Consider the following 53602-nt stretch of genomic DNA (forward strand, 5'->3'; position numbering starts at 1 on the left):
CGAGGCCGCGGTCGGGGCCGGCGCCGAGCAGGATCGCGAGCGCGATGCGCGCACTGTCGATCGCCTGGGCCGTACGCGCCTGCTCGCGCGTCGCGGCCGCGACTTCGCTTTCCGCCTGGCGCTGTTGCGCGACGTTGTCGATGCCTTTCGTGACGCGCTGGCGCGTGAGCGTGAGCGCTTCGTCGGCGCGCGCGTATTCGGCCCGCGCGACGTCCTGCTGATCGAACGCATATGCGAGATTCACGTAGGCGCGCGCAACGTTGACCGACAGCAGCACGCGTGCGGCCTGCGCATCGATTTGCGCGGCGCGCGCTTCGCCGAGCGCGGCTTCCCACGCGGCTCGGCGCCCGCCCCACAGATCGAGATCCCAGCTCAGGCCGAGATTGACCTCGCGCGTGTGGCTGAAGAAGCCGCCGCCCTCGCCCGACGAAAACTGGGTACCGGACAGCCGCTCGGCCTTTGCGCTCGCGCGGCCGTCGAGATGCGGCAGCCGCGCGGCCCGCGCTTCGATCACCAGCGCCTGCGCTTCGCGTGCGCGCGCATCGGCGGTCGCGAGATCGGGGTTGCCGGCGAGCGCCTCGTCGATCAGCGCGCTCAGTTGCGCATCGTTCAGCGCGCGCCACCAGTCGGCGGCCGGCCAGTCGGCGGCGGGCACATGCGCGAGGCTGCGCGATGCGGCGAGCGTATCGGCGCCGCGCAGCGTGCCTGCGGGTGCGAGCCCGTCGCGGCTCGCGCACGCGCCGAGCACGACGAGCGCGGCGGCGGCGGCGATTCGCGACATGACGCGCAGTGCGCCGGCATCGCGTGTCCAGGGAGCAAGTGCTGCATGCATCGCATTCCTCTGCTTCGTATCGGTTTGAACACGACACGCATTGTTGGACGCCCCCGGGCAAAGCTGATAATGTCGTTTAGACAAAAAATAATGAATTCCAGCCATGCCCATCCGAGACACTTCTCCACCGCGCACCGTGCAGCGCGCCGATTCCGATCCGAGCGAACGCGAGGACGGCCCGTCACTGATCGCCGTCTGGGGGGAGGACGACGGCAGCAACACGTACCGGCTCGGCACCCGCGAGGTCGACTGGCACAGCCATCTGCGCGGGCAGGTGTTCTGCGTGGAAAGCGGTTTCGCGCACGTGCGCACGCCGCACGGTTCATGGCTGTTGCCGCCGCATCGCGCGGGCTGGATTCCGCCCGGCGAGCAGCACAAGGTCAGCATCAGCGGCGCGTTGAGCGGCTGGAGCGTCGTGATCGCACCGGCCGCAAGCCGGCGGATGCCGGGGCAGCCATGCGTGATCGCGATCACCGAGCTGATGCGCGCGCTCGTGCGGCGCGCGGTGTCGTGGGCGGACCAGGACAGGCTCGATGTCGAGCAGGCTCGTATCAGCGTCGTGCTGCTCGACGAGATGCGCCGCGCGCCGCACGAGCCGCTGCACCTGCCGATGCCGCGCGACCGGCGGCTGCTGCGCATCGCCAACGCGATCCTCGGGCAGCCGCACGACAGCCGCACGCTCGAAGCGTGGGCCGAATGGGCCGGGCTGTCCGCCCGCACGCTGAGCCGGCTGTTCGTCGCCGAAACCGGCACGAGCTTCGCGCAATGGCGCCAGCAGGCGCGCCTCACGCATGCGCTCGAACGTCTCGCGAGCGGCGACAGCGTCGCCAACATCGCCGACGCGCTGGGCTATGCGACGCCGAGCAACTTCATCGCGATGTTCCGCCGCGCGTTCGGCGATTCGCCCGCGCATTACTTCGCGAAGCGCAGGCAGCCGTAGCGCGATACGGCCCTGCCCCTATCACCCCTGCCAGTACAGCACCCGCATCGACGTCGCTATAGTCGCCGTGCGACCGGCCGGTCGGTCGCTCAATGTGACTTGTGGAGGGTGTCGATGTCGAATGCCGTTGGGTCGGACCACACGCCGATCGTCTCCGAGCAGCAGCTCGCCGATCATCTGGCCGCCGGCTGCAAGCCGGCCGTGCAGTTCCGGATCGGGACCGAGCACGAGAAGTTCGTCGTCGCGCGTGCGACGCACGCAGCCGCGCCTTACGACGGGCCGTCGGGCATCGCCGCGGTGCTCGCGGGGCTGCAAGGCGATGGCGCGCCGATCGTCGATGCCGGGCGGATCGTCGGCGTGATCCAGCGCGACGGCGCCGCGATCTCGCTCGAGCCGGCCGGCCAGCTCGAACTGTCGGGGGCGCCGCTCGAAACGCTGCACGATACGCATGCCGAGCTGCATGCGCATCTCGCCGCGGTGCGCGGCGCGTGCGAACCGCTCGGCCTGCGCTGCGCGCCGCTGGGGTTTCACCCTCACCTTGCGCGCGCGGCACTGCCGTGGATGCCGAAGCAGCGTTACGGGATCATGCAGCGCTACATGCCGCGCGTCGGGACGCGCGGGCTCGACATGATGCAGCGCACCTGCACCGTGCAGGTCAACCTCGATTTCGCATCGGAAAGCGACATGGCGCGCAAGATGCGCGTGTCGCTGGCGTTGCAGCCCGTTGCGACCGCGCTGTTCGCGAACTCGCCGTTCGCCGAAGGCCGGCCGACCGGCCTGCTGTCGACGCGCGCGCACACGTGGCTCGACACCGACGAGGATCGCTGCGGGGCACCTGCGCTGTTCCTGTCGCGCAGCTTCGGTTTCGAGCGCTACGTGAGCTGGCTGCTCGACAACGTGCCGATGTATTTCGTGCGGCGCGGCGACCGCTACGCGGACGCGACCGGATGGACGTTCCGCGATTTCATGCGACGCCGCATTCCGCATCTCGAGGGCGAGACGCCGACCCTCGGCGACTTCGCCGACCACCTGACGACGGTCTTCACCGAAGTGCGGCTCAAGCGCTATCTCGAGATGCGCGGCGCCGATGCGGGTTCGCCCGCCATGATGGTCGCGCTGTCGGCATTCTGGACCGGCCTGCTGTACGATCCGACCGCGCTGTCGGAGGCCGAGACGCTGGCCGCCGCGATCGACCGCGGCGCGCTGCTGACCCTGCGGCGCGACGTACCGCGTTTCGGGCTCGGCGCGTCGGTCGACGGCCGCCTGTTGCGCGCGTTCGCCGCCGATGCACTCGCGATCGCGCATCGCGGCCTGCGCGCACGGGCGCGCAGGGATGCGGCCGGCCGCGACGAATCCGTGTATCTCGCGCCGCTCGACGAGATCGTCGCGGGTGCGCCGACCCAGGCCGAGCACTGGCTTGCCCGCTATCGCGACGCGTGGGCCGGCGACGCGACGCGGATCTACGACGAAGCCGAAATCTGACCGCGTCGCGCGGGGCCGCTCATGCGCAGCACGCGAGGAGCGGCTCGTGCGCGAACTCGACGTCCGGCGCCGGCGCATGGCCGCGCCGGCGCGCACGAACCGCGTGCGCGAGCGTCTCGAGGAGCTGCGTGGTATCGGCGAACGAGAGGCACGCGTCGGTGATGCTCTGCCCGTAGCGCAGCGGCACGCCGGGCACGAGATCCTGGCGCCCTTCGATCAGGTTCGATTCGACCAGCACGCCGACGATGCGCGTATCGCCGGCCGCGACCTGCGCGGCGACGGCCGTGCCGACACCCAGCTGATTGCGGAACTGGCGGCGGCTGTTGCCGTGGCTGACGTCGATCATCACGCGCGGCGCGCAGCGCGCGGCCGCCATGCGTTCGCATGCGGCATTCACCGCGGCTGCATCGAAATTCGGCTCGCGCCCGCCGCGCAGCACGACGTGCGTATGCGGATTGCCGGGCGAGGCCGCCGCGCATAGCCGGCCGCCCGTGTCGACCGACAGGAAGCGATGCGCGCGCGCGGCTGCGCACATCGCATCGACGGCCACCTGGACATTGCCGTCGGTGCCGTTCTTGAAACCGATCGGGATCGGCAGCGACGACGCCAGCTCGCGATGCACCTGCGATTCCACGGTGCGGGCGCCGATCGCCCCCCATGCGACCAGGTCGGCCAGGTAGCGCGGCGACAGCGGATCGAGAAACTCGGTCGCCGCCGGCATCTCCATGCCGTTGATGTCGCACAGCAGCGCGCGGGCCGTATGCAGCCCCGTGTCGATCCGTTCGCTGCCGTCCAGCAGCGGGTCGTTGATGAGCCCCTTCCAGCCGACCGTCGTGCGCGGCTTCTCGAAGTACACGCGCATCACGATTTCCAGCTCGTCCGCGAAGCGCGCGCGTTGCAGCGCGAGCCGTGCGGCATAGTCGCGCGCCGCGGCCGGGTCGTGTACCGAGCACGGGCCGGCGATGACCACGAGACGGTCGTCCGTGCCGTTCAACACGTCGACGATCGCGTGGCGAGCCAGATGAACCGTGCGCGACGCGCGCAACGCAGGCTGCAGCGCGCCGGCCAGATCCGCGGGGGACGGCAGGTGCAGCTCGGCGTCACGGTTCGTCGTCCAGGTATTCGCATGCATGGGGACTGCCCTCCTGTCGATAATTCGGGGGATTTTTTACTACAGCGCGACTGTATTGAATGGCGCTTTTGGTGCGCAACTAACATAGTTGCCAGTTTCTAATTCATAACCTTATGAATTACAGAAATAAGCAAGGCGACCGGAAATTTAGGTATTGGGTTTGCCTGATTTCGAGACGCGCTCCGGGCCGGGAATGCGATTTTTTATTCTGGATTCTGGAGCATTTTATGACGCGCGGCTGCCGATTGTTCAGCCTTTCGAAGCGGGTTGCTATTCGTTCTGATAGTGGCGCCGCGATAGGCGTTCAATTAATTTTCAGATTCCTGACAGGCCAATCAGGTTCATATATATAAATCAACCCAGTTATTGCGGAGAATCACCATGTCGAAACGTCATTACGAAACGCCGATTCACGTCAAGTATCGCGATACCGATTCGATGGGGCATGTGAGCAGTCCCGTCTATTACGACTATCTGCAGCATTCCTACCTCTGCTACATGTTCGATCTCCTCGGCCTGCCGCGGAGCGAGAAGCTGCCGCACATCATGGTGAAGACGCAGTGCGAGTACCTCGCACCGGCACAATTCGGCGACAACCTGACGATCCGGTCGAGCATCGTGCGTTTCGGCAGCAAGAGCTTCGATCTCGAACACCTGATGGAACGCGACGACCAGACCATCGTCGCGCGCGGCATGTCGACGCATGTGATGTTCGATTACGCGAACAACACGACGCAGGCCGTGCCCGACGAGTTCAAGGCGCGCGTGCTCGAATTCCAGGGTTCGCTGTGATGCGCGCGCGCCATTTCGGGAGCGACACGTGAGCGCCGCGGTGGCGCGCGCCCGGCGCCGGATCGGTGCGATCGTCGAGCGCCGCGACGACCGTGCGATCGTCATCGTCCGGCATGCGGCGCAGGCGTTGCTCGAGCCGGCCGCGCTCGAGCGGCATCGTTCGCTCGTCAGCCGTCACGAGGACGAACTCGAGGTGCTGCTGCAGCCGTGCGGTGGCGCGCACGACGGCGTGCGCCCGCTGCTCGGGCGGCTGCGGGATGCCGGCGTGATCGTCGCGCTCGACGCGGCGACGCTCGCTCACGACGCGTCGCTGCTCGAGTTCGCGAGCTGGGTCACGCAGTGCGCGACGCCCGGCGACACGGCGCAGCCGCGCGACGATGCAGCCGTGCCGGGCGGCGGGCTGTTCTGCGGCCTGGTCGTGCGATGGCGCGACTTGCGCAACGGGTGGCGGCGGCCGGAACGCGACGACGCGCCCGAACGCACGCCGCAAACGATCGCGGCGGATGCGGCCGAGCACATCGCGGCCGGCGATCCGGACGGGCAGGTGCTCGGCGCGCTGCTCGACGCCGACGACGCAGCCACCGACGCGGCGCTCGACACGTTGTCGGACGCGGTACGCGCGCGGCGGATCTGCGCGGCGACGCGGGCCGGCTGGCCGCTTGCGCGGCGGTTATGAGCGCCGTCGCCACGGCGGTCGACGTGCGTGCCCTGCCCGACCGCGCGTTCCTGGTCGGCATGATGGGTGCGGGCAAATCGACGCTCGGCCGCGCGCTCGCGGCATCGCTCGGCTGGACGTTCGCCGACAGCGATGACGAGATCGCGCGGCGCACCGGCCGCTCGGTCGCCGAGCTGTTCGACAGGGTCGGCGAAGGCGGCTTTCGTCTGCTAGAAACGCAAATCGTCGACGAACTGACGCAGCGCCCGAACGTCGTCGTGGCGACCGGCGGGGGCGCGGTGCTGAATCCGCGCAGCCGCGCGCGCCTGAGCGAGCGCGGCTGCGTGATCTACCTGCATGCGGACCCTGATGCGCTGTGGCGCCGCACGCGCGATGACACGCGGCGGCCGCTGCTGCAGGTGGCCGACCCGCGGCAAACCCTCGCCGCGCTGTACCGGATGCGCGACCCGCTGTATCGCGAATGCGCACATGCGCTCGTCGATACGACGGCGCAGGACGTCGCGCGCGCGACGGCCGACGTGTTGACGGTGCTGCTGGCGCGGATCGATGCGCCGGATTGACGGCGCGTGCGGCGGACGTTCGCTTCCCTGCCCCCGAAGCGATGGCGGGACGCATGGGCGTGGCGCGAACTTTGAGTATCCGACGCGTTTTCGAAACGACGAGTTTGGATTTTCAATCGTGTTGTTGTGATAAGAAAAGTTATCTCGATGATGCGAAAGGGAACGGAAAAGCGCTGGGCAGGCGGCGCTAGAACGTGGGCCGTTTCATGCCGGATTTCCTGGCCGGCGCTTCGATCGGAGCGCAATTTCCGCGGCACGGCCGGATGTGCGTCGGCATGCCGCCGATACGCGTCGTTTCGTCCGCTTTCCGGAGTACCTCGGGAATGAACGGCGGCCGCCTGCCTTCACGAATTGGCGCATCGTCTCCGGTGAGGTTCGCGGGTCCTGCTGCGCGTGCGGAGTTCATCGACGACTGCGCTTCGCGCCAACGGGCGACAACTGCCCTCCGCCGCATTTGTTCCCGAGACGCAAGACTGTTGCGCCATGGTGGGTGTTCGAGATCGTGACCGGCGTGTCTACAGTGAGCCCATCGGATTCATCGATCCGTTCGGCACTGAAGCCGGGAACCCATCACCTATCGAGGCAAATCATGAGCGCATCCAAGGTCATCATCGTCACCGGCGCATCGCAAGGCATCGGCGCGGAAACGGTCAACGCATTCCGGGCTCGCGGCCATCGCGTCGTCGCGACGTCACGTTCGATCGGCCAGTCAAACGATCCGGATCTCGTCACCGTCGCGGGTGACATCGGCGATCCGGCCGTCGCGCGGCGCGTGGTCGACGCGGCCATCGAGCACTTCGGCCGCGTCGACACGCTCGTCAACAACGCCGGCGTGTTCATCGCGAAGCCGTTCACGCAGTACACCGCGGACGACTATGCGCAGATCACGAGCGTCAACCTGAGCGGTTTCTTCCACGTCACGCAGCATGCGATCGCCGCGATGCAGAAACATGGCAGCGGCCACGTGGTCAGCATCACGACGAGCCTGGTCGATCATGCGAACAGCAACGTGCCGTCGGTGCTCGCATCGCTGACGAAGGGCGGATTGAATGCGGCGACGAAGTCGCTCGCGATCGAGTATGCGAAGGCCGGCATTCGCGTGAATGCGGTGTCGCCCGGCGTCATCAAGTCGCCGATGCATGCGCCCGACACGCATGCGACGCTTGCGTCGCTGCATCCGGTCGGCCGCATGGGCGAGATGAGCGACATCGTCGACGCGATCCTGTACCTGGACTCGGCACCGTTCGTCACGGGCGAGATCCTGCACGTCGACGGCGGCCAGAGCGCCGGGCATTGAGTCGCGGCGTCGAAACCGCGAGCCGGCGCGCCTATCGCGATGCGCCGGCCCGCCTGGCGCGTGTCCCGGCCGGCCGCCTGGCCGGCTCGCGCGCCAGCTGCTCGACGAGAAAATCGACGAACACGCGCACGCGCGACGACAGGAAGCGCGCATGCGGATACAGCAGCATGAAGGGCCGCGACCGGCCGCCGAGGCCGGGCAGCACTTCCACGAGCGTGCCGGCGCACAGGTCCTGCTCGACGATGAAGCGGTAGGTCTGGAACAGGCCCGCACCGCCGCGCGCGAGCGTCACACCGGCGAGGACGTCGCCCGACGTACCGTAGCTGCCGGTCGTCGCGACGTCGACTTCCTCCGATCCATCGTTGAACAGCCAGGGAATCGGCCGCCCGCTGCTCGGCAGCTCGAACTGGATGCATTCGTGCGCATGCAGATCGTCGATGGCGGCCGGCATGCCCGCGCGCTTCAGGTAGCCGGGCGTCGCGACGACCACGAGTTCGGCGTCCTCCAGCTTGCGCGCGACCAGGTTCGAATCGGCCGGCGCGCGCCCGCGAATCGCGAGATCGTAGCCTTCCTCCGCGAAATCGATGTTGCGGTTGCTCAGGTGGGTTTCGACGCGCACATCCGGATACCGCTCGCGAAATGCCGGCAGCAGCGGCAGCACGCGATAGTGCCCGTACGGCGTCGGCATGCTGATCCGCAGCAGGCCGGCGGGCGTGGCCTGCTGGCCGGTTGCCTCGCGCTCCGCGTCGACGAGTTGCGCCAGCGCGTCGCGGCATTGCTCGAAGTAGCGGCGGCCGGGATCGGTCAGGCGGATCTGGCGTGTCGTGCGCACGAACAGCCGCACGCCGAGACGCTCCTCGAGCCGCGCCACCGACCGGCTGACCGCGGCCGGCGTGACGCTCGCCGCGTTTGCCGCGAGCGTGAAGCTGCCGAGTTCGGCGGCAAGACAGAACAGCTCGATGCTGCCCAGCAGCAGATCGTCGAATTGTCGTTGCATGGTTCCTGCGGTCTCCGGCGGATGGCGCGCGTTGGAGCGACGAGTGTGCATGAATCTCGTGCGGGAAACCAGCGGGCGCGCATGGCGCGATTCGTTACACCGCGTCGTGAATCAATTGCGCGACCGACATTTACCGGCTTCGGCCGCGTGACTACAGTGCAGTGACTCGCAGGCAGTACCGATCGCCTGACCCTTTTCCCGCAAGGAGCATGACATGACCGTCGAACAGAAGCTGGCCGATCTCGGCCTCGCGTTACCCGAACCGCCGAACCCGCTCGGCAGCTATACGGCCGTCAGCGAAGCGGGCAACCTGCTGTTCGTGTCAGGACAACTGCCGCACGTCGACGGCAAGGTCGCGTATACCGGCCGCGTAGGCGAACAGTTGAGCGTCGACGACGGCAAGCATGCCGCCCGGCTCGCGGCGCTGAACGTGCTCGCACAGATCCGCCGGCACCTGGGCGGCTTCGAGCGCCTGAGCAAGATCGTGCGCGTCGAGGGGCACGTCAGTTCGGCCGACGGCTTTTTCGGGCAGCCGGCCGTGATCGACGGCGCGTCGGACCTGTTCGCCGCCGTGCTCGGCGACAAGGCGGGACACGCGCGCTCGGCGTTCTCCCAGCGCCAGTTGCCGGCGAACGCGGCCGTGATCCTCGTCGTGATCGCCGCGATCGATCCGGCGTGACGGTTCGGCCGCCCCGCAAGGCCGCAAACGGCCTCCCCCGCGTTATACGGCCGTCAGCGACGCCGGCACGCCGCCTTTCCGAATCAGCACGTCGGGCGTCAGGCCGCTGCACCGTTCGACGCCCAGCATGGCCATGTTCCGGTCCACTTCGTCGCGCAGCAGCCCGATCGCGTGCATGACGCCGGCTTCACCGGCCACGGCCGCCGCGTAATTGAACGGCCGTCCGACGAACACCATGCGCGCGCCCATCGCGACCGCCTTCAGCACGTCCGACCCGCGCCGAAAGCCGCTGTCGATCATCACCGGATAGTCCGCGCCCAGCGCCCGAACCACGTCGGGCAGGATCCGCATCGGCGAGACCGCGCCGTCAAGCTGGCGGCCGCCGTGGTTCGACAGGATGATGCCGTCGGCGCCGGCGTCGCGGGCGATGACGGCATCGTCCACGCTGAGGATGCCCTTGATCACCAGTTCGCCCTTCCATTCCTGCCGGATTCGTTCCAGGTGGCCCCAGTCGAGATGGTCGCGGGCCGAGAAATCCCGCTGCACCGTGGACGACAGGATCGGCGCGCCGCGGGTGGCAAAGGAGTTCTCGAAATGCGGCATGCCGTGCGCGAGCAACGTCCGGGCGAAGGTGCCGGCGAGCCAGCGCGGGCGCACGATGCCGTCCCAGAACAGGCGCGGCCCGGGGCGCAGCGGCGTGGTGAAACCGGTACGCACGTTGTTTTCGCGATTGGCGGACACGGGGATGTCGACCGTGATCACGAGCGTTCGGTAGCCGGCACGCGCCACGCGTTCGAGCAGCGGGCCGATGCGGCCTGCGTCGCCGGGCAGGTATGCCTGGAACCAGGTTTCCGGCGCGGCGGCGGCGACCTCCTCCAGTGGAATGAGCGACGAGCCGCTCATGATCGACGCGATGCCCGCGCGCTGTGCGGCACGCGCCAGCACGATATCGCCGCGATAGGCCGACAGCGCGTGGATCCCCATCGGCGCGATGCCGAAGGGCGACGCGTAGCGTCGTCCGAACAACTCGACGCCCTGCTCCCGCTGCGAAACGTTGCGCAGCACGCGCGTCGCAAACCCGTACTCGTCGAACACGGCACGATTGTCGTCGCGCGTGCGGTTGTCTTCCGCGGCGCCGCTGACGTAGCCGAAGATCGGGCGCGGCAGCGCGCGGCGTGCCGCGGCTTCGAAATCGTGGAGACACAGCATCTTTCGCAGCACGCGCGGCATGTGCGGCGTGCGCGTATCGGCCAGGGGGCGGCTTGTTCCGGAAACGGATGAGGCGGAAGGAGTCATGTCTGAAGCCTGTTTTCGAATCGATGGCGGAATTTTAGGTACGCGCGGCATGCTTAAAAAGCGATAATCTTCCAATGAATTTGTTCGATAAAAGCGAAAGACAATGGCGACCCCGACTCTCAAGCAGCTCGACGCGTTCTACTGGGCGGCGACCTGCGCAAACTTCTCGACCGCTGCGCAACGGCTGCACCTGTCGGTGTCGTCGCTGTCCAAGCGCATCAACGAACTGGAACAGGTCGTCGAACGCACGCTGTTCGACCGGAGCGGCCATCGGGCCGTGCTGACCGACGACGGCGAGGCGCTGCTGCCGGCCGTGGTGCGGGTGCTCGAGTCCGTCGCCGCGCTGCAGGAATCGGTTGCCAGGGACGAAGGGTTGAGCGGCCGGCTGCGCTTCGGCGTCGGTGAACTGTCGGCGCTGACGTGGCTGCCCCGCTTCGTGGCGGCGGTCCAGAAGCAGCACCCGAAGCTGGCGCTGGAGCCGCATGTCGACGTGGGCGCGGCACTGGAGGAGAAAGTCGATGCCGGTGAACTGGATTTCGCGGTGATCGCCGGCCGGTCGTCGCGCAGCAGCGTGCTGTCGCAGCCGGTGGCGGAAGCGCGGTTCGCGTGGATGGCGGCCGAGGCGCTGGTCGGCCGCGAGCGCGTCCTGACGCCGGCGCTGCTCGCCAGCCACGCGCTGGTGCTGCTGCCGTCCGGTTCGGGCGTGACACGTATTCTCGACGACTGGCTGCTCGCGTGCGGCGTCAATCACGCGCGCAGGATCGAGTGCAACAACTGGAGTGCGGTGGCCGGCATGCTGGGCGAAGGCGTCGGCATCGGCTTCCTGCCGGTCGACTGGGCACGCGCGCGGCCGGGCGGCCATCTCGTGCAGCTGACGAGCGAGCCGCCGCTGGCGCCGCTTCAATATGCGTTCCAGTGGCGCCGCGGCGACGTGCGCGGGCTGATTCCGTCGATGCTGTCGCTGGTGCGGCATTACGCGGACTTCCGCTGAACCCGTGCTTGCCGCCCGGCGTCAGGCCCGGGCGATCGCGAAGAAGCGTGCCGTCGTCACGCTTCGTCGATGCGCGAGACCTGCCTGGGATCGGGCATCCACAGGTAGCACAGCAGCGACACGAGCACGCACGCCGACACGTAGTAGAAGAACCACGCTTCGTGTCCGATGCTCTTCATCCACAGCGCGACGTATTCGGCCGTTCCGCCGAACAGCGACACCGTGATCGCGTACGGCAACCCGACGCCCAGTGCGCGCACGCCGACCGGAAACAGTTCGGCTTTGGCCACGGCGCTGACCGACGAATACAGGCTGACGATCAGCAGCGCGGCGACGATCAGCGCCAGCGCGGCGCCGGTTGTCTGAACGCCGCGGAGCGCCTGGAAGATCGGTACGGTGCAGAGCGTGCCGAGTACGCCGAACGCGATCAGCAGCGGGCGACGCCCGAGGCGATCGGACAGGCTGCCGAAGATCGGCTGCATCGCGACGAATGCCAGCAGGCTGATCACGGAGACCATCGATGCGTCGGCCTTGCTCATCCCCGCGCTGTTGACGAGGAATTTCTGCATGTACGTCGTATAGGCATAAAACGCGACCGTGCCGCCGAGCGTCAGGCCGGCCACGATGAGGCACTCGCGTTTGTGGTGAAACAGGTCGGCGATCGACGCGTGGCGGCGCTTGCTGCGGCGGTGCTGCTCGAACGATGCCGTTTCCTGCATGTTGCTGCGCAGGAAGATCGCGCTGCAGGCCAGCAGCGATCCGAGCAGGAACGGGATGCGCCATCCCCAGCTTTCGAGTTGCGCGGTGGTCAGGAAAAACTGCTGCAGCACGACCAGCACGCCCATCGCGAGCAACTGGCCGAGCGACAGGGTCGCGAACAGGAAGCTCGAATAGAAGCCGCGCCGGGACTTGTCGGCCATCTCGCTCAGGTAGGTTGCCGAACTCGCGTATTCGCCGCCGAGGCTCAGCCCTTGCAGCAGTCGCGCGAAGACCAGGAGCACCGGCGCGGCAAGGCCGATCGTGTCATAACCGGGGGTCAGGCCGATGATCAGCGAGCCGACGCACATCGCCAGCACCGAGACGAGCAGCGCGGCCTTGCGTCCGTTGCGATCCGCGTACAGGCCGACGAGCCAGCCGCCGATCGGCCGCATGACGAAACCGACGGCGAAGATGGCCGCCGTGTTCAGCAACTGCACGGTCAGGTTGCCGTTGGGAAAGAACGCCTTCGCGAAATACAGCGAAAACGCGGAATACACGTACCAGTCGTAATACTCGATGAGGTTGCCTACCGATCCGCTGAAGATGGATCGGAGGTTCGCGAGGGTTCCGGTCGGCCGGGAATCCGTGGCCGTTGCAAGAGGGCTGACGCGCGACACGTAATGTCTCCGTTTCGATTGTGCTCGTGATCCGTGCAAGTGCCGGCCGTGGGCGGGCCGCTTGCGATCGGGTGTGGCAAGGTTAGAAGAGACAATGCATTGTAGAAAGCGAAATAATGACAAGGAGCCTGTTCGCTTTCTGGAAAGTCAGGCCGGCAACTCCCCGCTTCCGTGTCTGTTTCGGCGTCGTTCCGTGTTCCCCGGTTATCAGGGATCGATCGCCGGAAAGGCTTGTCCTGAAAGACGCTACGCGTTCCGGATACATTGAAATACAAAATATCGCATGCGATTTAATCGAATGCGCTTGACGTGGACGGGCGACAAGATCAAACTGCGTCGCATGCGATCGAATCGCATCTGAGACAAACCTCAACTGACGGAGCAAATGATGAGCAAGATCGAACAAGTGCTGTACACGGGCAAGACGCATACGACTTCCGGCGGCCGCGACGGTGCGGCACGCAGTTCCGACGGCCGCCTCGACATCCAGTTGTCGTCGCCGGGCAGCGCCGGCACCGGCACCAATCCCGAGCAACTGTTCGCGGCGGGCTGGTCGGCCTGCTTCATCGGCGCGATGCAGCTCGCGGCGCGTGCCGCGAAGGTGACGTTGCCGGCCGATCTCGCCGTCGACGCCGAAGTGGATCTCGGCACCGCCGGCAACGCGTACTTCCTGCAGGCCCGGCTGAACGTGAGCGTGCCGGGGCTCGATCGCGACGTCGCGCAGCGCATCGTCGATGCCGCGCACCAGACCTGCCCGTATTCGAAGGCGACGCGCGGCAACATCGACGTCGACATCCGTATCGCTTGAACGTGCGTCGGGCGGCCCGGCGCCGCCTGACCGAATGCCCGGTTCTTATTCTTTTTTCGAGGTGAATGATGAATACCCGACTGATCGCCGCCCTTCTCGTCGCTGTTTCGGCCTCTGCTGCCGCACCGGCGTTCTCCAGCGAAACCACCGTGACGCGTGCGCAGGTGCGCGCCGAACTCGCCCAGCTGCAACACGCCGGCTACCCGCTGAATCGCGCGACCGACGCAACCTATCCGGACGATCTCCAGGCCGCACTCACGCGGATCCAGGCGGCCGATGCGGTCGCCGGCAACGACCAGGCGTCCGGCTATGGCGGCAACGGCGATGCGGCCACGCAATCGGGCCGCCGGCATGCAGTCAGCGTGGCCGACCGCTCGGTGTATTTCGGACATTGAGCGTGCTTGCGCCGTTCGTCGAAACGCGAACCCTGAATTCCTTCCATCCCTGTTCTGTCGAGGTAAATGATGAAAACCCAATTGATCGCCGCCCTTCTCGTCGCTGTGTCCGCCTCCGCCGCCGCACCGGCGTTCGCCGATGAAGCCGTCGTGTCCCGCGCGCAGGTGCGTGCCGAGCTCGTCCAGCTGGAACAGGCCGGTTATCAGCCGGGCCGCGCGAACGATCCGCACTATCCGGTCGACCTGCAGGCCGCGCTGACGCGCATTCACGCGAACGACGCCGTGGTGGCCGATGCGACGACATCCGGCTACGGCAGCGAAACCGTCGCCGCGACGCAGTCGGGCCGCCGGCCCGCGACACGCGTCGCCGAACGCTCGATCTACTTCGGTCATTGAACGAAACCGCGAACGGCGCCGGCTGCCGGCGCACGATGCGCAACCACTGAATCCATTTTTTTGTCGAGGTGAATGATGAAGACCCCACTGATCGCCGCCCTTCTTGTTGCCGTGTCGGCCGCCGTTGCCGCGCCGACGTACGCTGGCGAAAGCACCGTGTCGCGTGCGCAGGTGCGTGCGGAACTGGCCGCACTGCAAAAGGCTGGCTACCTGCCGAACCGCCCCAACGACCCGAACTATCCGGACAATCTGCAGGCCGCGCTGCGCCGGGTTCACGACAGCGATGCGGTCGCGGTCGGGTCGCAAGCGTCCGGTTACGGCGACGATGCCGTCGGGGCGACGCAGTCGGGAAACCGCAGCGTGATTCGCATGGCGGAGCGCTCGATCTACTTCGGCCATTGAGCATGCGTCGCCGGAATCGTCACGCCCGTCCGGGCGGCGCGGTACGACGTGCGGGGAACGGGGGCGCGCGAGCACGACGCGCTCCTCGTCGCCTTTCGGCGGCAAGCAGCGATGCAGGTTGATGTACATCCGCTACTTGCGTCGGCCCGGGATTCGATCGCGCGCGGCACCGATGCGGCCGCCGGTTCTCGCGAACAGCGCGCATGCAAGAAGAGACAGCATTCGTGGCAGGCCGAACAACACCCCATTCCCGAGCGCGTTCACGATGATGAACGCACGTCTGCCGATGGCCCGGCGCCGCTCGAATCGAGTGACGGCGTATGGCGCAACCGGGTGATATCGACGCCGTGCAGGATCGTTGCTTCCGCAACCGCATCCCGCTGCGGCGGTGCATCGGGCCATTGACGGCCGATTGCATCGACCCGGCGTTCGAAGCGGTACACGACGGCGGGCGGAAAGTTCATCCACGCGATGCCGATCCGGATGGCGCGAATGTGCATCGCCTCCAGGTAGCGCGGCACGTAGGTGAACGGGTAGAACACGCCATCCGCGGCCAGGTGGCGCACGAACGCGCAGTGAACGATCGCGACGGCCTGTTCGACCGGCATCGCGACAAGCGGCATCTCGTCGAGGTGACTGCCGGTACCGGAGGGCACGGGCTGGCGGTGATCCTGTCGTTTCCGGTCATGGCGGAGCCGGCACGCGCCGGTAACGCTAGCCCGGGCTTCGGCAACACGTGCCGCGCACCCCGCACCGTACCGGTGACGCGATCGATGTTGCGCCGCGCCCTGCCCGTCCGGTCCCGGTCTATGCTGTGCAACCGAAACCTTCAATCGAGGAGCAGCCGATGTCCGATGCAACGACCGGAAACGCAACAGGCGCAACAGGCAGTACACACCCGCTCGACCATGTGGTGTGGAACGCGCTGACCGGCAGGCAGCGCCGCTTTGCGCTCGGCGATGGCCGTGCATGGCGGTTTCCGGCCGCCATCGCGCCGTTTGCCGCGATCGAGGATACCGGCGCGGCATCGTTCGACGCGTTGCGCGCACTGGTCGCCGCACACGGGCCGGCGGCACTCGTCATGCCCGACGAGATCGAATTGCCGGCGGGCTTGTCGGCGATCCGGCGCGCGACCCTGTTGCAAATGGTCTGGCAAGGGACGCCCGCCGCGGCACCTGAAGCGGGCCACGTCACGCTCGCCGAAGCCGACGTGCCGGACATGCTCGCGCTGACCACGGCCGCGCAGCCCGGCCCGTTCGGCCCGCGCACGTTCGAGCTCGGCCGCTACATCGGCATCCGCAGCGAAGGCAGGCTGGCCGCGATGGCCGGCGAACGGATGCAGGTCGACGGGTATACCGAGATCAGCGCCGTGTGCGTGGATGCCGCGTTCCGGCGGCAAGGGCTGGCGGCACGTCTGATCCGGTCGTTGATCGCGGCCATCGATGCGCGCGCGGAAACGCCTTTCCTGCACGTCCTCACGTCCAATCGGGTCGCGATCGAGCGTTATCTCGCACTGGGTTTTGTCGTGCGCCGCGAGATGCACCTGCTGGTGCTGGGCGACGGGCACGCATGACGACACGGCCGGCACGATGCACGTGCCGGCCGCTGGTAGCCCGTGGGCTTATTCGTCGGTCGAGCGGATCAGGTTGCCGCGCAGCGTGACGATCGCCTTCTGCATCTTCGCGAATTCGTCCGGCTTCAGCCCGGTGGCCTCGACCAGGTTCATGTCGAGCCCCTTCTCGCGCACGCGGCGCCCGCTCTTCGTCAGGCTGACGAGCACCTGGCGCTCGTCCGACGGATCGCGATGCCGCTCCAGGTAGCCCATTGCCTCGAGCTTCTTCAGGATCGGCGTCAGCGTATTGGATTCGAGGAACAGCTTCTCGCCGAGCTGGCCGACCGTCTGGTTGTCCTGCTCCCACAGCGCAATGATCGTGATGTATTGCGTGTACGTGAGGCCCAGCTCTTCGAGGATCGGCTTGTAGGCCTTGCCGAACGCGAGGTTCGTCGAGTAGATCGCGAAGCACAGGAACTCGGACAGTTTCGGCGCGGCGGTGGATGGTGCTTCGGTCGGTTTCATGAACGTCCTCCAGCGACGCGAACGGCCGCAGATGGACGGATTATATATCGCGTGCGATCTTATCGGAAGCATGATAAATCGGTCTCGATGAACCAACGGGCGCCGCGCGCCGTCAATGCGGCGTGCGGCGCTTGCCGGTCTGCACACGGCTGGCCGACAGCAGCGTGCATTGCACCGGATGCGCGATTTCGGTCGCGACTCCGCCTGCCGCAAACAGCAGGATCATCAGCCAGCGTTTCATGCGTCCTCCACGACCGAAAGGCTCGCGCCGTCGGCGACCGTCGCGTCGAGCGCATACGGGTCGATACCGTCGAGGCAGCCGAGATTGACGCGCCAGCAGGCCGGGTCCTTGCGGGTCTGATGGAACGGATAGACGCCGCAATGGCTGCAGAAATAGTGGCGTGCCGTGTGTGTGTTGAAGCGGTAGCACGTCAGCGCGCCCTCGCCTTCGACGATCTTCAGTTCGCTCGCGGCGAACATAGGACTCATCAGCGCGCCGCGCCGGCGGCACAGGCTGCAGTTGCAGCGAACCGCCGGCGTCACGGCGGCTCGGACTTCGAATCTGACGGCCCCGCAATGGCAGGACCCTTTGAGCCAGGTTGCAGACATCGTGCACTCCAGAAGAGGTCATGCCTGCTTTATAGCGGACGCCCGAACCTGCGATGTATCGCGATGTATCGGCGGTTCGCGCAGATACAGGACGTTTCAAATCGGCGGCGGGCAATCGTGTTGCATTCTCCGATCGCCGGCATGCGCATGCGGCCCGCCGCGCGTGGAGCGCGGATCGCGCGATCAATCCAGCACGTGCTGCATCCGCTCGATCGCCGCCCGCGTCTCGCGTTCGAGTGCGGCGAACAGCTCGGCCGCCGGCAGCTGCCGCACGAGCGGCGCCGCCTGCCCGGCCCACTGCGCGCCGTAGCCGAATTCGCCCTTTGCCTTCGCGGCTGCATGCAGCGCCTTGCCGGCGTCGTAGGCGATCGGGTACGCGGGCGTGGCCGGCGCCTGCGGGTCGTCGCCGAGCGCGGTCAGCCGGTTCGCGATCCCGCGCGCGATCCGGCCGGAGATCGCGGCCGTGAACGTCGTGCGCCGTGCAGCGTCGCTTAGCAGCGCGCGGCGATAACCATCGTCGATCGCTGTCTCCGGGCACGCGACGAACGCGGTGCCGAGCTGCGCGGCCTGCGCGCCGAGCGCGAGCGCGGCGGCGATGCCCTCGCCGTCCATGATGCCGCCGGCGGCGATCACCGGCAGCGCGCATTCGCGCACGATCAGGCGCGTGAGCGCGAACGTGCCGAGGCGGTCGTCATGGGCGGTCGAATCGAACACGCCGCGGTGGCCGCCCGCTTCGATGCCCTGCGCGACGATCGCGTCGATGCCGGCGGCGGCGATCCGGCGTGCCTCGTCGAGATTCGTCGCGGTCGCGAACAGCGTGACGCCCGCGCGCTTCAGCGCGTCGATCACGTCCGCGGACGGCAGCCCGAAATGGAAGCTGACGACGGCCGGCTTCTCTTCGACGAGCAGCGCCTGCATCGCGTCGTCCGCGACGAAGCTCGTATAGATCTCCGACAGCGATGCGGGCGGCGTCGCGCCGTATTCGCGGAACGCCGGCGCGAGCCAGTCGAGCCAGGCGCGTTCGACGGCCGCGTCGGCGCGTGCCGGCCGGTGGCAGAACACGTTGATGTTGAACGGCCGGTCGGTGAGCGCGCGCGTGTCGCGGATCATCCTGCGGGCGCCGTCGGCGTTCGTCGCGCCCACGCCGAGCGAGCCGAGCCCGCCCGCATTCGACACGGCGGCCGCCAGCGCCGGCGTGTTGACGCCGGCCATCGGCGCCTGGACGATCGGTGTGCGCACGCCGAGCGCGCGCAACAGCGTACGGTTGTCGGTCGCTTGATTCATGTCGCTGGCCTCCTGCAAGATCCGCAATCGAAATGCCTCGACCGGATGCGGGCCGAAGCGCGTGGGTCGGGTTCGGATCGGTGCGCGTGGGTCGTGCCTCGCGCGCAGCCGGTCGCATGAAAGTTCTGTCGAAAAAGCGCGCAGCCGTGCGGTGCGGTGTTTGCCGTCGCGGCGACGGCGTACGACATCGCGCGTTGCGCGTTGCGCGGCGCGGCACCTGCTGCTGCGCCCATCCTACGCCCGCCCGTGGCCCGCCGGCCAGCGGCCAGCGGCCAGCGGCTATCGGCCGCGCGCCCAATGCGCGAGCCCCGCGCAAGCCGCCAGCAGCGCACCCGTCACGAAGAACACCGAATGCAGCCCGAGCGCGACGCCGATCTGCCCGCCGATCACCGGGCCGATCACCTGCCCGCTGAACTGGGCGGACTGAAGGTAGCCGAGCATCTGCCCGGTCGCGCGCTCGTCGACCGATTGCCGCACGAGCTTGCCGATCGACGGCAGCAACCCCGCGAGGGTCATGCCCATCAGCGCGCGCAGCGCGGCGAGCTGCCACCAGTACGTGACGAACGCCTGCGGCACCATCGCGAGCGCGGTCAGCAACAGGCAGCCGATGATCACGTTCCAGCTGCCGATCCGGTCGGCCAGCGCGCCGAGCCGGGCGGCGGTCAGCATGCTGCCGAGCGCCGAGCACGCCATCACGACGCCGGCGATACGCGCAAGATGATCGCCACCGACACCGAGGCCGCCGATATAGACGGTGATGATCGGTTCGATCGACATGTTCGCGAGCAGCACCATCATCGCCGTCACCAGCAGCGCGGCCACCGCCGCACGATTCGTGCCGCGTGACGTGCCGGCCGTCGCGCTCGTGGTGCGCGGTTTCGCGTCGGTGCCCGCGTGGAAATCCTCCTTCACGACGAAGATCGTCAGCAGCGCGGCGACGGCGATCATCGCGCCACCGGCGAAGAACGTACCGCGAATGCCGAGCCAGCCCGGCAGCAGCCCGCCGACGAGCGGCCCGACCAGGTTGCCCGCGAGCGCGCCGGTCGACAGGATGCCGAGCGCCCAGCCCGCGCGTTCGCGCGGCGCCTGCGTGCCGACCATCACGGTCGAGGCCGACGCGTAACCGCCGACGAGCCCCGCGAGCAGCCGCAGCACGACGAGTTCGACCACGTTGTGCGCGACGCCGATCAGCGACATCACGATCGCCATGCCGATCGCCGCGCGCACGAGCATCGGCTTGCGGCCGAAGCGGTCCGCGAGCCGGCCCCACAGCGGCGCGGTGACGGCCGTGCCGAGAAACGTCGCGCCGAACGCGACGCCCGACCACTGGATCACGGCCGATTGCGCTTCGACGCCGAGTTGCCGCACGTACAGCGGCAGGAACGGCAGCAGCATGCTCAGGCTGACGAGCGTCGTGAACGACCCGAACACGCACACGGCGAGATTGCGCCGCCAGTAGCGCGCGTTGCGTTCGGCGTAGCCGGCGGCGGGCCGTTCGGCCCGTGCCGCGGCGGGGGCTTGCGAGATCGTGCTCATTGCGCCCTCGCCGTCGTGGTCGTCGGTGCGGCAAACCCTTGGGCGACGAAGTTCGCTGGCAACGGCACCAAGGCGAAACGCGCAACGCCGATGCCGGATCCGACGCGGCGCGCGCCGAACGCACGGGCGCGGGGCCGGCCAGGAAGCGCTCGATACATATTGACCTCCATTCGCTGAACGGGCGCCATGCGCGTCCGTTGGTTGAAGGAAGTCTAGATTGAGCCGATTGCCGAGTGAATCGCCGTCACTCGAAAGCCATTCTTCCGCATCGCGGTTCAATCGCCGTCGGTGATGGCCGCCAGCCGCGCGAAGTGCTCGCGCAGGCGCGGCGCCGCGAAATCGACGAACGCGCGCACCTTCGGTACGGAAAGGCGCCCGTAAGGCGTGACGAGATGGATCGGCAACGGCGCGTGTTCGCTGTCGCGCAGCACGATCCGCAGCGTGCCGTCCCGCACCGGTTCGGCGACGTGATAGGAAAAGAGCCGCGTGACGCCGTGGCCGGCGACGGCCGACGCGACCGCGCCGCGGATCGTGTTGATGATGAAGCGCGGCGCGAACTGGACGACCTGCGGCAGCGCCGCCGGCGCGGACGGCGGGAAGCTCCACGAATCGAGGCCGAAATGCGTCATCGAGATGATCCGGTGCCGGGCGAGATCGGCCGGCGTCTCGATGGCCGGATGCGTGGCCAGGTAATCGGGCGACGCCACGACGACCCGCCGCACCGCGCCGACCGGAATCGCGACCAGCGTCGAATCGCTCAGGTGCGCGATCCGCAGCGCGACGTCCATGCCTTCGTCGATCAGGCTGACGGGACGGTCGAGCAACTGCAGGCGGATCGACACGGCGGGATGGCGTTCGATGAATTCGTCGAGCAGCGCGCGCAGCACGTCCTCGCCCGCGGCGACCGGCGCGGTGACGGTAAGCATGCCGCGCGGCGCCGAGCGTTCGTCGGCGACCAGCATGTCGGCTTCCTCGAGATCGGACAGGATGCGGCGGCACGCGGCGGCGTAGCGTTCGCCGGCTTCGCTGAGCCGGATCGTCCGGGTCGTGCGGTACAGCAGCGCGGTGCCCGTGTGCGCCTCGAGAAACGCGATCGCGCGGCTGACCGCCGCCGGCGACCGGCCGAGCTTGCGGCCCGCGCCCGCGAGGCTGCCTTCGTCCAGCGTGGCGACGAACACCTTCATCGCGTCGATTCGATCCATGGTTTGAGCGGGCCGGGTGCGAACGGCCGTGTGATGGGCGGCAGGCAAGCGAGCGAGCAGTCTACCGCACACCGGTGCGATGCCCGGCCCGGGGGATGCTGCACTTGCCGCTTTGGCCCTACAATGCGCAGGCGAAAAAACCGCACGAAAGGCCGTCAGGGCGCCGCGTTCATCGAACGCAGCGTCCGACATTCAAGCGGTTCCGCTGAATAACGAACCACAACCAACCCGCACTCATGAAAAGAAGAACATTTCTCGCGCTACCCGTCGTGGCCGCGTCCGGCATGCTTGCCGGCTGCTCCAATTTCGGCCCCGTCACCAAGGCGTGGATGAGCGATTCGAAATACGACGAAACCTTGTCGACGTTCCTGATTACCGCGGACGGCAAACAGCTCGTCGTGCTCGGCAAGAAGTATCACTACATCTTCGAGATGCCGCCGAGCCTTGCGACGGTGCTCAACGCCCCCTATCGCCCCAAGATTCACACGGCGTTCAGCGATTTCGAGGCGCACGGCGACGCGATTACCGGTCAATACACGATGCGGCTGGACTACGCGGATGCGCCGACCGGCTCCGACGTGCGCGAGCGTGCGCTCGCGGACGGTTTCAAGAAGGACGGTGCCTACCTGGAGTCGGAAGGCAGGATCAGCGGCAAGCGCTATCTGCCGAACGATGTCACGTCTTCGTCAGTCCCGCAGGCGTTCAATCGGCCGTACGAGGTCACGGTGACGGACAAGCTGACGGCTGTCGGCCGCGGCGCGAAGCTGGCCTTGTCGCCGATCGCGATGGCGGCCGATGGCGCGTTGGGCCTGCTCGGCCTTGCCCTGTTTCCGATCGCGCTCACTACCTTCATCATCGTGGCGAGTTGAGGTGCGATCGGCGATGAAATCTCCTGTCCGAAACCTGTTCCGCGTCGGCTGCATGGCCGCCTGCCTCGCGTTCGCGCAACATGCCGCTGCCGAAAGCGACTGGGACGCCGCGCGCCATGTCCGTACCGACTGGGTGTTCGCGTCGATGAAGGAAAGCGACGTGCGGCCCACGCTCGATCGCGCGCTGAAGGACCAGGCGCGCTGGGCCGGTCTGCCCGGCAACGCACCGGATGCCGGTGCGTTCAGCTGCACGAAGCTCGCGCTGCCGCCGCCGTCGGCCGAAGCGCAGGCCGCGTTCGACGCGGCGCCGTCGTCGCGCGGCCGCGACGCCGACAAGGCCTACGCGAAGGCCGCGTCGCTCGGTTCGTGGCGTGCGGCCGCGCGCCTCGCGAGCAGTTCGCTCGACGACGAGGATTGGGAAGGCGCGCAGCCGGAGATTGCGTGGCTGCTCGTTCATCATGTGCCGGCCGGCTACAACAAGCTCGCGGATGTCTTGCAGGCGATGTCGGGCTACGACGGCGAAACGCCCGGCGAGGGCATGAGCGGGATGATCGCGTCGCTGCGCTGGCGCGCGGCGCGCGAAGGCGATCCGGTCGCGCAGATGGAAATGGCCGACCTGTTCGAGAAGCTCGGCCAGCCCGATCTCGTCACCGCGTTGCGCGCGTGTGCGACGCAGCAGAATCCCGCGCTGAAATGATGCGAGCCGGTATGCCGCAATGACGGGCGGCATACCGGCTCGTGCGGTGACATTTGCCGTGACGTTGCCGCATCAGACTTCGTACCGCACCGCATGCGCTTCGGTGGGCAGCGGCGGATCCCAGCGCGGCAGCATCGCCTCGAGCGCGCGGTTCGTCAGCGACGTGTCGCGCCGCGCGTTACGGCGCAACAGCTCCGCGCGCGGCTGCTCGAGATAGACGAGCGTCACGTCGGCGCCGTACGCGAACAGCAGGTCGAGCGTCTTCTTGCGCATCAGTGGCGACAGGTTCGTCGCGTTCCACACGAACGGCCGCTTCTCCCGCAACAGTGCCTTCGCGGCGTCGACCGCACGGTGCGCGACGGCGCCCTCGTTTTGGCCATGGCGCAGCCCCAATGCATCGCGTGCATCGTCGAACGACACGACGGGCAGGTCCGGATGATGCCGCGCGACCCATGTGTTCTTGCCCGACGCGGGCAGGCCCGACATCACGACGACCCGCGAGCCCGGCGTGCGGAACAGCGGATAGTCGGGATGCACGTCCGCGCCGCGAAAGTAGCTGAGCGCGGTGTGCGCATCGGCGAACGCGCGCGGCTGGCCATAACACCCCTCTTCCCGCGCCAGTTCGCGCAACAGTTCGATGTTGTCGAGCACGCGCTGCGTATCGCTGCAGATGCGCCCGCGCATATCGGCTTCGGCGAGCAGGCACAGCAGCGGCAGGCTCACCTGCCACGACAGTTCGCGCGCGATGAACTCGGGCGTGCCGCGGCGCGACCCGCTCATCGCGAAGAACGGCACCTGGTGCACGGCGATCATCCGGCAGATCGCCTCGCGCACCGCGAACGGCACGCCGGCATCCCACAGCGCGATACGCGCATCGATCGCTCCCTTGCGCGAGTGGCCGGGATGACCGATCGCGCCGGTGACGGGATCGACGATCGTCGTGCGGTACTTCGCGATGTCGTGCAGCAGCGCGGCCAGGAACACGATTTCCTGGTCGGCGCGCGATGCGGCCTGATAACCGGGCAACGCGAGCAGCGCATCGATCACCATCGTCGTATGCGTCCACACGTCGCCTTCGCCGTGGTGTGCCGGCTCCTGCGGTGTCGTTTTCGCCTGTTCGAGCGCGGGAAATGCCGCGACGCATGCGCGGTAGTCCGGCTGCCGTCCGGGCGCGGGCACGAGTGCCTGTAGTTCTTCGTACTTCATGATCAAGACTCCTCTCGAAACGGCGCACGGTCGTTCCGTATTCATGGGTGCGCGCGCGTCGCGGCGATCGATCGCCACGTGACCGTCGGCCGCGGCGCATACAGGTCGACATCCGGCGCGAGCAGGTTCGGGATGAACGGCTGCTCCGAGTGATGGCGCGCCGATTCGAGAATCGCCTGCACGAAATCGTGGCGGACCCACTTCAGGCGCGCGGTCGTCGTGTCGTCCGTCTCGACCTTCACGTAGAGCCCTTCCGCGCGCGCCGACTTGTCGCACTGCTGCCATGCGCGTGCGAGGTCGAGCCCCTGCCGCCGCACCGTTTCCTCGAACGCGCTACGCCAGTCCGGCGTCTTCGCGAGCGACGGGCCGAGCAGTGCCTTCAGGTCGGCGAGCCGCGCCGGGGCGATGCCTTCGTACAGCACGGGCACCGACAGCACGGGCCCGTCGGCAAGCAGCGCGCGACGCGCGCACGTCGACAGGAAACGGCCCGTCGTGCGGTCGAACACGTCGAATTCGAAGAAGTGATGCGGCAGCGCGTCGTAGAACACTGCGTGCTTCTTGCTCATCGTCTCGCCGTACATCACGTAGCGATCGCCGAGGCGGTCGAGCAGCCAGCCTGCATGGGTGGCGGCCCACGTCTTCACGAAACCGAACTGCCGCTCGCGGCCGCCGCCGGCCAGATAGTGGCCGCGCGACTGCAGCAGCAGTTCGCCCGCCGGGCCGAAGCTGATGCCCGTGTTCGCGCCGTCGAGCTTTTCCTCGACGACGATGTGTGCGCCCGCGAGGGTGCGATAGGGAACGTGTTCGCGACCTTCGTCGCCGTCCTGCAGGCGCGAGCCTTCGAGATGCGGCGTGCGCGGGTAGCGGGCGAGGTCGAGCGATTGCGCGTATGCGCGAAAATCCAGCGTCATGGTCTTTCTCCGGAAACAGGGGAAAAAGCCGACGACGTGAACGAACGGTCTGGTGTGCGTTGCGGTGTCAGTGCTTGTCCGGGCGCGTTCCTGCAGTCGACGTTCCGGCGCCGCGAGGCGGGCGGAAACGGGCAGGACGACACGCGGCCGGGACGGCAGTCGTCGGCGTATCAGGCGAAGGGACGAATGTTTGCGGGCACTTGGATCACCGGTTCGATGAGGGTTCAGGGATGAAGCAGGCGGATGCTACGAAACGGCTTTTGCACTGTCAAGCGCTGTCGGAACCCGCTGATGCAGCCGCCTGCATGCGTTGAGTGCCTGCTGTGGCGTGCCGCACGCGCCATCGGCACGAACATTGTCAGGATGTCTATATGTGTGTTTTTAGCCACATCGGGCGACGATTCAATGGGCAGCGCCGTGCTGCCCGCTTGCTGCGCCCGCTGCGTGCATGCTAGAGTCGCCGCCATTCCGATCAACCCCTCACTCGCAAGGAGAAGAACATCATGACGTCACGCCAACGCTCCTCCCGTCGCGGGTCGTAGTCCGGGTTTTTCGCGTCCGTCCGTTTCATCGTACACGCCACGCAGCAGCACACCGTATCGCCGTCACGGCGATGAGCCGGGTCGTTCCGATCCGGTCGTGCCGCCCTCTTCCCGACTTCCGATGTCGGGCAGCGCATTCGAGCGCTGCCTGCGCCATGGCCCGCCGTTCTACCTTTTCATCGAACGGAAACCTCCATGGGCAATTCCATGCAATACCTGGGCGAGCGCGTCACCTTGTGCGCTTGCGCCACCACCTGGATCGAAGGTGAGGCCATCCGGCAGCTCGAACACGCTGCCACCCTCCCCGGCATGCGGCGTGTCGCCGGCATGCCCGATCTTCACCCCGGACGCGGCTACCCGGTCGGCGCCGCGTTCTTTTCGACGGGCCGGCTGTACCCGGCGCTGATCGGCGGCGATATCGGCTGCGGAATGGCGCTGTGGCAAACCGCGCTCGATGCGCGGCGCGTCAGCGCGTCGAAGCTCGCGAGCCGGCTCGGCTCGATCGACACCACGCCCGATACAAGCTGGCAGCCGCTCATCGCGGCCGCCGGGTTCGCGGATCACGCGTTCGCGGCATCGCTCGGCACGATCGGCAGCGGCAATCATTTCGCGGAAGCGCAGCGGATCGACGCGGTGTACTACGCCGATGCCGTCCAGGCGCTCGGCCTCGATCACGACCGCCTGCTGCTGCTCGTGCACAGCGGGTCGCGCGGTTTCGGCCAGTCGATCCTCGAACAGCACATGCGCGAGCACGGCTACAACGGGCTCGACGACACGGATGCCGCATGCACGGCATACCTTGCGCGCCACGACGCGGCGTTGCGCTACGCGATCGCGAATCGCGACCTGATCGCGCGGCGCATGCTGGCGCGCTGGCGCAGCGACGGCCGGTGCGTGCTCGACGTGAACCACAACCTGGTGAGCCGCGCGCGCGTCGACGGCGAGCCCGGCTGGCTGCATCGCAAAGGTGCGACGCCGGCCGATGCGGGGCCGGTCGTGATTCCCGGGTCGCGCGGCGACTACAGCTATCTCGTCGCCCCCGTGCGGCCCGACGATGCGGCCAGCCTCGCGTCGCTTGCACACGGCGCGGGCCGCAAGTGGGCGCGCGGCGATTGCAAGGGGCGTCTCGAACGGCGCTTCACCCCGTCGCAGCTCACGCGTACGCCGCTCGGCAGCCACGTCGTCTGCGAAGACCGCGAACTGCTGTACGAGGAAGCACCGCAGGCCTACAAGCCGATCGACAGCGTCGTCGACGCGCTCGAGGCGGCCGGCCTGCTGCGCAAGCTCGCGCGGCTCGCGCCGGTGCTGACCTACAAGACGTCCGGGGAGGCAGGCCGATGCTGATGCAGATTTCTTCGGCACACGGGCCGCTGGAGTGCCAGCTCGCCGCGGCCAATGCGTTGCGGCGCCTGCAGGCGGAAGCCGATGCGCAGCGCGTCGTCGTCACGGTGCTCGATGTGCAACCGGGCGAACGGCCCGGCACGTTGCGCTCGGCGCTGCTCGATCTCGACGGTGCCGGCGCGCAGGCGCTGGCGGACCGCTGGACGGGCACGCTGCAATGGATTTGCGCGAGCCCGTACCGGTTGCGCCATCCGCGCAAGAACTGGTTCATCGGTGTCACGCGCTGCGCCGACGCGCAGCCGCTGCCGGATGGCGACGTGCGGTTCGAAGCGATGCGCGCACGCGGGCCGGGCGGCCAGCACGTGAACAAGACGAGCTCGGCGATTCGTGCGACCCATGTCGCGACCGGCCTGTCGGTGCGCGTGGAAAGCGAGCGCAGCCAGCACGCGAACAAGCGCCTCGCGCTGCAGTTGCTGCAGGTTCGACTGCAGCAGGAAGCCGACCGTCACGCGTCCGACGCGCGCCGGCAGCGGCGGATGCAGCACTTTGCGCTCGAGCGCGGCAACCCCGTGCGCGTGTTTCACGGGGCGGCGTTCGTGCCGGCCGACTGAGCATGACGGCCCGGCTGCCGGCGGTTGTTTCGCCGGCAGTCGGGCAACGGGCCTCATGGTTTTCCCGGCCAGCCGGTTGCGTGAGCGCGCCGGCGGTTCCGGTGCGCGACCGCACGCCACGCAGGCTGCACGGGCCTCACGCGCGGATGCCGGCTGTCGCGTGTTCCGCACCCTTTCTGCGCGGGAAAGGACGCTTGAAACATCCGCAATTATCACGTGCCGCGGATTTGCCCACCATGTGCCGGACGATCGGTACAGCCCGCCTGTCCGGCCCTTTCAACGGGCTTGCGGTGCCTGCCGCCACGTCGTGCGACCGGATGCATCGCGCCGGTCGCGAACGGCCGGGCCTCGCGCCACGGCGTACCGATAATCAGGAGACACGATGAACAGCCATTCCCTCGATCTCGGCGGCGACGCGGGCGAACCCGCGCCCGCACGACCTGCGGCCGCCGCCGGCACGGGCGCCGCCGCGTCGGCCCTCCCCGCCCGCCGCGTCACGCTCGGCGATTTCATGGACGACCTGCCGGTTGGCGCATTGCACCGGTTCGTCGTCTGGGTGATCGGCATCGGGCTGTTTTTCGACATGTACGAGATCTTCCTCGTCAGCACGATCGGTTCCGCGTTGCAGAACGAATACGGGCTGAGCCGGCAGAGCACCGATTTCAAGCTACTGCTGGCCTCGGCGTTCATCGGCATGTTCGTCGGCGCGATGTGCCTCGGCAGCCTCGCCGACCGCATCGGCCGGCGCAAGGCCTTCCTGCTGACGCTCACGTGGTACAGCGCGTTCTCGCTGGTCGGCGCGTTTTCCGTGAACGCCGACATGCTCGTCGCGTGCCGGTTCCTGACCGGCATCGGCGTCGGCGCGATCTATCCGGTTGCCGACAGCTTCCTGTCCGAGATCCTGCCGAAGGAAAAGCGCGGGCGGCTCGCCGCGTGGGCCTATACGACTTCCTATGTCGCGGTGCCGCTCGTCGGTTTCCTCGCGCTGTGGCTGAATCCGCTGCACGTGGGCGGTGTGGCCGGCTGGCGCATCATCCTCGCGATCGGCAGCCTCGGCGCGGTGTACGTGCTGTTAGTCCGGCACCGGCTGCCGGAAAGCCCGCGCTGGCTGCTCGCGCAGGGCCGCACCGCCGATGCATACGCGGCATTGCGGCGCTTCGCGGAGGGCACCGGCGTGCGCGTGCCCGAGCAATTCGCGGAACCGGTCGAGCCGCAACGGCCGCTCGGGCTCGGCGAGCGTATCGCGCTGCTGCGGCGCGAACCGTACGGCGCGCGCTACCTGATGCTCGCGATCTTTCATCTGTTCCAGGGCTTCGGCTATTACGGCTTCGGCACGCTGGCCGGCACGGTCGTGAAGAGCCGCGGCTTCGACGTGACGGATAGTACGCTGTTCATCGCGCTGTCGTTCATCGGCTATCCGGTCGGCTCGCTGCTGTCGATTCCGCTGCTCAACTGGATCGAGCGCCGCACGCTCGTGATTGCGTCGATCCTGTCGATCGCGGCGTTCGGGCTGTGCTTCGCGTACTCGGGCCAAACCGTGCTGATCGTCGGCTTCGGGTTCCTGACGACCTGCGCGTCGAACGTGTTCAGCAACGCGTATCACGTGTACCAGGCGGAGATCTTTCCGGCGCGCGTGCGCTCGACGGCGATCGGCAGTACCTATGCGCTGTCGCGCATCGTCAGCGGTGCGCTGCCGTTCGTGTTGCTGCCGGTGCTCGGCGGTTACGGCGCGGGCGCGATGTTCGGCGTGATCTCGGTTGCGCTCGGCATTGTCGCCGTCACGCTGCGCGTGCTCGGGCCGCTGACGACGCGGCGCAGCCAGGACGAAATCAATCCGGTTTGAGCGTGTGTCGATGCGGGGCGCGGGAACGCGCTCACGCATCGTTCCTGATGCTTCGCGGATGGCCGGGCTATCGGTCGCCCGGCGGCCCACGGCAGACGGTCGCATCTTCCGCGCACGGTCACGGTTACGGCCGCGGTCACGCAACGCCCGCGTGCGCCGACCGCTGGCGGGCGAAATCCGAAGCGGGATGCCCGGCGATCGACGGTTGCGCCCTTCACTGCGCGCCGTCGCGGCAAGGGCCCTGCGAGGCCATGTCCGCTCGGGAAACGACGACCGTGAATTCGATCCCGGATTCAAAATCCAGTGTCATGGTCGAGAAGCGCGGATCGTCATCGAGATAGTGCTTGTACGGTCGAACGGCGTCCTCGGCCGTGTACATGTTGTCGGCCAGGACGATCGACCCCGGGCGCAGCAGGCGCTCGATCTGCCTGAACAACTTCAGGTAGGCGTCGGCCCAGACGTCGATGAATACCATGTCGAAGTGCCCGTCCAGCTCGGCAACGGTCTCGAATACGTCGCCCTCCCGGATGTCGACATGGGCGTCCAGGCCCGCCGTGCCGACGTGATCGCGCAAACGGGCGCACTTGAGCGGGTCGCGCTCGGTCGCGACGACCACGCCACGGCCCAACGTGCGCAGTGCCTCGGCGAAATACAGCGTGGACACGCCGCACGAGCTGCCGAGTTCGAGGATGCGGGCCGGCCGTTGCGAGAGCACCATGTTGCGCAAGAACCCGCCCGTTTCCGGCGACACGGCCAACGATAGCCGGCTGCCTTCCGGGGATTCGAAGTCGTCGGTGAACAGCCCGAACGTTTCGAGAAACCGCCCCCGCAGACGGGGGGCGATCGCTTCGTATTCCTCTGCTAACGACAGAAGCTCCTCGTTCGATCCCAGGAACTGCGCGCGGGCGCGGGCGATGATTTCGGTCCGGCTCTCTTCGTGGAGCCGTCGCAGAAGAACGGCGGTAGGTGAAGCCATGTGCGTTCCTTGACGAGATTGATCACGTCGACGATGTATTCGGCGGCGCCTCTTCCGCCAGGGTTTCGGCGCGGTCGCTCGATATCGGCGACATGCGGAGGTTGTCATGCGATTCGGGCGAGCGTGATGGCGCGCTCGGGGCACGCGGTCACACACAGTCCGCATGACCGGCACGCATGCGCGTTCGGCGTGTAGGCGACTTCCATGCCGTGCACGCGCAGCTTCAGGCGATGCATCAGGCCGAGGCCGACGTAATCGGCCGGGTCGATGCGTCTGACCTCGAACACGTTTTCAGGGCAAACCGCGACGCAATCCCCTTTGCCTTCGCAACGCTTCAGATCGACGACCGGCGCGATCACGCCCGGTTGCTGTTTGCAGTCGCCCGTGGATTTTTCGCGCACGTTCACGCTCCCGAGGGCCGGTCGTCGCCGGAGCGCCACGCGTTGCGGAAATGCTCGCGTTCCTCGGGCGTCATCGATTCCCACTTGCGCCAGTGGCGCCGGCCGCGCCAGCCGTGGTGTCCGCGGAATCCGCCGAACAGGATGCGGCTCAACACGAGCAGGCCCAGCGCCCGGGCGAAATCGATCGTACGGGCACCGACGAACAGCGCCGGCATCACCCAGTTCCACAACATCATGACGACCCATCCGAGCACGCCTATGGCAATCAACGCGAGCACCGCCTTGCCCGCACATCTGATTCGAAAATTCATTTGTCGACTCCTCTAGGGTCTGTTTACATATGGAACGCACATGCGTTGCCACGAGAACGGCCGCTCGCGAGGCGCGTGACGCCGCGAATACTGACGTATTCGCAAGGAGCGCAACGCGGCGAGCGGCCGTTCTCGTGGCAACCCCTAATTAAAAAATTCATTCCACGGGAATGCCCGAAATCGCCCGTATGGCGGCGTCGCTCGTCGCTTGTCCCCCAAGGGGACTTCCTGCGGGGCGTTTGGCTCGGCCAAACGGCGCTCCTCACTTCTTGCCCTACGCCCCGGAGGAAGTCCCCTTGGGGGACGAGCGATTTCGGGCATTCGCATGTGCGTTCCATATGTAAACAGACCCTAGATATTGTCCAGTTCGTCATGAATGAGCTGCAGTCGTGCACGCAGATGCAAGACCGCATAGCGTTTGCGCGCGAGCAGCGTATTGAGCGCAACGCCGCTTTGCGTGGCCATCTCCTTGAAGGAACGGCCCTCCAGTTCGTGCGCGATAAATACCTCGCGCTGATTCGCCGGCAGCTCGTCGAGCGCATCCTGCAAGGCTTCGAGCAGGAGCGTGCGCGCGTAGACTGCTTCGGGGCCGGCATCATGCGCCGGCAGCACGAAATCCAGGCGGTACTCGCTGTCCGCGTCGTCGTCGACCTCGGACAGATCCGTCAGCGGCTGCTCCTTCTTCTTGCGAAAGCGGTCGACGATACGGTTGCGCGCCGCGCGGAACAGCCACGCGCTCACCTGTTCGATCGGCGCCGGAAGCCGGTAGGCCTGGACGAATTCGTGAAACACGTCCTGAAGGATGTCCTCGGCATCGTCCGGGTCGCGAATCCGACGCCGGATGAAGCTCACCAGCCTCGTTCGTTCACGCATCACTATCGCGGTGATGTCGCGGTCTGGGTCGGTCATGTGCGTGAAGTGGGTGGCGATTCCATGCACCTGAAGACGTTTCAGGCGCGGGAATATTGTGTCGAGTGTGAAAAATGACTGCTCAACGGGGCGGCTTCAAGGGAGAGATCGGTTACACCGCCCGTCCAGCGGGCAGCAATTGGTCCGGCCCGACGGTCATCGCCGACACGAGCGGGAACGGTGTAACGATAGTGCAAGGAACGAACCCGCGACGACAAGGCGAAGCATGCGCTTCGCGGCGACGAAGTGTGCGGGCGGCAGGCACGGGCGTTGCCGAGGCGAGACAGGAACGCGCGTGCCGTGCTCGCGACTGTCGGCTGCATCCGGGCGGTACTACGCGCCGGCTGTTCGCGGTCGTCGGCCGGTCGGTCTGGCGCGGCTGCTACGAATGGCTTCCCACAACGGCATCGGCTTCCCGCAGCGGCGAGCCGAACGTGCCCCGACGATCGCCCTTCCCCGAAGCCGCACCGCGACAATTCCCGCCAGCTCGCAGGCCGGCCTCAACGCGCCGACATGAAATCGAACAGCTTCGCGATATCGGTCGTCAGCACCGTTCCGGCCTTCACGCCGACCCAAAGCGTGCGCGTCGCCCACGCATCGTCGAGCTTCACGACCCCGAGCCGCGCCGCGCGCTCGCCGGTCACCGCGTCGCGCGGCAGGATGCCGATCCCGAGCCCCGCCTCGATCATCCGGCTCACGCCGTCGAAATTCGATACCTGGATCCGCAGCTTCAGCGAGCGCTCGACCGCGAACGCGGCGTCGGTCATGCGCGCGAGCAGCGAACTGCCGTCGCTGAGCCCGACGTAGTCCTCGTCGAGCGTGTCCGCGAAGCGGATGCTGTCGCGCGCGGCGAACCGGTGCGTGCGCGGCACGAGCAGCACGAGTTCGTCGCGGCGGTACAGCCTTCGTTCGATACCGGGCGCCGGCACGTTGTCGGCGAACACGCCGAGATCGGCCTTGCCGGACGCGAGCGCGTCGACGATCTCGTGGCTCAAACGCTCCTCGAGGCTGACCTTGATACCCGGATTGTCGGTGAGGAACGCCGCGAGATCGGCGGGCAGGAACTGGACGATCGCGGACGTGTTGGTCCACACATGGATGTGGCCACGCACGCCGGCGACGTAGTCGCTCATCTCGTGCGCCATCCGGTTGACCTGCTCGATCACCTTCGCCGCATGGTCGAGGAGCGCGCGGCCCGCGGGCGTCAGCTCGACACCGCGCGCATGCCGGACGAACAGCGCGCTGCCCGTCACGCTTTCGAGCTCGGCGATGCGCTTGCTGACCGCGGACAGCGTGAGCTGGCCATGCTCGGCCGCTTTCGTCAGGCTGCCGTGCTCGGCGACGAGCGCGAACACGCGCAGCGATTGCAGATCGAAATGAAGCGGATTCACCATGTCGTGGGTCCTGGGTAGGCCAGGCCGGCGCTTGCCGTCAGCACGGCGGCCTGACGCCGATCATACGCCCGGCCGACCCCGCGCGATACGGTGCGGTACGGTGCAAAACAGCGCCTAGCGCGGCGCGATCGACTTCAACGCGGCGAGCATCGCACCGTCCGGCTTCGCGAGATCGTCGAGCACGTCGAAGTGCCGCATGCCGGGGAGCCCGACGTGGACGATCCGTTCGCCTGCCGCTTCGCATGCCGTCGCATAGTCGCGTGCCTGCCGGACGAGTTCGGGCAGCTCGGCATCGCCGACCGCAACGACCGTCGGTGCGCCGGGCCCGACATGGCGCAACGGGCTGTACGCGTCGACTTCGCGCGCGCTGAGCTGCAGCTTGTCGTTCAGGACGCACAGCGAGATCGGTTCGAGATCGACGAGCGGGCTGATCGCGAGCGCCGACACGACGGCCGGATGCGCGCGGTACACGGCCGTCAGGTGGCCGCCCGCCGAATGGCCGCTCAGGTGAATCGGCCGCCCGGCGGTACCGATTGCGTCGGGGTCGTTCGCCAGGTAGTCGAGCAGCGCGCCGATCTCGCCGACGATGTCGGTCATCGTCGCGACCGGCGCCAGCGTGTATTCGGCGAGTATCACGTCGAAACCGCGCGCGAGCGGCCCGCTCGCCGCGTACGCGAAATCCTCTTTCGCGCAGTGCTGCCAGTAGCCGCCATGAATGAACACGAACAGCGGCGCATCGGGCCGACCGCACGACAGCCAGTCGAATCGCTGCGCGGGCTGCGCACCGTAACGCAGGTCGCGCCGGCCGCGCGTCGTGTCGTAGAGCGCCGCGCTGCGCGCCTGCATCGACGCCAGCAGCGCAGGGAAATCGGGTACCACCTTCGTGTTCAGATAGGCGGCGTCGAGTGCCGCGCGGTCCATGCCGCGATAGAGGATCGTCATCGGAATCGTATGGGTCGGGTTGCGGAAGCGCGGACGCAGGCGTCGCGTCCGGTGCGAAGGCGGCCTCTCAGTCGCCGAAGCACGCATTATCCGCAGCGCGGCACGGGCCGGCTATCCGGAATCGGCGAGCGCGGAAACCGGCTGTCCGTTTTCGGCGGCAGATCGACGCGGCATGCGTTCGCACCGGTACGATCCGGGCCGCATGCGCGATGGCACGAGATGCCCGCCGGTCGGCTCGAATCAGATCAGCTCGGAGATCTCGATCAGGTTCAGGTCGGGATCGCGCACGTAGACCGAGCGGATCTTCTGCGTCGCGCCCGTGCGTTCGACAGGCCCTTCGACGATCGGCCATTCGACGCGCTTCAGGTGCGCGATCACGTCGTCGAGCGGCACCGACGCGATGAAGCACAGGTCGAGCGCGCCGGGCACCGGCACATGCGCTTTCGGTTCGAACTCCGCGCCGCGCACGTGCAGGTTGATCTTCTGGTTGCCGAAGCGGAACGCGATCCGGCCGGCTCCGAAGGTTTCGAGCTGCATCTGCAGCACCTCGGTGTAGAAATGCGTTGTCCGGTCGGGATCGACGCAGGTCAGCACGAGATGGTCGAGGTGGTCAATCAGCGCCATGAGGTTCGCTCCGGTTGGTCGTTCACGAGAAAGCGCGTTGCGCGGGCATGTCGCCGGCGTCCGCGCGCGGTGGCGGATGAAGGTCCGAGCGGCGCCCGGCCTTCAGGATCTGGCTCGGCACGTCATGGCCGATCAGCGCGGGCAGCCGCGCCGACGCGACCAGCACGGCCGCGAGATCGACGCCCGTATCGTAGCCGTCGAGTTCGAGCATGTGCACGAGTTCCTCGGTGCACGCGTTGCCGGTCGCGCCCGGCGCGTACGGGCAGCCGCCGAGGCCGCCGAGCGACGCATCGAAGCGGTCGATCCCGGCGTCGAGTGCCGCGAGCGTGTTCGCGAGCGCCATCCCGCGTGTGTTGTGGAAGTGCAGCGTGAGCTGCAGCGCGCCGAAGCGCTCGCGTGCACGTGCCGACAGTTCGCGCACTTGCGACGGAAACGCCATGCCCGTCGTATCGCACAGCGTGAAGCCGTGCACGCCGAGATCCGCGAAGCGCTGCATCCACGCGAGCACGCTCTCGGGCGCGACGTCCCCTTCCATCGGGCAGCCCATCGCGGTCGACAGCGAGACGTTGATGGCGACACCCGTGCCGCGTACCGCGTCGATCACGTCGCGCAGCTGTGCGAACGATTGCTCGCGCGTCATCCGCAGGTTCGCGCGGTTGTGGCTTTCGCTCGTCGACATCACGAGGTTCACTTCGTCGATGCCGCACGACAGCGCGCGCTCGGCGCCGCGCACGTTCGGCACGAGCACCGTGTAGACGACGCCCGGTGCGCGCGCGATGCCGTGCATCACGGCCTCGGCGTCGCGCAACGCGGGGATCGCCTTCGGCGACGTGAACGACGTGACCTCGATCTTCGCGTAGCCGCAGGCGCTCAGCGCGTCGACGAGCGCGATCTTGTCGTCGGTGTCGACGAATGCCGCTTCGTTCTGGAAACCGTCGCGCGTCGCGACTTCGTGGATGTAGAGCCGTGTGCGTTGCCCGCTCATGTCGTCGTCTCCTGGTTCGGGTTCAGATCACGCCGCGCGTGCGCCAGTCGCCGCGCGTGGCCGCATCGATGCCGAGCGCTTCGAGTGCCGCGTCGGTATCCGCGCCCAGCGCGGGCGCCGGGCGCTCGATGCGCCCGGGCGTCGCACCGAGCTTCGGCACGATGCCGGGCACGAGCACGGGCGTCCCGTCGGGCAGCGCGGCATCGACGAGCATGTCGCGCGCGCGGTAATGCGGATCGGCGGCGATATCGGCCACGTCGTAGATGCGCCCGGACGGGATGCGTGCGTCGTTCAAGGCGGCCAGCACGGCGTCGAGATCGTGCCGTGCGCTCCACGCGCCGATCGCCGCGTCGATACGTTCGACCTGCGCGACGCGCCCGTCGTTGTGCGCGAGCGCGGGATCGTTGCCGAGATCGGGCCGGCCGATCAGCTCCATCAGGCGCCGGAAGATGCTGTCGCCGTTCCCGGCGATCAGTGCGTACCGGCCGTCGCGGCAGCGATACGCGTTGGTCGGCGCGATGCCGGGCAGGCTGCTGCCGGCCGCCTCGCGCACGGCACCGAACGCCGAGTATTCGGGCAGCAGGCTTTCCATCATGTTGAATACCGACTCGTACAGCGCGACATCGACGACCTGCCCCTTGCCGCCCTGCTGCTCGCGATGCCGCAGCGCGAGCAGCACGCCAATCACGCCGTGCAGCGCCGACAGCGAATCGCCGAGCGAGATGCCGACGCGCACCGGCGTGCGGCCCGGCTCGCCGGTCAGGTGCCGCAGGCCGCCCATCGCCTCGGCGATCACGCCGAAGCCGGGACGGTCGCGGTACGGGCCCGTCTGGCCGAAGCCCGACACGCGCAGCATCACGAGTCCCGGGTTGATCGCGGACAGCGCGTCCCAGCCGAGCCCCCAGCCCTCGAGCGTGCCGGGCCGGAAGTTCTCGATCAGCACGTCGGTTTCCGCGACGAGGCGGCGCACGACGTCCTGCCCTTCGGGCGTGCGCAGGTCGAGCGTCAGCGAGCGCTTGTTGCGCGACTGCGCGGCCCACCAGACCGACGTGCCGTCGTGCAGCAGCCGCCATTTGCGCAGCGGGTCGCCGAGCGCGGGCGGCTCGACCTTGAGCACGTCCGCACCGAATTCGGCGAGCATCCTGCCCGCGAACGGGCCGGCGATCAGTTGTCCGAGTTCCAGCACGCGGATGCCGTCGAGGGGGCGTGTCATGGCTGTCTCCGATGAAAGCGTGTTGTCGATGACGGCGATCATGACGGCGTTCCCGCCCGGCGAAAATCGATCGATGCTCAACCAGCCTTTCCGAAACGGAAAGGCGTGCGCCGCGGCCGTTCACATATGCGGTGCGCCAGTCTTTCCATCCGGGAAAGCGCACTGGCGCAACGGTCAAACGACGGCCCGCGCGCCGCCGGCAGAATCGAACCCGTTCCGCGCCCGCCCCGGGCGCCTGCCAGCGAGGCCCGCCATGTTTTCCGTTTCCTCTCCCGCGAATATCGTGTTCCTCGACCGCGCGACGCTGTCGCCGCAAACCGTGCTGAAGCCGTTCCCGTTTCCGCACGCGTTGTGCACGTTCGAGCGGACGGCCGCGCACGAGGTCGCTTCGCGCATCGGCGACGCGGACATCGTCGTGACCAACAAGGTGCGGCTCGACGCGGCGGCGCTTGCCGGCGCGCGGCGCCTGCGGATGATCGCGATCGCCGCGACGGGCACCGACATCGTCGATCTCGACGCGTGTGCCGCGCACGGCATCGTCGTGAGCAACATTCGCGGGTATGCGGCCCGCACGGTGCCCGAGCACACGTTCGCGCTGATCTTCGCGCTGCGCCGCAGCCTCGTCGCGTACCGCGACGCGGTGCGTGCGGGGCGCTGGCTCGACAGCGGGCAGTTCTGCTTCTTCGATCATCCGATTCGCGACCTGGCCGGCGCGACGCTCGGGATCGTCGGCGACGGCGTGCTCGGGCGCGCGGTGGCCGGCATCGCGCGCGCGCTCGACATGCGGGTACGGTTCGCCGCGCACGGCGATGCGTCGGGGGACGACTACGCGCCGCTCGACACGCTGCTTCGGGACAGCGACGTGATCACGCTGCACTGTCCGCTCACGCCCGCGACGCGACACCTGATCGACGCGGCCGCGTTCGCGCGGATGGCGCGCCGGCCGCTGCTGATCAATACCGCGCGCGGCGGGCTCGTGGATGAAAACGCGCTCGTCGACGCATTGCAGTCGGGGCAGATCGCGGGCGCGGGGTTCGACGTGGTTACGCAGGAGCCGCTGCCGGCAGCGCATCCGTTCCACGCGATCCTGTCGCATCCGGCCTTCATCCTGACGCCGCACGTCGCGTGGGCGAGCGACGAGGCGATGCAGGCGCTCGCCGATCAGCTCGTCGACAATGTCGCCGCGTTCGTCGACGGCGTTCCGACGCATGTGGTGTGATGCGCAGCCGCGGGGATCGTTTCGACGGCCCTACGAGAAAAGCCCCGCTCGATTGCTCGAAGCGGGGCTTTGGATTGGGAGTTGCTTACGCCAGTGACCCGGCACGTAGCGGGTTTGTGCATCCACCCTGTCCTGCAGCGGGTTTCTGAATGCGTGACGAGCGCTACGTCAGGGAACTCGGGCCGCCGATGCGGCAGGGCCGCTCTGGCGCTGGTCGGGCCCCGCACTGGAACTCGCCGGCTTTGGCTGCGGCGCACCACCCGGCGCGCTGATCCCGACCCGAATGCGCGCGTTTCAGTAAGCGGACATCTCGACGCAAGGATCGACCTTGGACGGCGAGCAGATGACCGAATACTTGGCGCTTTCGCGCATCAGCGCTTCGCCTTCGTGCAGCGCGATCTTGATCTCGGGATGACGCTCGTACGCGAGGAATGCCGAGCACACGACCGCGGACATCACGACGAGGGAAAACACAAATTTTTCAAGGGTTTGGAAACGTTCAGGCATGGTTCGACCTATCACTTAGGCCGTGATTATATCTCGAAATAAGGGTTTTCCCTATAAGCCGGCCCGCATACCGAGGATGCATTCGGTCGCGCGCGGACGCGATGCTCGCGCCCTTTTTCCCTGCCAGTCCGCGCGTGAGTGTCGGTCGAACAGGATGGGGCGACCGGTTGCGGGGTTCGCGCCGTACCAGCGCTGCCGGTAACCGTGTCCGGCCTCCGGGCCGGTCGCGGGCGCCGCCCCGCCGCTGCGCCAGCCCCGGTGCATCCGTCGATGCGCTCGCGGGCAATCGGTCGGTGGCGTGAAGTCGGCGGAAGGCGCGGCGCGGCGTTCGGGCGCGACAGGCCGCGTATTACCGGAGGAAAACGCCCCGCCCGTCGCTCTCGCAGGTCACCGCGTCACTGCGGCGCCGACGCGCCGCTTGCCGCATTGCCGGGCCATGCCTTGCCGATCTGGTCGACCAGCGATTTCGCAGTGCCCGTCACGATCGCCGCGTCGACGCCGGACGTCTGCCACGAGCCGTCGGCGGCCTTCACGAAGGTCAGGTTCGCGCGCGACGGCTTGTAGTCGGTATTGCGCCACGTGACCACGACGTCGCACGAGTAGGTTCGATCGCCGACCTTCTTGCAGTCGCCGTCGGGCTTCGCCGACACGACATCGGCCGAGACGGGCAGCGGCTGGCCGAACAGCGCGTTCAGCCCGCCGTGGTTTTCCGCCTCGAGCGCGCGGCGCACGGCGGCATCGACGTCGCCCGATCCGGGGCCGTCGTGGAGCAGGTTGCAGGCGGCCAGGAGGGTCGATGCACCGGCGAGTGTCAGCAGCGTCTGGAACTTCATGGATATCCGTTATCGGGTGAACGCCGCGTAGTCTGCAACGTCCGCGTATCGTGCGCGGTATCCATTTGTAACCAATTGCACGGGCGCGATCGCCCCTCCGCTTCTCCCTCGCCTGCTGACGCGCCTACTGCCGCTCCTGCTTCACGCGGCTCACGAGCTGCGTCGGGCTCACGAACTGCAGCGCGATGACCACCCATACGAGCGTGATGGCCATGTAGATCATCGCCATCGCGTCGATCGACTGCGGCGCGCGCACGCCGGTCGAGAACACCGCGTAATACAGCGCGACGACGAGCGTCTGCGTGCTCGGCCCCGCGGTGAAGAAGGTCAGCTCGAACATCCCGATCGTGCGCACCAGCACGAGCAGCCCCGCCGCGAGCATGCCGGGCACGAGCAGCGGCAGCAGCACATGGCGGAAATAGCGCCACGTGTTCGCGCCGAAGATGCGCGCGGCGGCTTCGAGATTCGGATCGATCTGCTCGATGAACGGCGTCATCACGAGGATCACGAACGGCAGCGCCGGCACGAGGTTCGCGAGGATCACGCCGGGCAGCGTGCCCGCGAGCCCGACCTTGTACATCACGGTGGCCATCGGGATCCCGTACGTGACGGGCGGCACCATCAGCGGCAGCAGGAACACCAGCAGCGCGAAGCGCTTGCCGCGAAACTGCACGCGCGCGAGCGCATAGGCGGCCGGCACGCCGAGCGCGATCGACAGCAGCACGACCGCGCCGACGACCTCGACGGTCACCCACAGCACGCTCGCGAGCTGGAAGTCCGCCCACGCCTTCGCGTACCAGTGCAGCGTGAAGCCCTGCGGCAGCGGCGTGCCGAACCAGCGTGTCGCGACCGAGTTCACCGCGACGGTCGCGATCAGCAGCATCACGTTCAGCAGGAAGAACGCCATCAGCCCCCAGACGAGCGCGTGCCACGCACGGCCGGCGAGATGGCCTGCCATCTTCCGCGGTTTCCTCGCGTCGGCGGGCCTCACGTCGGGCGGGTCGGGTGCGTCGTGCTTCGGCGGCCACGCGCGGGTGGCATGATTGTCGGTCGCCATCAGCCCTTGCCCCCCGTCACCGCGCCGGTATAGAAGAAGCGGCGCGCGCCGAGCATCGACGCGACCACCAGCAGCTGCACGAAACCCATCACGATCGCGATCGCCGATGCGAGCGAATAGTCGTAGCTCTCGAACGCCGCTTCCGCCGCCGCGATCGAGATCACGCGCGTGGGCCCGGCCGGCGCGCCGAGCAGCACGGCCGACGGGAACACCGAGAACGCCTGCACGAACGACAGGCACGCGGCCATCGTGAGCCCGGGCACGAGCAGCGGCAGGTAGATCCGCCGGAACTGCTGCCACGGGTTCGCGCCGAGCGTCGCCGCCGCGCGCGCGAGTGTCGGGTCGATGCCGCTGATGTACGAGAGCATCAGCAGGAACGCGAACGGAAAACCCGACACGATCAGCGACAGCAGCACGCCCCAGTAGTTGTGCGTGAGACGCACTTCGTCGGTGTACAGGTGCAGCCCCTGCAACGCCTGCGGGAACCAGCCGTTCGGCCCGAAATACGTGAGCATCCCGTCGGCGACGAGCACCGTGCCGAGCGTGACGGGAATCACGAGCAGCGTCGTGACGAACTTCTGGTACGGCGAATTACGGCGCAGCGCGAACGCGACGGGCACCGCGACGCCGACGTTGAGCAGTGTCGCCGGCACCGCCAGCTTCAGCGTGACGAGCACCGTGGGCCACATCGCGGTGTCGGTGAAGAACTGCACGTAGTTCGCGAGCGCGCCGCCGGCGTTCATCGGCTGGAACGACAGCACGAGACCGTATGCGAACGGATAGATGAACAGCGCGACGATGAACGCGAGTGCGGGTGTGACGAGCCAGGCTTTCGCGTCGCGCGGTGTGCCGCCGGCCGGGAGCGTGCTCACGCGGCCTCCCGGTGGCGCGTTGCGGCGCACGCGATGCGGCGGCCGTTCATCGCGCGTCTCCCGCATAGACGAGCGTGCGCGACGGCGCAACACATAACCGCAAATGCTCGCCCTCCGCGAATTCGCCGGCCACGCGCGCCCAGATCGGGCCGAACGGCGTGGCCGCACGGATCAGCGAATCGCGGCCGCCGTATTCGACCGTTTCGACGGTCGCGTCGAATGCGTTGCCTGCGCCGTCTGCCGCGCGCTCGATGTCGTCGGGGCGCAGCGCGACCGCGACGTCCTTCGCATCGAAGCCGGCCATCGGCACGCCCGTGAGCCGCACGCCTGCGGCGCTGACGTTGACGTGGCCGCCGGCCATCCCGTCGAGCGTGAACGGGAGCACGTTGCGATAACCCATGAAACGCGCGACGTGCAGGTTGTGCGGGCGCGTGTAGACGTCCTTCGGCGTCGCGACCTGCTGTACGACACCCTCCTTCATCACGACGATGCGGTCGGCCATCGACAGCGCCTCGTCCTGGTCGTGCGTCACGTAGATCGTCGCGCGTTCGAGCTGCGTGTGGATGCGGCGGATCTCGGCGCGCATCTCGATGCGCAGCTTCGTGTCGAGGTTCGACAGCGGTTCGTCCATCAGCACGAGCGGCGGCTCGATGACGATCGCGCGTGCGATCGCGACGCGCTGCTGCTGCCCGCCCGACAACTGCCCGGGCAGCTTGCCCTCATGCCCGACGAGCTGCACGAGTTCGAGCGCCTGCTGCGCGCGCCGCCGCGTTTCCTGCTTCGGCACGCCGCGCATCTTGAGGCCGAAGCCGACGTTGTCGAGCACCGACAGGTGCGGAAACAGCGCGTAGTTCTGGAACACCATCCCGAAGCCGCGGCGCTCGGGCGGCAGCACGTCGATGCGCGTGTCGTCGAGCCAGATGCCGCCGCTCGTGAGCGGCTGCAGCCCCGCGATGCAGTTCAGCGCGGTCGACTTGCCGCAGCCCGACGGGCCGAGCAGCGCGATGAACTCGCCGCGCCGGATCTCGAGATCGAGCCCGTTCAGCGCGGCGACCTGCGCACCTTCCGCATTGGTGAAGCTGCGGCTGACGCCATCGAGCCGCAGCCGTTCGAAACTCTGCTTCATTGCGCGAACTCCATCGACGCGGGCGCCGCGGCGCCCGCCGGCCCATGCGTCACTTCGACTTCTGCGAACCGATCTCGCGATCCCACTTCTGGAATGCGGCGACCATCGCCTGCGCGCTGAGCGGCTGCACGTGCGGGCGATCCGCCAGCAGCTTCGCGTATTCGGGGCGGCCGAACTTGCGGATCACTTCCTGGCTGTGCGCGGGCGCCATCTCAAGCGTCACGCCCTTCACCGCCGGGCCCGGATAGAAGTAACCGTCGTCGTAGGTCATCGCCTGCTGCGCCGGTTCGAGCAGGAAGTTCATCAGCTTGAACAGCACGTCGAGCTTGTCCTTCGGCACGCCCTTCGGGATCACCATGTAGTGCGCATCGTTGACCCACGTCATGTTGTCGAACGCCTGGACCCGGAACTCGGCCGGCACGATGCCGAGCGCACGCGGGTTGAGGTCCCAGCCGGTGACGGTCACGGTCATGTCGCGCGTGCCTTCGCCGAGCTCCTTCATCACCGCCGACGTGCCGCCCGGGTAGTACGGGACGCAGTCGTTGAGCTGCTTCAGGAACGCCCAGGTCTTGTCCCAGCCGTTGATCGGGTCCTGCGGGTTCTTGTCGCCGAGCACGTACGGCAGCCCCATCAGGAACGTGCGGCCGGGGCCCGAGTTCGCCGGGCGCGCGTAGATCAGCTTGTTCGGGTGCGCCTTGCACCACGCGAGCAACTGATCGGGTGTTTTCGGCGGGTCGCTGACCTTCGCCGGGTTGTATTCGAGCAGCGGGCCGGCCGGCATGTAGGTGACTTCGAGGCCGAAGCCCTGTGCGAGGTCCTGCATCTTGCGCGGGCCGGGTGCGTACCTGTCGAGCACGCCGGGGAATGCGCCCGCGTTGTCGGGCAGCACCTTCAGCCACAGGTTCTGCTCGATGCCGGCGGCGAGCGCGTCGGTGCCCGTCAGCACGAGGTCGATGTCGGCGCGCCCCGCCGCCTGCATCGCCTTGATCTTGCCCGGCAGCTGCGGCGCCGGCGCGTTCGTGAACGTGACGCTCGACACGAGGGTCGGGTTCTTGTCCCTGAAGGCTTCGATGGCCTTCTGCGTGAGTTGCAGGTTGCCCGCGACATCGACGATGTTCAGCGATACGGGGGCGGCAACGGCTGCCGCGGCCGACAGCGTGAAGCCCACGGCGAGTGCGATCCGGCGGACACGGCGAGCGATCGTGGTGGCGTTCATGTCTCCTCACTTCGGTCGGTGGATGGGACCTTTCTTTTCAGGAAATCATGACGGCGTTATACGATGTCGGTCAACAAAAAACCGAGGTAGCCGGGGCGGGACTTTCCCTGACAAACACCTTCCGGTGAGTGCCAATTTCGTTACCGGGCAAGATGGGCCGGGGATCGTGGCTGGACGCCCAGTCGTCTTGCGACGTCATATCTCTGCGGGGGGGCAATCCCGGCGAAGCGGATACAACGGGCTCGGACTGGATCGGTGCCGTCAGCGTTCTACAGGCCCGGCAAATCAGCGGTTCTTCAGCGCGATCAACACGTCCCGGTGTCCGGAAATGACTTTTCGCGCTGCGCGCGGCACGTCACTCTCCTCGGCTTCGGTCGAAGCCTTGGCCTCGTGGGTGGGACGGATGATCGTGCGGGGTTTCAACGCGACGCCGTACAGCACCTTTCGTTTGGGATCCGTGACGGCATTTCGCCAAAAAATGACAGCGATCGGCCGCTTGTCCGCCAATCGGATGGAGCGGTCGCGTCGCTGTCAGTCATGGCATCCGATGAATGGACGAAAACGGCCCGAGGACGGCAAACAATGCCCGAATATCAATTCCTCAAGCCTGAATCGCCTTCGCCCAACGCCCTCACCTCGTCGATCAACCGTTCCGCATCACGCCACTCGCCATACCCGGACGCCGGATTCAGGTGCCCCACCTCGCCGAGATCGACGAGCCTGCTGCCCCACCCTGCCGCCAGCGTTTCGACGCGCTCGTAGCGCGCGAGCGGATCGTTGCGGCTCGCGGCGACGATGCTCGGAAACGGCAGCCGCCCGGTCGGTACCGGCGTCCAGCCGTTCGCGTCGATTGCGTCGGGCGCTGGGTAACCGGCGGGCATCGGCGTATCGAGATCGGCCGGCGCCGCGAGCAGCGCGCCGTGGATCGCGCGCGTGGCCTGCCGCGCCCAGTGCACGGCAATCATCACCCCCGCGCTGTGCGCGACGAGGATCACGGGGCCGTCGATCGCGGCCAGCGCCGCATCGAGCGCCGCGACGCGTGCCGCGCGGCTCAGCTTGTCGGCTTCGAGCGGCGCGACGGCGCATGCGTTCGGCAGGCGCCGTTCGAGGTGCGTCTGCCAGTGGTCTTCGACGTGATCGCGCAAGCCGGGCACGATCAGGATGGTGGGTGCGGTCGTCAGGGTCATGCAGCCTCCGAAGCGTTCAGGAAAGTCTGGACGCGCGCCGTTCGCGTTCGACGCGCGCGAGGTCGGCCACATAGCTCGCGCGTCCGATCGCGAACAGCACGGCGGCCATGAGCGGCACGACGGGAATCCATTGGAGTGCGCCGACGAGGCCGGCGCGATCGGCGGCCCACCCCGTCAGCAGCGGGCCCGGCGCCATGCCGAGCAGGTTGTTGGCGAGCGTGAGCGTTGCGAACGCCGATGCGTGGATCGCGGCCGGCGTCAGGTTCGCGACCATCGCACCCGACGCACCGGACGCGCCCGCGCCGACCAGCATTCCCGCGCAGATCAGCGCGAGCTGCAGCGGCCCGGGCGGCAGCCGGAACGCGATCGCGAGGCAGACGCCGGTCAGCACGCAATACGCGATCGCGGTCAGCCACTTGCGCTTGCCGTCTGTTTTGCCGACGCGGTCGGTGACGATCCCGCAGCCGACCATCCCGATACCCGCGAGCAGCACGAAGCCGGCGGCGAGCACGGCCGCGCGGTCGGGCGCCATCGCGTAGTAGCGGTTCAGGTAGCTCGGCAGCCATGCGAACAGCGCGCCCGGCACGAACAGGTGCAGCCCGCTGCCGAGATACGCGCAGATCACCGAACGCGACGCGAACAGCCCCGACATCAGCACGCGCACGCTGCCGCGCAGGTCGCGCGGCGTGTCCGTGTAGCGCCGGCAGGGTTCGGCGCCGTATTCGGTGCCGTATTCAGAGCGATATGCGGCGAGCCGCCGTTCGGTCACGACGCAGCGATACGCGACGAGCAGCACGATACCGAGCGCGGCCATCACGCCGAACGACCAGCGCCAGCCGAGATGCGCGCCGACGAGCCCGCCGAGCGCCATGCCGAACACGGAGCCGAATGCGCCGCCGGCCATGAACGCGCCGGTCAGCGTCGCGCGCAGCCGCGCCGGGAAGATGCTGAGGATCAGCGCGACGCCGACGCTGCCGTACGCGGCTTCACCGAGCCCGACGAGGCCGCGCGCGACGAGCATCTCCGTGTACTGGGTCGACAGCGCGCAGCCGAGCGTCGCGACGCTCCACAGCGCGGCCATCAGCACGATGCTGCGCACGCGCCCGAAGCGGTCGGCGAGCACCGACAGCGGAAACGTCAGTAGCCCGACCAGCAGCGCGACGACACCGGAGAGCGAACCGAGCTGCGTGTCCGACAGCGCCCATGCTTGCTTGAGCAGCGGGAACACGGCGTTGAGCACCTGCCGCGACATGTAGTCCGACAGCAGCAGGCCGACGGTCAGCCCGAACACGAGCCACGCATAGGCAGGCGCGCGCCGGCCGGCGGCGGCGACGTCCTGGATCGACGGCTCGACATGATGGATCAGCATGCGTGTCTCCTCCGGCACCGGAGCGGTCGTGCTCCGGCGCGGCTTGCGTGGCCCCGCTCCGTTGACCGGAGTCCGCCCCCGCGTCACGCGCGGGGATGGGTGCCACGCCACAACGATCGGCGGGCCGCGGCCACCATGGCCGCTGGCCCGGATGCGCGGATGCGCGGCGCGTCAGGCGGCCCGCAGCGGCACGTTCGGCTGGCCCGGCCGGCGGTTCGGCGCCATCCCGAGCTGCGCGAGGGTCTCGTCGATGCCGTCGTACTGCACGCCGATCCGGTAGATCGCCTTCGCTTCCTTGCCGGTCGCGATGTCGCGGCCGAGTTCGCGCGCGATCCGTGCGCACTGCTCGACCTGCTGCACCGACGTCATCCGGTTGCCCTTCTGGTCGATGATCGTGTCCTCGATCCCGCAGCGCGGATGCAGGCCCAGCGCCATCGCAACCGTGTTGATCGGCAGCACGTTCTTCATCAGGGATTCGAGCGTGATGCACGCGCCGTCCGGGCAGCGCCGCACGAATTCCATGAAGTTGTACGGATTCGGGCCGTCGAAGCCGCCGCCGATGCCGACCCACGTGACGTTCAGCGGGCCGCGATAGACGCCGCGGCGGATGATCCGTTCGAGCGTTTCCAGCGCATGCATGCCGGTGAGCTGGAAATGCGGCTGGATGCCGGCCGCCTGCAGGCGGCGCAGGTGCTCGTCGACCCAGCCGGGGCCGGCCGGCACGGTCATCTCGCGGTACGCGTCCCACAACGCGGCTTCGTTCAGCGACGTGCCGGCGATGTCCTTGCGGTTCATCAGCTCGGTGATGTTCATCTGCACGGTGTTGATCGCGACCGTCACCTGGTCGGGCTTCGGCGTCAGCTCGGCGAGCATGTGGCGCGTGTCGTCGGACAGCCATTTCGCTTCCGCGCCGTCGCCTTCCGGCGCGAACGAGATCGAGCCGCCCACCTGCAGGATCATGTCGGGCACCGCCTCGCGCAGCCGGCCGAGCAGCTCGTTGAACTTCGACAGCCGCTTGCTGCCCTTGCCGTCGAGTTCGCGCACATGCAGGTGCAGCACCGTCGCGCCCGCGTTGTAGCAGTCGACGGCCTTCTGCACGTGCTCGTCCATCGTCACCGGAATGTCTTCCGGAAAGTCTGCGGGCATCCATTCGGGGCCGTACGGCGCGACCGTGATGACTACCTTGTCCTGGTTTTCCGGGTGCAGCGAATCGTCGAGAAATTGCATGTCGTCCTCCAGTGGAAATCGTTTTTGTGCAGGCGTACGGGCGTGCGTATCCCGCCGCGCCGGGCGGCGGGCCCGGCGCGTTGTTCGGGGTGGCGAATCGGTTAAGGTGCGAGCGCGCTCAGAACGGCACGTCGCCGACGATGCCCGCGCGTTCCATCCGGCGCACGCACGGCGGGTAGTCCATGACCGCGTAGTGCTGCGTGCTGCGGTTGTCCCAGATCGCGACGCTGTTCTTCTTCCAGCGCCAGCGCACCTGGTATTCGGGGATGTATGCCTGGCTGATCAGGTATTGCAGCAGCTGGCCGGCGCCGGGATTCGCGTCCTGCCCGACCCGCACGCGCGCGGGCGTGTGGTAGTTCGTGAAATGCGTGGTGAACGCGTTCACGTACAGCACCTTCTCGCCGGTTTCGGGGTGCGTGCGCACGACCGGATGCTCGGCGTCCGGGTACTGCGCCTTCAGCGCGAGGCGCTTGTCGATCGGCATCGCCGCACCGAAGCTCGCCTCGATGCTGTGGCGCGCGCGCAAGTCGTCGATCTGCTGCTTCACGTGGTCCGGCAGGCGCTCGTAGGCGAGCACCATGTTCGCCCACATCGTGTCGCCGCCAACCGGCGGACCGTCGATGCAGCGCAGCACGCAGCCGAAAGGCGGCGCCACGCGCCAGCTCGCATCGCTGTGCCACGCATTCTCGTAGCGGTCGTTCGGCTGGTCGGGCGACTTGTAGATCCGCACGAGCCCCGGGTGCTCCGGGTCGCTGCCGGCGACCGGATGATCCTCGAGCTCGCCGAAGCGCCGCGCGAACGCGACGTGCTCGGCGCGCGTGATGTCCTGGTCACGCAGGAACAGCACGCGATGCCGCAGCAGCTGCGCGCGGATCTCGGCGAACAGGCCGTCGTCGTGCACGGCGTCGGCGAGGCTCACGTCCAGCAGTTCCGCGCCGAGCGCGCAGGTCAGGGGTTCGACTCGCATGCGCGTCTCCTCAGACGATGAACACTGACGAACCGGTCGTCTTGCGCGATTCGAGATCGCGGTGTGCCTGCGCGGCATCCTGCAGCGCGTAGCGCTGGTTGATCCCGATCCTGATGCGGCCGGCCGCGACGTGCGCGAACAGTTCGCCGGCCAGGTCGTTCTTCTCGGCCGGATCGGCGATGTAGTCGGCCAGCGCCGGGCGCGTCAGGTACAGCGAGCCCTTCATCGCGAGGCGCTGCGGATCGAACGGCGGGATCGGGCCCGATGCGGTGCCGACGCATACCATCAGCCCGCGCCGCTTCAGCGAATCGAGCGAGCCTTCGAAGGTGTCCTTGCCGACGCTGTCGAACACGACGTCGACGCCCGCGCCGTCCGTCAGTTCGCGCACGCGTTTCGCGACGTCCTCGCGGCTGTAGTCGATCGTATGGTCGCAGCCGTGCGCGCGGGCGATCGCGGCCTTGTGCTCGCTCGAAACCGTGCCGATCACCGTGAGCCCGAGCAGCTTCGCCCATTGCGACACGATCAGCCCGACGCCGCCGGCGGCCGCGTGCAGCAGGATCGTGTCGCCCGGCGCGAACGCGTGGATACGGCGCAGCAGGTAGGCCGACGTCAGGCCGCGCATCGTCATCGCCGCGGCCGTTTCGCATGAAATGCCGGCCGGCAGCCGCACGAGCGGCGCGGCGGGGATCAGCCGCTCGGTGCTGTACGCGCCGAGCGTGTTCAGGAAGCCCGTGTAGGTCACGCGGTCGCCGACGGCGACGTTCGTCACGCCCGGGCCGACGGCGTCGACCACGCCGGCCGCCTCGACGCCGATCCCGGCCGGCAGCGGCACCGGATACAGGCCGCTGCGGAAATACGTGTCGGCGAAATTCAGCCCGACGGCCTCGTGCCGCAGGCGCACCTGGCCGGCGCCCGGATCGCCGACGTCGACTGCTTCCCAGCGCAGCACGTCGGGGCCGCCGGTTTCGTGGAATCGCACTGCATGTGCCATCGTGTTCTCCGTATGTTGTCAGTCGGATGCGCGCCGCGCATCGTCGGGTTCGTTCATGCTCGGCGGCGTCGCGGCTGCGCCGTCCGCCAGCGGTTCGTCCAGTCCGGCCCAGTCCGCGTCGCCCAGGTAGCGTCGCGCGGCCGGGAAAATCACGCCTTCCATCCGCCCCATCTGCTCGAACGCGCCGTGTGCATAACGGGCGAGCGCCGCGTCGAACGCGGCCGACGGCAGCCCGTCCGCGGCGATCCGCTCGAGCGCATCGAGCGCTTGCGCATCGCGCTGCCGCTGGCGGTCGAGTTCGTCCAGTTCGGCCGCGACGCACTCCGCGCGCACGCGCAATGCCGCGAAGAGGTGCGCTTCGGCGGCCGTGCCGACACGGGCGCGCTGCAGTGCGGCGAGCGATGCCAGCGCACGCTGCGCGTCGGCCGCGTGCAGCAGCGGTACGTCCGCGTGTGCGGCGGACGCCATCAGGCCATGCTGCGCGTCGCTCGCTTGCCGCTGCCGTGCATCCGCGTCCACGCCGGACGCCATCAGCGCATGCAGCAACCCGCCGACCGCGCGATGCGCATCGAGGCAACGCGCCATCACGCGCGCCTCGGCCGGCGTTCGCCGCGACGTACACACGAGCACCGGTACACCGCTCGTCGCGAGCAGGTGCTGCCGCTGCGCGCAGGCTGCCGCATCGGCATCGTGCGGCAGCGCCGCGACGCCGATCAGGTCGCAGCCGAGTTCGGCCGCCAGCGCGCCGGGTGCCGCATCACCCGCCCCCGGATGGCCGGCCCCCGGAAGGCCGGCCCCCGCGATCGCATGGGACAACCCCTGCGCCCGCGCGGCGGCTTCCACTTTCGCACCGTGTTCCGGCAGCCGCGCTCCGGATAAACGCGAGGCCGGCGCGGCGCCGGCCAGCAGGAACGTGACCCGGGCGCCGACCGCGCGCGCCAGTTCGAGCGCATGGCCGATCGCGTCGATGCCGCCGGGCGCGCCGTCGACCGTCACGAGCAGATGGCGGTACATCGTGCCGCTCCGTTTATCCGGCGAGCGACGCGTTGCGCCGTGTGCCGGTCGATGCGATGTTCATGGCCCTCTCCTCGTTGCGTTCGTCATGGATCGGAACCCATGCTATCGACGCGGTGCCGGCGCGGCCCCACTCGTCGCGGGGGGGATTGACGCGCGAACGCGCTTCGGCCGATCCTTCCCCCCACACCCACCCCGGACGCTGGCCCGCACGGCACCGCCGGATTCCCACTGCTGCCCCGATGGCCCACCCACCCGCTCGCGCCGACGCGCCTCCCACCGAACTGGTCCTGAAGACGACCGCGCCGCGCGTGCCGGCGCAGTTGCTGGCCCGCGCGCGGCTGAGCCTCGCGTCGCCCGCTTTCGACGGCCGGCCGGTCACGCTCGTGCAGGCGCCGGCCGGTTACGGCAAGACGTCGCTGCTCGCGCAATGGCGCCGCGAGACCCTCGCGCTCGGCCGCGCGGTCGTATGGCTGTCGGCCGACGAGCGCGACGATGCGCCCCGGTTGCTGCAGGGGCTCGTGCAGGCGGTGCGGACCGGTTGCGCACGGTCCGGCTTCGGGCGCCTGATCCCGCCCGGCGCGGCCGACGCGGCGCGTGCGCTCGAGGGCGTGACCGCCTGGCTGGCCGAGGTCGCGCAACTGTCGATCGATGCGCTCCTGATCGTCGACGATGCGGAGCGGTTGCCGCCGGCCGGCCTCGAGGCGCTGACCTACGTGCTGCACAATGCGCCGCAAAACCTGCATGTCGTCGTCGCCGCGCGGCGCGGGCTCGACCACACGGCCGGCGACCTGCTCGCCGGCGGGCAATGCACGCTCGCGGGCCCCGACTGGCTGCGCTTCACGCTCGACGAGACGATCGCGCTGGTCGGCGCGCGCTTTGCGCAGCGGGTCGACGCCGACGCGTGCGCGCGGCTGTTCGAACGCGTCGACGGCTGGCCGCTCGGCCTGCAGCTCGCGATGGCCGCGATGGCGCGCTCGGCCGATCCGCGCCAGGCGGTCGACGCGCTCGCCGCCCGCGTGGACGGCACGCGCGACCGCCTCGTCGAGCTGCTGCTCGCGAACCTGTCGGCCGACGACACGGCGTTCCTGATCCGCACGAGCGTCGCCGATCGCCTGCATCCGTCGCTGTGCGCCGCGCTGCTCGACGACGCGGACGCGCCCGACCGTCTCGCGCGGCTCGCCCGCGACACGCCGCTGTTCATCGCGTCCGACGATTCGGACTGGTGCCGGCTGCATCCGCTCGTGCGCGACACGCTGCGCGACCGCCTCGCCGCGGGCCCCGACGCCGAGCGCAGCGCGCTGCATGCGCGTGCGGCCGCCTGGCTCGACGCGCACGGGATGACCGAGGAAGCCGCGCGCCACGCGTATGCGGCCGGCCAGTTCGAGGTGGCGTATGCGCTCGCGCAGCGCTGCCTCGAGGATGCGATCAAGCAGGGCCGCATCAACGACGTGCTCGACTGGCTCGCGCTGCTGCCCGACGCGGAGCTCGACAAGCGCCCGACGCTGCGCATCGCGGTCGCGTGGGCACTGGCGCTCGGCGAGCGCCACGTCGAGGCGCAGCGCCAGATCGCGGGCATCCTCGCCGACACCGGCACGCCCGCGGCGATGCGCTACGAATGCGCGCTGATCCTCAGCGCGGCCGCTTATTACGCCGACGAAATCGACCGTTTCGTCGAGCTGTTCGAACCGTGGGCCGACTTCACGCCGCCGGCGGCGACCTGGCTCGCGCAAATGCACGCGAACCGGCTGTCGGCGCGCGCGATCATCGTCGGCGAACCGGCGCAGGCGCGCCGCTTCCAGCACGCGGCACCGCGCGGCGAGACGGCGGCCGGGTTCGGCTACGTCGCGCGCTGGGGCGAGCTGATCACGGGCCTGAGCTACCTGCGCGAAGGCCAGGTCCGGCTGGCCGACGACACGCTGTCGCCGGCGCTGGCACGCGCGGAAGCCGATCTCGGGCGCCGCCATCCGCTCACCTGCATGCTCGCGGCGATGTGCGCGGCGCTCGCGTACGAGGCCGACCGCGTCGACCAGGCCGCCGCGTTGCTCGCGAACCGGCTCGACGTGCTCGAACATGCGGGTACGCCCGATACCGTGCTGCTCGGCTATCGCACCGCCGCGCGCATCGCGCTGCTGCGCGGCGTCGAGCACCGCGCGATCGACCTGCTCGAAGCGCTCGACGCGATGGGCGTTGCGCGCCGCCTGCCGCGCCTGTCGGTCGCGAGCCTCGCCGAACAGGTGCGCATTCACGCGGCGCGTTATCGCGAGGCGACCTGCCATGCGCTCGTCGAGCGGATCGATGCGATCGCGGCCGCCGAGTTTCCGTCGCACGGGCCGTTGTGGCGGCGCCCGGTCGTGCTGCTGCAGGCGAGCGCGCATGCGGGCGCGGCGCTGGCCGCGCGCCGCTGGGACGACGCGCGCGCGGCGCTCGACGAAGCGGCGGTGCTGGCCCGTGAAATGAGCATGGGCCAGGCGCGCATCGAG

55 protein-coding genes and 1 pseudogene are annotated in these 53602 nt (G+C 68.3%); 20 read left to right on the forward strand and 36 right to left on the reverse strand.

The window, feature by feature from the left end; translation table 11 throughout:
• The coding region (locus tag ABY44_RS07980; RefSeq protein ID WP_431641078.1) for a TolC family protein at positions 1-781 on the reverse strand (781 nt) is incomplete at its 3' end.
• A 154-nt stretch (positions 782-935) separates the two neighbouring features.
• Between ABY44_RS07980 and ABY44_RS07985 the strand changes: the two genes are divergently transcribed.
• A complete protein-coding gene (locus tag ABY44_RS07985; RefSeq protein WP_021159581.1) occupies positions 936-1772 on the forward strand; it encodes an AraC family transcriptional regulator in 837 nt (278 codons plus the stop codon).
• Between the two features lie 114 nt (positions 1773-1886).
• Complete coding sequence (locus tag ABY44_RS07990) at positions 1887-3254, forward strand: glutamate--cysteine ligase (RefSeq protein ID WP_060172296.1); 1368 nt, start codon at positions 1887-1889, stop codon at positions 3252-3254.
• Between the two features lie 19 nt (positions 3255-3273).
• Here the strand turns inward: ABY44_RS07990 and ABY44_RS07995 are convergent, their stop codons facing one another.
• Entirely contained in the window at positions 3274-4386 is a 1113-nt protein-coding gene (locus tag ABY44_RS07995) for a 3-deoxy-7-phosphoheptulonate synthase (RefSeq protein WP_063809903.1), read from the reverse strand.
• A 381-nt stretch (positions 4387-4767) separates the two neighbouring features.
• On the opposite strand from ABY44_RS07995, the gene ABY44_RS08000 reads away from it, so the two are divergent.
• The 4 genes from ABY44_RS08000 to ABY44_RS08015 all read left to right on the forward strand — a co-directional run bounded on the left by ABY44_RS08000 (position 4768) and on the right by ABY44_RS08015 (position 7711).
• Positions 4768-5178: an acyl-CoA thioesterase gene (locus ABY44_RS08000; RefSeq protein ID WP_021159585.1), complete on the forward strand. Its 411-nt coding sequence runs from the start codon at positions 4768-4770 to the stop codon at positions 5176-5178.
• A 28-nt stretch (positions 5179-5206) separates the two neighbouring features.
• On the forward strand, positions 5207-5854 hold the full coding sequence (locus ABY44_RS08005; protein WP_060172294.1) for a hypothetical protein: 648 nt from the start codon (positions 5207-5209) through the stop codon (positions 5852-5854).
• Positions 5851-6414: a shikimate kinase gene (locus tag ABY44_RS08010; protein WP_060172293.1), complete on the forward strand. Its 564-nt coding sequence runs from the start codon at positions 5851-5853 to the stop codon at positions 6412-6414. Before ABY44_RS08005 ends, ABY44_RS08010 begins: the two co-directional genes overlap by 4 nt.
• A gap of 589 nt (positions 6415-7003) precedes the next feature.
• Complete coding sequence (locus ABY44_RS08015) at positions 7004-7711, forward strand: SDR family NAD(P)-dependent oxidoreductase (RefSeq protein ID WP_060172291.1); 708 nt, start codon at positions 7004-7006, stop codon at positions 7709-7711.
• A gap of 31 nt (positions 7712-7742) precedes the next feature.
• Here ABY44_RS08015 and ABY44_RS08020 read toward each other — a convergent pair whose 3' ends face one another.
• Positions 7743-8708 carry a LysR family transcriptional regulator gene (locus ABY44_RS08020; protein WP_060172289.1) on the reverse strand — a complete coding sequence of 322 codons (966 nt, stop codon included), beginning with the start codon at positions 8706-8708 and terminating at the stop codon, positions 7743-7745.
• Positions 8709-8922: 214 nt separating this feature from the next.
• Here ABY44_RS08020 and ABY44_RS08025 point away from each other — a divergent pair, with 214 nt between their 5' ends.
• A complete protein-coding gene (locus ABY44_RS08025; protein WP_431641083.1) occupies positions 8923-9387 on the forward strand; it encodes a RidA family protein in 465 nt (154 codons plus the stop codon).
• A 42-nt stretch (positions 9388-9429) separates the two neighbouring features.
• Here ABY44_RS08025 and ABY44_RS08030 read toward each other — a convergent pair whose 3' ends face one another.
• The gene (locus ABY44_RS08030) at positions 9430-10806 is read right to left on the reverse strand and encodes an alpha-hydroxy acid oxidase (RefSeq protein WP_414143094.1); all 1377 of its coding nucleotides are present in this window, start codon (positions 10804-10806) and stop codon (positions 9430-9432) included.
• Between ABY44_RS08030 and ABY44_RS08035 the strand changes: the two genes are divergently transcribed.
• Complete coding sequence (locus tag ABY44_RS08035) at positions 10787-11674, forward strand: LysR family transcriptional regulator (protein ID WP_060084902.1); 888 nt, start codon at positions 10787-10789, stop codon at positions 11672-11674. The genes ABY44_RS08030 and ABY44_RS08035 overlap by 20 nt on opposite strands.
• A 56-nt stretch (positions 11675-11730) precedes the next feature.
• On the opposite strand, the gene ABY44_RS08040 is transcribed toward ABY44_RS08035, so the two are convergent.
• Positions 11731-13050 carry an MFS transporter gene (locus ABY44_RS08040; RefSeq protein ID WP_060172286.1) on the reverse strand — a complete coding sequence of 440 codons (1320 nt, stop codon included), beginning with the start codon at positions 13048-13050 and terminating at the stop codon, positions 11731-11733.
• 388 nt (positions 13051-13438) lie between these two features.
• Between ABY44_RS08040 and ABY44_RS08045 the strand changes: the two genes are divergently transcribed.
• From ABY44_RS08045 to ABY44_RS08060, 4 genes are all read left to right on the forward strand, one after another.
• Complete coding sequence (locus tag ABY44_RS08045; RefSeq protein WP_027787366.1) at positions 13439-13858, forward strand: organic hydroperoxide resistance protein; 420 nt, start codon at positions 13439-13441, stop codon at positions 13856-13858.
• A gap of 68 nt (positions 13859-13926) precedes the next feature.
• Entirely contained in the window at positions 13927-14253 is a 327-nt protein-coding gene (locus ABY44_RS08050) for a DUF4148 domain-containing protein (protein ID WP_027787367.1), read from the forward strand.
• Positions 14254-14322: 69 nt separating this feature from the next.
• Positions 14323-14649: a DUF4148 domain-containing protein gene (locus ABY44_RS08055; protein ID WP_060172350.1), complete on the forward strand. Its 327-nt coding sequence runs from the start codon at positions 14323-14325 to the stop codon at positions 14647-14649.
• 72 nt (positions 14650-14721) lie between these two features.
• On the forward strand, positions 14722-15051 hold the full coding sequence (locus ABY44_RS08060) for a DUF4148 domain-containing protein (protein WP_060172283.1): 330 nt from the start codon (positions 14722-14724) through the stop codon (positions 15049-15051).
• 260 nt (positions 15052-15311) lie between these two features.
• Here ABY44_RS08060 and ABY44_RS08065 read toward each other — a convergent pair.
• Positions 15312-15674: pseudogene (locus ABY44_RS08065) on the reverse strand (phospholipid methyltransferase); the annotation flags it as partial.
• A gap of 224 nt (positions 15675-15898) precedes the next feature.
• Here ABY44_RS08065 and ABY44_RS08070 point away from each other — a divergent pair.
• Positions 15899-16624 (forward strand): GNAT family N-acetyltransferase, encoded by a 726-nt coding sequence (locus ABY44_RS08070; RefSeq protein WP_060172279.1) that lies wholly within the window; start codon positions 15899-15901, stop codon positions 16622-16624.
• Between the two features lie 48 nt (positions 16625-16672).
• Here ABY44_RS08070 and ABY44_RS08075 read toward each other — a convergent pair whose 3' ends face one another.
• The 6 genes from ABY44_RS08075 to ABY44_RS08100 all read right to left on the reverse strand — a co-directional run bounded on the left by ABY44_RS08075 (position 16673) and on the right by ABY44_RS08100 (position 21759).
• Positions 16673-17128 carry a MarR family winged helix-turn-helix transcriptional regulator gene (locus ABY44_RS08075; RefSeq protein WP_059682567.1) on the reverse strand — a complete coding sequence of 152 codons (456 nt, stop codon included), beginning with the start codon at positions 17126-17128 and terminating at the stop codon, positions 16673-16675.
• 112 nt (positions 17129-17240) lie between these two features.
• A complete protein-coding gene (locus ABY44_RS08080; RefSeq protein ID WP_255221834.1) occupies positions 17241-17369 on the reverse strand; it encodes a hypothetical protein in 129 nt (42 codons plus the stop codon).
• Positions 17366-17737: a GFA family protein gene (locus ABY44_RS08085; protein ID WP_048022703.1), complete on the reverse strand. Its 372-nt coding sequence runs from the start codon at positions 17735-17737 to the stop codon at positions 17366-17368. The genes ABY44_RS08080 and ABY44_RS08085 overlap by 4 nt, the downstream gene beginning before the upstream one ends.
• Before the next feature lie 183 nt (positions 17738-17920).
• A complete protein-coding gene (locus ABY44_RS08090) occupies positions 17921-19021 on the reverse strand; it encodes an NAD(P)H-dependent flavin oxidoreductase (RefSeq protein ID WP_060172277.1) in 1101 nt (366 codons plus the stop codon).
• Positions 19022-19300: 279 nt separating this feature from the next.
• The gene (locus ABY44_RS08095; RefSeq protein ID WP_060172275.1) at positions 19301-20557 is read right to left on the reverse strand and encodes an MFS transporter; all 1257 of its coding nucleotides are present in this window, start codon (positions 20555-20557) and stop codon (positions 19301-19303) included.
• Between the two features lie 275 nt (positions 20558-20832).
• On the reverse strand, positions 20833-21759 hold the full coding sequence (locus ABY44_RS08100; RefSeq protein ID WP_060172273.1) for a LysR family transcriptional regulator: 927 nt from the start codon (positions 21757-21759) through the stop codon (positions 20833-20835).
• A gap of 236 nt (positions 21760-21995) precedes the next feature.
• On the opposite strand from ABY44_RS08100, the gene ABY44_RS08105 reads away from it, so the two are divergent.
• Positions 21996-22628 carry a hypothetical protein gene (locus ABY44_RS08105; protein WP_060172271.1) on the forward strand — a complete coding sequence of 211 codons (633 nt, stop codon included), beginning with the start codon at positions 21996-21998 and terminating at the stop codon, positions 22626-22628.
• Between the two features lie 13 nt (positions 22629-22641).
• Positions 22642-23325: a hypothetical protein gene (locus tag ABY44_RS08110; RefSeq protein ID WP_060172349.1), complete on the forward strand. Its 684-nt coding sequence runs from the start codon at positions 22642-22644 to the stop codon at positions 23323-23325.
• A 72-nt stretch (positions 23326-23397) separates the two neighbouring features.
• Here ABY44_RS08110 and ABY44_RS08115 read toward each other — a convergent pair whose 3' ends face one another.
• Positions 23398-24531 (reverse strand): AAA family ATPase, encoded by a 1134-nt coding sequence (locus ABY44_RS08115; protein WP_060172347.1) that lies wholly within the window; start codon positions 24529-24531, stop codon positions 23398-23400.
• Positions 24532-24572: 41 nt separating this feature from the next.
• Entirely contained in the window at positions 24573-25442 is an 870-nt protein-coding gene (locus ABY44_RS08120; RefSeq protein ID WP_060172269.1) for an RNA ligase family protein, read from the reverse strand.
• A 737-nt stretch (positions 25443-26179) separates the two neighbouring features.
• Between ABY44_RS08120 and ABY44_RS08125 the strand changes: the two genes are divergently transcribed.
• The 3 genes from ABY44_RS08125 to ABY44_RS08135 all read left to right on the forward strand — a co-directional run bounded on the left by ABY44_RS08125 (position 26180) and on the right by ABY44_RS08135 (position 29779).
• Positions 26180-27328 carry an RNA ligase RtcB family protein gene (locus ABY44_RS08125; RefSeq protein ID WP_060172266.1) on the forward strand — a complete coding sequence of 383 codons (1149 nt, stop codon included), beginning with the start codon at positions 26180-26182 and terminating at the stop codon, positions 27326-27328.
• Positions 27322-27936: a peptide chain release factor H gene (prfH, locus tag ABY44_RS08130; RefSeq protein WP_021159612.1), complete on the forward strand. Its 615-nt coding sequence runs from the start codon at positions 27322-27324 to the stop codon at positions 27934-27936. Before ABY44_RS08125 ends, prfH begins: the two co-directional genes overlap by 7 nt.
• Positions 27937-28318: 382 nt before the next feature.
• Positions 28319-29779, forward strand: coding sequence for an MFS transporter (locus ABY44_RS08135; protein ID WP_060172264.1), 1461 nt, complete (start codon positions 28319-28321; stop codon positions 29777-29779).
• A gap of 214 nt (positions 29780-29993) precedes the next feature.
• Here the strand turns inward: ABY44_RS08135 and ABY44_RS08140 are convergent, their stop codons facing one another.
• The 9 genes from ABY44_RS08140 to ABY44_RS08180 all read right to left on the reverse strand — a co-directional run bounded on the left by ABY44_RS08140 (position 29994) and on the right by ABY44_RS08180 (position 37534).
• A complete protein-coding gene (locus ABY44_RS08140) occupies positions 29994-30755 on the reverse strand; it encodes an O-methyltransferase (RefSeq protein WP_059700292.1) in 762 nt (253 codons plus the stop codon).
• A 104-nt stretch (positions 30756-30859) separates the two neighbouring features.
• On the reverse strand, positions 30860-31156 hold the full coding sequence (locus ABY44_RS08145) for a 4Fe-4S dicluster domain-containing protein (RefSeq protein ID WP_059700385.1): 297 nt from the start codon (positions 31154-31156) through the stop codon (positions 30860-30862).
• 2 nt (positions 31157-31158) lie between these two features.
• Positions 31159-31467 carry a hypothetical protein gene (locus ABY44_RS08150; RefSeq protein WP_027787384.1) on the reverse strand — a complete coding sequence of 103 codons (309 nt, stop codon included), beginning with the start codon at positions 31465-31467 and terminating at the stop codon, positions 31159-31161.
• Positions 31468-31818: 351 nt separating this feature from the next.
• Positions 31819-32376: an RNA polymerase sigma factor gene (locus ABY44_RS08155; RefSeq protein WP_060172262.1), complete on the reverse strand. Its 558-nt coding sequence runs from the start codon at positions 32374-32376 to the stop codon at positions 31819-31821.
• Positions 32377-32876: 500 nt separating this feature from the next.
• On the reverse strand, positions 32877-33770 hold the full coding sequence (locus ABY44_RS08160) for a LysR family transcriptional regulator (RefSeq protein WP_021159618.1): 894 nt from the start codon (positions 33768-33770) through the stop codon (positions 32877-32879).
• 114 nt (positions 33771-33884) lie between these two features.
• Entirely contained in the window at positions 33885-34712 is an 828-nt protein-coding gene (locus tag ABY44_RS08165) for an alpha/beta hydrolase (RefSeq protein ID WP_060172260.1), read from the reverse strand.
• Between the two features lie 240 nt (positions 34713-34952).
• Positions 34953-35336: a VOC family protein gene (locus ABY44_RS08170; RefSeq protein ID WP_059588273.1), complete on the reverse strand. Its 384-nt coding sequence runs from the start codon at positions 35334-35336 to the stop codon at positions 34953-34955.
• Between the two features lie 22 nt (positions 35337-35358).
• Positions 35359-36321, reverse strand: coding sequence for a hydroxymethylglutaryl-CoA lyase (locus ABY44_RS08175; RefSeq protein WP_060172258.1), 963 nt, complete (start codon positions 36319-36321; stop codon positions 35359-35361).
• Between the two features lie 22 nt (positions 36322-36343).
• The gene (locus tag ABY44_RS08180; protein WP_060172346.1) at positions 36344-37534 is read right to left on the reverse strand and encodes a CaiB/BaiF CoA transferase family protein; all 1191 of its coding nucleotides are present in this window, start codon (positions 37532-37534) and stop codon (positions 36344-36346) included.
• Between the two features lie 253 nt (positions 37535-37787).
• Here ABY44_RS08180 and ABY44_RS08185 point away from each other — a divergent pair, with 253 nt between their 5' ends.
• Positions 37788-38753: a D-2-hydroxyacid dehydrogenase gene (locus tag ABY44_RS08185; RefSeq protein WP_060172256.1), complete on the forward strand. Its 966-nt coding sequence runs from the start codon at positions 37788-37790 to the stop codon at positions 38751-38753.
• A gap of 294 nt (positions 38754-39047) precedes the next feature.
• On the opposite strand, the gene ABY44_RS08190 is transcribed toward ABY44_RS08185, so the two are convergent.
• The 13 genes from ABY44_RS08190 to ABY44_RS08250 all read right to left on the reverse strand — a co-directional run bounded on the left by ABY44_RS08190 (position 39048) and on the right by ABY44_RS08250 (position 51119).
• Positions 39048-39260: a hypothetical protein gene (locus tag ABY44_RS08190; RefSeq protein WP_006497261.1), complete on the reverse strand. Its 213-nt coding sequence runs from the start codon at positions 39258-39260 to the stop codon at positions 39048-39050.
• Positions 39261-39655: 395 nt separating this feature from the next.
• The gene (locus tag ABY44_RS08195) at positions 39656-40093 is read right to left on the reverse strand and encodes a hypothetical protein (protein WP_021159623.1); all 438 of its coding nucleotides are present in this window, start codon (positions 40091-40093) and stop codon (positions 39656-39658) included.
• A gap of 124 nt (positions 40094-40217) precedes the next feature.
• Complete coding sequence (locus tag ABY44_RS08200; RefSeq protein WP_060172254.1) at positions 40218-41150, reverse strand: ABC transporter permease; 933 nt, start codon at positions 41148-41150, stop codon at positions 40218-40220.
• Positions 41150-42022 carry an ABC transporter permease gene (locus ABY44_RS08205; protein WP_060172344.1) on the reverse strand — a complete coding sequence of 291 codons (873 nt, stop codon included), beginning with the start codon at positions 42020-42022 and terminating at the stop codon, positions 41150-41152. The genes ABY44_RS08200 and ABY44_RS08205 overlap by 1 nt, the downstream gene beginning before the upstream one ends.
• A gap of 46 nt (positions 42023-42068) precedes the next feature.
• Positions 42069-43148 (reverse strand): ABC transporter ATP-binding protein, encoded by a 1080-nt coding sequence (locus ABY44_RS08210; protein WP_027787393.1) that lies wholly within the window; start codon positions 43146-43148, stop codon positions 42069-42071.
• 49 nt (positions 43149-43197) lie between these two features.
• A complete protein-coding gene (locus tag ABY44_RS08215; protein ID WP_027787394.1) occupies positions 43198-44364 on the reverse strand; it encodes an extracellular solute-binding protein in 1167 nt (388 codons plus the stop codon).
• A gap of 285 nt (positions 44365-44649) precedes the next feature.
• On the reverse strand, positions 44650-44871 hold the full coding sequence (locus tag ABY44_RS08220; RefSeq protein ID WP_155637887.1) for a hypothetical protein: 222 nt from the start codon (positions 44869-44871) through the stop codon (positions 44650-44652).
• 86 nt (positions 44872-44957) lie between these two features.
• Positions 44958-45551, reverse strand: a complete 594-nt coding sequence (locus ABY44_RS08225; RefSeq protein ID WP_060172252.1) for an RBBP9/YdeN family alpha/beta hydrolase — start codon at positions 45549-45551, stop codon at positions 44958-44960.
• A gap of 16 nt (positions 45552-45567) precedes the next feature.
• Positions 45568-46920 (reverse strand): MFS transporter, encoded by a 1353-nt coding sequence (locus tag ABY44_RS08230; RefSeq protein WP_060172251.1) that lies wholly within the window; start codon positions 46918-46920, stop codon positions 45568-45570.
• A gap of 171 nt (positions 46921-47091) precedes the next feature.
• Positions 47092-48147: a 3-keto-5-aminohexanoate cleavage protein gene (locus ABY44_RS08235; RefSeq protein ID WP_021159631.1), complete on the reverse strand. Its 1056-nt coding sequence runs from the start codon at positions 48145-48147 to the stop codon at positions 47092-47094.
• 118 nt (positions 48148-48265) lie between these two features.
• A complete protein-coding gene (locus tag ABY44_RS08240) occupies positions 48266-49114 on the reverse strand; it encodes a TauD/TfdA dioxygenase family protein (RefSeq protein WP_021159632.1) in 849 nt (282 codons plus the stop codon).
• A gap of 10 nt (positions 49115-49124) precedes the next feature.
• Positions 49125-50105 (reverse strand): quinone oxidoreductase family protein, encoded by a 981-nt coding sequence (locus tag ABY44_RS08245; RefSeq protein WP_059700275.1) that lies wholly within the window; start codon positions 50103-50105, stop codon positions 49125-49127.
• 18 nt (positions 50106-50123) lie between these two features.
• A complete protein-coding gene (locus tag ABY44_RS08250) occupies positions 50124-51119 on the reverse strand; it encodes a universal stress protein (protein ID WP_060172249.1) in 996 nt (331 codons plus the stop codon).
• Between the two features lie 242 nt (positions 51120-51361).
• Between ABY44_RS08250 and ABY44_RS08255 the strand changes: the two genes are divergently transcribed.
• Positions 51362-53602 (forward strand): AAA family ATPase (locus ABY44_RS08255; protein WP_431641089.1); only part of this gene is annotated, 2241 nt, incomplete at its 3' end.

The sequence above is a fragment of the Burkholderia sp. ZZQ-2 genome (assembly GCF_050768715.1).
GTDB classification, from domain to species: domain Bacteria; phylum Pseudomonadota; class Gammaproteobacteria; order Burkholderiales; family Burkholderiaceae; genus Burkholderia; species Burkholderia cepacia.

Coding starts and splice junctions, on each gene's coding strand:
- ABY44_RS08180 (WP_060172346.1), bottom strand. CDS start 37,534: ATGACACGCCCCCTCGACGGCATCCGCGTGCTGGAACTCGGACAACTG.
- ABY44_RS08085 (WP_048022703.1), bottom strand. CDS start 17,737: ATGTCTGCAACCTGGCTCAAAGGGTCCTGCCATTGCGGGGCCGTCAGA.
- ABY44_RS08100 (WP_060172273.1), bottom strand. CDS start 21,759: ATGGATCGAATCGACGCGATGAAGGTGTTCGTCGCCACGCTGGACGAA.
- ABY44_RS08020 (WP_060172289.1), bottom strand. CDS start 8,708: ATGCAACGACAATTCGACGATCTGCTGCTGGGCAGCATCGAGCTGTTC.
- ABY44_RS08010 (WP_060172293.1), top strand. CDS start 5,851: ATGAGCGCCGTCGCCACGGCGGTCGACGTGCGTGCCCTGCCCGACCGC.
- ABY44_RS07985 (WP_021159581.1), top strand. CDS start 936: ATGCCCATCCGAGACACTTCTCCACCGCGCACCGTGCAGCGCGCCGAT.
- ABY44_RS08245 (WP_059700275.1), bottom strand. CDS start 50,105: ATGGCACATGCAGTGCGATTCCACGAAACCGGCGGCCCCGACGTGCTG.
- ABY44_RS08035 (WP_060084902.1), top strand. CDS start 10,787: ATGGCGACCCCGACTCTCAAGCAGCTCGACGCGTTCTACTGGGCGGCG.
- ABY44_RS08215 (WP_027787394.1), bottom strand. CDS start 44,364: ATGAACGCCACCACGATCGCTCGCCGTGTCCGCCGGATCGCACTCGCC.
- ABY44_RS08050 (WP_027787367.1), top strand. CDS start 13,927: ATGAATACCCGACTGATCGCCGCCCTTCTCGTCGCTGTTTCGGCCTCT.
- ABY44_RS08105 (WP_060172271.1), top strand. CDS start 21,996: ATGAAAAGAAGAACATTTCTCGCGCTACCCGTCGTGGCCGCGTCCGGC.
- ABY44_RS08250 (WP_060172249.1), bottom strand. CDS start 51,119: ATGTACCGCCATCTGCTCGTGACGGTCGACGGCGCGCCCGGCGGCATC.
- ABY44_RS08170 (WP_059588273.1), bottom strand. CDS start 35,336: ATGGCGCTGATTGACCACCTCGACCATCTCGTGCTGACCTGCGTCGAT.
- ABY44_RS08075 (WP_059682567.1), bottom strand. CDS start 17,128: ATGAAACCGACCGAAGCACCATCCACCGCCGCGCCGAAACTGTCCGAG.
- ABY44_RS08230 (WP_060172251.1), bottom strand. CDS start 46,920: ATGCTGATCCATCATGTCGAGCCGTCGATCCAGGACGTCGCCGCCGCC.
- prfH (WP_021159612.1), top strand. CDS start 27,322: ATGCTGATGCAGATTTCTTCGGCACACGGGCCGCTGGAGTGCCAGCTC.
- ABY44_RS08015 (WP_060172291.1), top strand. CDS start 7,004: ATGAGCGCATCCAAGGTCATCATCGTCACCGGCGCATCGCAAGGCATC.
- ABY44_RS07995 (WP_063809903.1), bottom strand. CDS start 4,386: ATGCATGCGAATACCTGGACGACGAACCGTGACGCCGAGCTGCACCTG.
- ABY44_RS08110 (WP_060172349.1), top strand. CDS start 22,642: ATGAAATCTCCTGTCCGAAACCTGTTCCGCGTCGGCTGCATGGCCGCC.
- ABY44_RS08140 (WP_059700292.1), bottom strand. CDS start 30,755: ATGGCTTCACCTACCGCCGTTCTTCTGCGACGGCTCCACGAAGAGAGC.
- ABY44_RS08090 (WP_060172277.1), bottom strand. CDS start 19,021: ATGAATCAAGCGACCGACAACCGTACGCTGTTGCGCGCGCTCGGCGTG.
- ABY44_RS08190 (WP_006497261.1), bottom strand. CDS start 39,260: ATGCCTGAACGTTTCCAAACCCTTGAAAAATTTGTGTTTTCCCTCGTC.
- ABY44_RS08210 (WP_027787393.1), bottom strand. CDS start 43,148: ATGAAGCAGAGTTTCGAACGGCTGCGGCTCGATGGCGTCAGCCGCAGC.
- ABY44_RS08185 (WP_060172256.1), top strand. CDS start 37,788: ATGTTTTCCGTTTCCTCTCCCGCGAATATCGTGTTCCTCGACCGCGCG.
- ABY44_RS08135 (WP_060172264.1), top strand. CDS start 28,319: ATGAACAGCCATTCCCTCGATCTCGGCGGCGACGCGGGCGAACCCGCG.
- ABY44_RS08160 (WP_021159618.1), bottom strand. CDS start 33,770: ATGGTGAATCCGCTTCATTTCGATCTGCAATCGCTGCGCGTGTTCGCG.
- ABY44_RS08240 (WP_021159632.1), bottom strand. CDS start 49,114: ATGCGAGTCGAACCCCTGACCTGCGCGCTCGGCGCGGAACTGCTGGAC.
- ABY44_RS08055 (WP_060172350.1), top strand. CDS start 14,323: ATGAAAACCCAATTGATCGCCGCCCTTCTCGTCGCTGTGTCCGCCTCC.
- ABY44_RS08000 (WP_021159585.1), top strand. CDS start 4,768: ATGTCGAAACGTCATTACGAAACGCCGATTCACGTCAAGTATCGCGAT.
- ABY44_RS08165 (WP_060172260.1), bottom strand. CDS start 34,712: ATGACGATCCTCTATCGCGGCATGGACCGCGCGGCACTCGACGCCGCC.
- ABY44_RS08070 (WP_060172279.1), top strand. CDS start 15,899: ATGTCCGATGCAACGACCGGAAACGCAACAGGCGCAACAGGCAGTACA.
- ABY44_RS08225 (WP_060172252.1), bottom strand. CDS start 45,551: ATGACCCTGACGACCGCACCCACCATCCTGATCGTGCCCGGCTTGCGC.
- ABY44_RS08235 (WP_021159631.1), bottom strand. CDS start 48,147: ATGCAATTTCTCGACGATTCGCTGCACCCGGAAAACCAGGACAAGGTA.
- ABY44_RS08080 (WP_255221834.1), bottom strand. CDS start 17,369: ATGAAACGCTGGCTGATGATCCTGCTGTTTGCGGCAGGCGGAGTCGCG.
- ABY44_RS08150 (WP_027787384.1), bottom strand. CDS start 31,467: ATGAATTTTCGAATCAGATGTGCGGGCAAGGCGGTGCTCGCGTTGATT.
- ABY44_RS08155 (WP_060172262.1), bottom strand. CDS start 32,376: ATGACCGACCCAGACCGCGACATCACCGCGATAGTGATGCGTGAACGA.
- ABY44_RS08195 (WP_021159623.1), bottom strand. CDS start 40,093: ATGAAGTTCCAGACGCTGCTGACACTCGCCGGTGCATCGACCCTCCTG.
- ABY44_RS08045 (WP_027787366.1), top strand. CDS start 13,439: ATGAGCAAGATCGAACAAGTGCTGTACACGGGCAAGACGCATACGACT.
- ABY44_RS08120 (WP_060172269.1), bottom strand. CDS start 25,442: ATGACGCTGGATTTTCGCGCATACGCGCAATCGCTCGACCTCGCCCGC.
- ABY44_RS08060 (WP_060172283.1), top strand. CDS start 14,722: ATGATGAAGACCCCACTGATCGCCGCCCTTCTTGTTGCCGTGTCGGCC.
- ABY44_RS08095 (WP_060172275.1), bottom strand. CDS start 20,557: ATGAGCACGATCTCGCAAGCCCCCGCCGCGGCACGGGCCGAACGGCCC.
- ABY44_RS08200 (WP_060172254.1), bottom strand. CDS start 41,150: ATGGCGACCGACAATCATGCCACCCGCGCGTGGCCGCCGAAGCACGAC.
- ABY44_RS07990 (WP_060172296.1), top strand. CDS start 1,887: ATGTCGAATGCCGTTGGGTCGGACCACACGCCGATCGTCTCCGAGCAG.
- ABY44_RS08115 (WP_060172347.1), bottom strand. CDS start 24,531: ATGAAGTACGAAGAACTACAGGCACTCGTGCCCGCGCCCGGACGGCAG.
- ABY44_RS08175 (WP_060172258.1), bottom strand. CDS start 36,321: ATGAGCGGGCAACGCACACGGCTCTACATCCACGAAGTCGCGACGCGC.
- ABY44_RS08125 (WP_060172266.1), top strand. CDS start 26,180: ATGGGCAATTCCATGCAATACCTGGGCGAGCGCGTCACCTTGTGCGCT.
- ABY44_RS08025 (WP_431641083.1), top strand. CDS start 8,923: ATGACCGTCGAACAGAAGCTGGCCGATCTCGGCCTCGCGTTACCCGAA.